The sequence below is a fragment of the Micromonospora avicenniae genome (genome assembly GCF_900156065.1).
Lineage (GTDB): Bacteria > Actinomycetota > Actinomycetes > Mycobacteriales > Micromonosporaceae > Micromonospora > Micromonospora avicenniae.
This window is the reverse complement of record NZ_FTNF01000008.1, coordinates 115,344-173,014: the sequence shown is the minus strand read 5'-3', so window position 1 is coordinate 173,014 and position 57,671 is coordinate 115,344. Positions and strand designations below refer to the sequence as shown.

The window sequence follows — 57,671 nt, the reverse complement described above, 5'->3', positions numbered from 1 at the left end:
GCCGCGCAGTACAACTTCTCCTACACGGCGACCAACGACTGGAGCCGATTGAACACCGCCAACCTCGCGCAGTACGAGGTGGTCATCTTCCTGGACGACCTGCCGCCGGCCGCCCAGCGCCCCGCCTTCGAGCAGTACATGCGCGGGGGCGGCGGATGGCTCGGCTTCCACGTCTCCGCGTGGACCGACAACCCGGGCGGGTGGGACTGGTACCACAACCAGTTCCTCGGCAGCGGCGCGTTCCAGTCCAACACCTGGGGGCCGACCACGGCGGTACTGCGGGTCGAGGACGGCAGCCACCCGTCGACGTCCCGCCTGCCCGCGACCTTCACCTCGTCGGTGAGCGAGTGGTACAGCTGGAGCCGCGACCTGCGCACCAACCCGAACATCGACATCCTGGCCTCGGTGGACCCCAGCAGCTTCCCGCTCGGCACCGACCCGAACCAGACCTGGTACGGCGGCTACTACCCGATCATCTGGACGAACACCAGCTACAAGATGCTCTACGCGAACTTCGGCCACAACGCCATGGACTACGCCAGGGACGTGCCGCTGTCGTCGACGTTCGCCAGCGAGGTGCAGAACCGCTTCCTGATCGACGGCCTGCTGTGGCTCGGCGGCGCCACCGCTCCCCCGCCCTCCGACCCGATCTCCCCCACGGCCTGGTACAGCGTCGTCAACAAGGGCAGCGGCAAGTGCGTCGACGCCCGCGCCGCCGGCACCGCCAACGGCACGGCCGTCCAGCAGTACGCCTGCAACGCCACCTTCGCCCAGCAGTACCAGTTCCAGCCCACCAGTGGCGGCCACGTGCGGCTGAACAACCGCAACAACAGCAGCCGCGTCCTCGACGTGACGAACGTGTCCACCGCCGACAACGCGCCGATCCAGCTCTGGACCTACAGCGGCGGCAACAACCAGCAGTGGCAGGCCGTGCCGGAGACCGGTGGCTACTACCGGCTCGTCAACCGGCACAGCGGCAAGTGCCTCGACGTGCCCGGTGGCTCCACCGCCGACAGCGTCCAGCTGGTGCAGTACGCCTGCAACGGCACCGCTGCCCAGTCGTTCCGGCTCGTCCAGCAATAGGGTCCGCGATGGTTGCCGAGCGTCCTGCCGCAGTCACGTCGCGCCGCTCCGGCACTCACCGCCGTCGCTCCACTGTAGAGTTTCATGCTAGGCTCTAGCATCGATGATCATCGTTTGATGATCGGCATGCCGAACTGGGGAGTGACTATGAAGTTCTCTGGCAAGAAGGCGTCTCTGCTCGCGCTGAGCGGCCTGGGGTTGGCACTGGCTGTGCCCGCGGCTCCGGCGGCTGCCGCTCCCTCCGTGACGACCGTGGCGGCCGGACCCTCCGCAGCTCCGGCGGCGGGCTACTCCACCTCGTGCGCGACCGGGCGGATCGAGTCGATCGCCGCCAACCTGCCGATCCGGACGTACCCCTTCATCGACGCGCCTCTGATCACCACGGCGCAGAAGGGCTACCAGTACAACTGCGTCCAGGACTACTACGCCCTCGGGGACCGCTACACCGCCTGCGGGGTGAGCGGGGCCAACGGCTGGCTCCTGATCGACTTCGGCAGCCAGATCGGTTACGCCTACATGACCTGCCTCAAGGACGTGTGATCGCCGCCACGCCGGCCGTCACGTCACCGGCGCCGTCCGGCGGGTGAGCAGGTCGAACGGAGGAGGCATCCGGGCCGGGTGCCTCCTCCGCTGGCGTCTGCGCCGACGGACGCCGGCCGGGTCGCGGGGTCCTCGGACCGCCGCCTGTCGCCGAGCGGTCGCGGCGTCAGGCGGCGAGCCGCTGCCGCGCCGCGCGCCGCTGCGCCTGCCGCGCCGGGTCGGCGACCGGGGCCGAGGCCAGCAGCCGCGACGTGTACGGGTGCTCCGGCGCCCGCAGCACCGTGGCGGCCGGTCCCTGCTCGACCATCCGGCCGTTGTGCAGCACGGCCACCCGGTCGGCCAACTGGTCGACCACCGCCAGGTCGTGGCTGATGAACAGGCACGCGAAGCCGAACCGTTGCTGCACCGAACGGAACAGTTCCAGGATCCGCGCCTGCACCGACACGTCCAACGCGCTGGTCGGCTCGTCGGCGATCAGCAGCGCCGGGTCCAGTGCGATGGCGCGTGCGATGGCCACCCGTTGCCGCTGCCCGCCCGACATCTCGTACGGATAGCGGTCACGCATGCGCCTCGGCAGCTCGACCGCCTCCAGCAACTCGTCGACCCGTTCGCGCTGCGCGTCCGCCGCCAGGTCGGTGTGCAGCGACAGTGGCTCGGCGATGCTCGCGCCGATGGTCCGCCGAGGGTTCAGCGACGACGCCGGGTCCTGGAACACGATGCCCATCCGTGCTCGCAGTCGTCGCAACTCCCGTCCGTGCAGCGCCCGCGCGGCGGCGCGGGTCACGTCGACCCCGACCACTTGCACGGTGCCGGCGGTGACCGGGACCAGGCCTGCCAGCGCCCGCCCGATGGTGGACTTGCCGGAGCCGGACTCGCCGACCAGGGCCACGACCTCGCCCTGCGCTATGTCCAGGGAGACGCCGTCCACGGCGCGGACCCGCCGGTCGCGGCGGCGTCCCGGGTACTCGACGACCAGGTCGCGTACCCGCACGGCCGGTTCGTCGATCGTCGCCGTCTCCGCGTGGGGCGACGGTGGCCGCGCCGGCGGCTCCGGCTGTCGCGGCTCGGCGGACGCGGCCCCGGGCAGCCGCAGCTCCGGCAGCTGCGGTACCGCGTGCAGCAGCGCCCGCGTGTACTCGTGTCGCGGGTCGGCGAACAGCTGCGCCACGGGTGCCTTCTCGACGAGGCAACCTTCGCGCAGCACCACCACGTCGTCGGCGAGGTCGGCCACCACGCCCATGTCGTGGGTGATCAGCAGGACTGCCATATCGAGGCGGGCACGCAGGTCCCGCAGCAGGTCGAGGATCCCCGCCTGGACCGTCACGTCCAGCGCGGTGGTCGGCTCGTCGGCGATCAGCAGGAGCGGGTCGCTGCTGATCGCCATGGCGATCATCGCCCGCTGGAGCTGGCCACCGGAGAGTTCGTGCGGATGCGCGCGGGCCACCCGTTCGGGGTCGTTCAGGCCGACCGCGGACAGTAGCTCCCGCACCCGGGCGGCGGCGGCGCGGCGGCTCACCTCCCGGTGGGTTCGGATGGCCTCCGCCACCTGGTCTCCGATGGTGAAGACCGGGTTCAGCGCGGTCGTCGGCTCCTGGAAGATGGTGCCGATCCGGCCGCCCCGCACCTCCCGCAGCAGCCGGGGTTCGGCGCCGACCAGCTCCTCACCGGCCAGGGTGATGCTGCCGCTCACCCGGGCGGTGGCGGGAAGCAGACCCAACGCGGCCATCGCGGTGACGCTCTTGCCCGACCCGGACTCGCCGACCAGGGCGAGCACCTGCCCGCGCCGCAGCTCGAAGGTGACCTCGTGGACCGCCTGGTGCGTCTCGCCGTCCACCTCGAACGCCACGGCCAGCCCGGTCACCGCGAGCAGCGGTGACCGGGTGGCCGTCGCGAGGGACGGCTCCGAGTGGGAGACCGTCATCGCTGCTTCAGCGATACCTTCAGGTAGTTGGGGTACGCCGGGAACGAGGGCACGAAGAAGTTCTGCACGAGCGAACCGTGCAGGAACGAGTTCCTCGTGTAGACCAGGGGCACCACCGGCGCGTCCTGCATGATGCGCTTGTCCGCCTGCGCCCACAGGGCCTGCGCCTTGGCCGGGTCGGTCTCGGCGGTGGCCTGGTCGATCAGCTTGTCGACCTCGGGCTGGGAGTAGCGGGCGCTGTTGTAGCCGCCGCCACCGATCTGGCTGGACGCGAAGAGCGGCTGGATGTTGCCGTTCGCGCTCGGGAAGTCCGGCTGCCACGAGGCCAGGGTCAGGTCGTAGTCACCGCGGTCGCCGCTGATCTCGGCGGTCCAGGCGGTCTCGTCGACGGGCTTGATGGTCACGGTGATGCCGGCGCGCTGCAGACCCTGCTGGATCGCCTGCGACTTGGCGAGGCTCTGCTGGTCGTTCTCGGAGAGCAGGGTGAGGGAGAGGTTGGCCTGGCCGGCCTCGGCGAGCAGCTGCTTGGCCTTGGCGACGTCCCCGGACGGTTCGGCCGGGTAGAGGTTGTAGTCGGCTCGACCGGCGATGCCCGGCGTGATCAGGGTGGTGGCGAGCTCGCCGCCGATCGCGCCGCCGGAGGCGACCTGGTAGGCCCGCTTGTCCACGGCGTACTGGATGGCCTGACGGACCTTGACGTCCTTCAGCGGCCCACGCCGGGTGTTGATCGCGAGGTACGCGAGCGCGCCCGCGTCCGAGGTGACCAGTCGCTGCTTCGCGGCGGGGTTCTGCTGGACCTGGACGAGTTGGGCCGGGGGTACGAAGCCGGCGCCGAACGCGGACTGGTCGTCACCCGAGTCGGCGATGAGGCGTTGCGCCTGGACCGTCTCGTCCTGGCCGAGTTGGAAGACGACCTCGTCGGGTCCGCCGCTGCGGACCGAGTCGGTGGTGGCGTCCCAGTTCGGGTTGCGGCTGAGCTTCACCGCGACCCCCTGCTGGTACGACGCGACCTGGTAGGGGCCGGAGGCGACCGGGTTCTGGGCGTACTTCCGCGGGTCGTCCTTCGCCTTCGGCACCGGCGCGAACGCGGGCATGGAGGCGATCCAGGGCCAGTCCCCGTAGGCCGTCTCGAGGTGGAAGACGATGGTGCGCGGGTCCGGTGTCTCGATGGACGCCAGCTCCGACCCGGAGTACGGGCCCTTGTACTCGGCGCCACCGACCAGCAGGCTCTTGTGGTAGCCCAGACCGCCGGAGAGTTCGGGGGCGAAGGAGCGCTCGATCCCGTACTTGATGTCCGCCGTGGTGATCGGGTTACCGTCGGCGTACTTCAAGCCGTCCTTCAGGGTGAAGGTCCAGGTCTTGCCGCCGTCGCTGGTCTTGCCGGTGTCGGTCGCCAGGTCCGGCACCACCTGCGCCGGCTTGCCGGGCTGGACGTCCCAGGTGGTGAGCCGGCGCAGGACAAGTCCGAGTGTGGTGATCGCCAGGTTCTGGCTCTTCGCCGGGTCGAAGACGATGTCGCTGGCCGCGCTGAGGATGGTCAGCGTGCCACCCTTCTGCGTGGCCGTGGTCGACCCACCGGAATCGGTCGCCCCGTCCGGGTTCGCGTTGCACCCTGCCAGGGCGAGTACGGCCGCGAGCGCCAGGACGCCACGTCTCTTCATCAGAGTGTTTCCTTTCGTTGTCCGGCGCTCAGCGCGCCGCTCGCGGATCCAGGACGCCGTAGACGAGGTCCACCAGGAAGTTGGCGAGGATGATCAGGAACGCGGAGAAGAGGGTGATCCCCACGATGAGCGGAAGGTCGATGTTGCCGACCGCGTCGAGCAGGAGGGAGCCGAGCCCGGGCATGCTGAAGACCCGTTCGGTGATGACGGCGCCGCCGAGGAGGGTGCCGAGATCGAGACCGAAGACGGTGACGACCGGGATGAGGACGTTGCGCAGGCCGTGCCGGCCGATCACCCGCCACTCCCGCAGACCCTTCGCGCGGGCCGTACGGATGTAGTCCTCGCTCAGCACCTCGAGCATCTGCCCCCGGGTGAGCCGGGCGTACACGGCCGCGGAGAGCACGGCGAGGACGACCCACGGCAGGACGAGGTGCCACAGCCACTGCACCGGGTTCTCGGTCAGCGGCACGTATCCGGTGACCGGCACCATGTCGAGGGTGAAACCGAACAGCAGGATGCCGAGAAGTCCGACCAGGTAGCTGGGCGCGGAGACCCCCACCGTCGACAGGGTCATCGCCGTCCGGTCGATCGCGCCGCCACGGCGGACGGCCGAGAGGACGCCGGCGCCGACACCGATGATCAGCCAGAGCACCGCGGCGCCGATCGCGATGGAGAAGGTGACCGGGATGCGGTCGACGATGAGTTGGGTGACCGACTCGTTGAGCCGGAACGAGTAGCCGAAGCAGGGTGCCGCGCAGTGCACGGCCGCGGCCCCCGAGCCGAACGTGCGGCCGGCGACGATGCCGCCGAGGAAGCCGAGGTACTGCTGGAGCCAGGACCTGTCGAAGCCCATGAACGCCCGCGCGTCGGCCAGCCGCTCGGGCGTGCAGGGCCGCCCGCAGGAGAGCTGCGCCGGGTCCGACGGCAACAGGTAGAACACGGCGTACGTCAGCAGGCTGATCACCAGCAGCGTGATGAGCATGCTGAGCAGTCGTCCGGAGATCAGGCGGGCGAGTCTCACCGGTTCAGACCTCGCGTTCTGGGGTCGAAAGCGTCCCGCAGGCCGTCGCCGAACAGGTTGAAGGCGAGCGTGACCAGGAAGAGCGCCGCGCCCGGGAAGACGAGGAACATAGGGTCGGTCTGGACCCAGGAGACCGCGTCACCGATCGACCGTCCCCAGGCCGGGGTCGGTGGGGGCACGCCGACGCCGAGGAAGGAGAGCGCCGCCTCGGCGCCGATCATGCTCGGGATCTGGATCGTGGCGTACACGATGATCGTGGCGGAGAGGTTCGGCAGCAGTTGCCGGGTGAGCAGGTGCCACGGCCCGGCTCCGACGGCGGCGGAGGCCACCACGAAGGTGCGTCGCTTCAACACCAGCGTCTGGCTTCGGACGATGCGGGCGATCGAGGTCCAGCCGAAGATCGCCAGAACTCCGACGAGCAGCAGTGGCTTCGGGAGGCTGGTCGGGACGATGGCGCCGAGCGCGATCACGAAGATCAGCCACGGGAAGCCGAGCAGTACGTCGATGACCCGGGAGACGGCTCGGTCGTACCAGCCGCCGTAGAAGCCGGCGGTGAGCCCGATGAGCACACCGAGGAACACCGAGACGGCGGTCGCGCCCACGCCGACCAGCAGGGAGGTACGCGCACCGTGGACCACGATCGCGAACAGGTCGCGGCCGGTCATCGGTTCGACGCCGAACCAGTGCTCGGCGCTGATCCCGCCGCCGAACCCGATCGGCGCTCCCGCCTCGGTGAGGGCGTCGAGGTCGTAGGTGTAAGGGTCCTGGCCGGCGATGGCGCAGAGCAACGGTGCGGCCACCGCGACGAGGAGGAAGAAGGCGACGACGACGGCGCCGGCGACCGCCCAGCGGTCGGCCAGCAGCCGCCGCCAGGAGTTCCGGGACTTCTTGGGCCGGGCCGGCGCCGGCGGCGCGAGTTGAGTGTCGGTCGACATGCTGGTTCCTCACAGGTGCAGGGGCGGGGACGGCTTTCGCTCAGAGCCCCCGACAACACCGCCCAGCCATGCCGACCTCCTCGATCCACGTGCCACCGGCGGCACTGCGCTCGACCGGCGCGGCGACCGACCGCAACGGCCGCCCAGAGCATGCTGCGACAACTGGACGGGCAAGATCCAGCGCAAGAGACCTACAACACACATCGGTTTAGTAGGGAATTCAATCGACACACCCGCCCCTCCCCCTCTCTCCCCCTCCCCAGAAGTAGGGCCTCGTTCACGGAAAGAGTGGCCATTTCCGCTGGGATGGCCACTCTTTCCGTGAACGAGTGCCCGGGGCGAAGCCCTGGGCCCGGTGGCGCGGTCGGCACCACCGGGCGACGCGACGTTGTTCGCCGGGAGCGTCAGGGCTCGATTCCGACGTTGTCGATCCGGCCCCAGATCCGCTCCTGCACGGCCGTCATCGCCGGCCAACGCAGGCCACCCGGCCGTGGGTTGACCCGCTCGGCGTAGGGGGCGGGACGGAACTGCGGCTCGTAGAAGCAGCCGCCGCCGTAGGTCCGGTCGAATCCGGCACAGGAGGCCGCGATCGACGCGGACGTCGGCTTCCGTCCGGTGTGCACCCACGTGTCGAGCGCGGAAATCGAGTTCGCGTACTCCGCGTTGCTCAGGGCGCTGTGCTCGGACTCCCGGGTGAAGGTCTGCACCAGGTGCTCGTCCCGGCCGGCGCCTCGAAGGGTGGCGCGGTAGGCGGCCTCGTGCTCGACGAACGCCGTCGGGTCGTCGATCGCGTGCATCGTCAGCACGGGGATGGAGACCTTGCCGGTGAGGTCGCTGTCGTACGAGAGGTCGCGCAGGGCGGTCGGGTCGGCCGAGAAGCGCTGCACACCCGCGTTGAGCGCCGCGTCGTCGTGTGAGCCGGCGTACCGGACTCCCTGATTGCTGAACGGGTTACGCCCGCCGAGCCGGCCGTGGACGATGTCGCGGAAGGTGAAGGTGGCGAAACGCAGGTGCGACTCCAGGGTGCGCTCCGGAACGCCCGTCACGGCCAGGATGTCGTCGAGGTTGCGCTGCTGCAACGCCGTACGCTCCGCCGCAGCGGAGGCGTAGCCGGTGCACTCCTGCAGTCGGGCGCGCAGCCCGGCGGTGGTCATGGTGGAGCCGGCCCGTAGGCCCTCCCAGAGCGGGTACTGGGGCTCGCTGGGCCGAGGATGGTTCTGGCAGTAGTACTGGTAGACGACGCGCAGGTCGACCCGGTAGTCGTAGCCACGGGAGCCGCCGCCGAGGACGCCGCTGGTGAGCAACGCCCCGTCGTACGGCCCGTGCTCCCCGGCGTAGGTCTCCACGACCTTCGCGGCGACGTTTCCGCCCCACGACTGCCCGTGCACGTACGTCCGCTTCGGCTTGCCGAACTCGCTGACGAAGAGGCGGCGCAGGTTCTCGGTGTCGGCGGCGGCCATCCGTGTGCCGTAGCCGCCCCGGCGGTAGGACGAGCCGGCCCAGGCGTAGCCCTCCTCCACCATGACCGCCCAGCGGTCCAGGTCGTCGACGCTGCGCTGCGGGTCGGACGTGTCACCCAGATCCGGTCCGCCGTGGGCGTGTACGACCAGCGACCGGTTCCACCGGTTGGGGATGGCGATCGCGTAGTAGGCCCCGTTGGCGTCCTGGCCGGTGTAGCAGGTGGCCTTGTCCGCCAGGTTCGCGGGACACGCGGTCACCGCCGGAGCCGGTGCGCTCGCCTGAGCGGCGGGTGCGGTGGTCAGGCTGCCGACCATCGCGCCGACGAGCAGGACTGCCGGTCCGAGTAGGCGGCGGAACGGGCGGACAGGTCTGGTGGTGGTTCTCGACGTGATCACGGCATGACTCCTCGTCCTCACCAGCGCATCGACGCGCTTCGGTGGCAGGTTAGGAGGAGCCGGCGGCTCGGGTGATCATTGCGTTCATACTGTTCATCAACGCTGTTTCCACCGCGCGTGACGACATTTCGCATCGGCGGTGACCAGTGGGGGCACCGGGGACAGTTGCTCAGCCCTTCGGGCGGAGCGTGTCGACCCGGGCGACGGACTGGTCGATCCGCTCGGTGCTGAGCTGACCGCGGCGGACCAGGTCGACCACCGTGTCGAGCGTCTTGTCGACGATTCCCGGGTCGAACGCCTGCTGATTGGCGAAGACGAGCAGGTCGACGCCGGCCTGCAACGCCAGGCGGACGGCGTCGGCGGTGCCGTGCCGGCGGGTGATGGCAGCCGCCTGCATGTCGTCGCTGACCACCGGGCCCTGCCAGCCCAGGTCGCCGCGCAGCAGCTTCGTGACCACCGCCGGCGACAGCGACGCGGGCAGTTTCGGATCCAGCTGTTTGTTGAGCACGTGAGCGACCAGCACCGAGTCCGCCGCGCCGGCCCGGATCAGTCGCCGGAACGGCTCCAGCTCGACGGGCTTCCAGGTGGAGCTGACGTCGACGACCTCGAAGTCGGTGTTGCCGGTGGCGCTGCCGATCCCCGGGAAGTGTTTGAGTGAGGTCTTGACGCCGGCGGCGCGATGGGCGTGGATCTCCTCGGTGGCGTTGCTGACGACTACGTCGGGGTTCGCGGAGAAGCTGCGGTCGAGCCTGCCGATCGCCCGGCTGTCGGGGTTGACGTTCAGGTCGACGACCGGGGCGTAGTTGAGGTTGACCCCGATCCGCGTGAGGCTCGCGACCAGTCCGCGCGCCCAGTCGCGCGTCGCCGCCGGCGAGTTCTCGGCACCGATCTCCGCCTCGGACCTGGTGGCGGGGAAGCCGTTGTTCGGGTTCAGTCGGGCGGTGCGGCCGCCTTCCTGGTCGATCGACACGATCAGCCGGCGGCCCGGTGCGGCGTTCTTCAGGTCTCGTATCAGGGTGGTGACCTGCTGCGGCGAGCGGATGTTGCGCCCGGTGTCCGTCAGCAGATCGCGATCGAAGAGGATCACACCGCCGAGACCGTTCCGGATGGCCCTCACGATCCAATCGTTCCGGCCCACGGAGTCGCCGCGGAAGCCCACCACGAGCAGGCTCGCGATCTTCCGGCGTAGTGCCGCCTCGTCCAGGTTCCCCGTCGTGGCCCGGCCGGTCGGCCGCGGTGTGGGGGGCGTGGTTGACTGGCTGGCCTGGCAGCCAGTGAGTGCGGCCACGGCGGCGGAGCCGGCTCCCGCGAGCAGCAACCGGCGCGGCACACGCACTCTGTCCACGCCTGCACGCTACGAGCCATCCAGGCCTGCCGACGGGTGAACGTGAAGGTCTCACCCGTTCGGTGTGGAGAAGGATCGGCGACGCGGGGCGGGTGTCCGCGACAATCAGCCAGAAGCCCTACCCGGTCCCTCAACAGCTCGAAGACGTCGGCTCTCTCGGCCTATCGGGGTAAGCCGTCGTCACACGACGTTCCTATCGCAAGACGTACTTCAACCTGCCTTGCCCCGGCGCGGATGACCAGTGGTACGCATGCCGGGTCCGCCACCCAGGTACCGCCGGTGAAGACCGACCAGGTCGCCGATGCGCTCCCGGCGGGACAGGCATCGATTTGCACAGTTGTCGTCGTGAGATCGACTGGAGCACCCCAACCGATGCGGGCGCGGTCCTCCCACCCGGGGGCCACCCGCACCTCCACCGCCACTCCGGCTTGCACGTAGAGTCCCCACTTCGCGAAGAGGCGTGTCGGCCCTCGGTCGTCGCCCGTTTCATTGGGTTGCAGGACTCCGGAGGGCACTGCGACGGCGTCCGCAGCGATGCGATAAGACTGGGACGGCGCCGCCATCGTGCCGATGGAATCCGTACACGACAAGTGCTGCCCGCCCTGCGGCAACGGGGGCAGGACTGGTGCCCGCGAACCGCCGGGTCCCCCAGATGAGGAGGCCGGGCCGACGTTGGGCAGGGCGTGGTCGTCGTTGGAAGTGCAACCAGCCGCCAGCATCAGCAGACAGGTAACCACCGCGAAGAGCTCGGACCGTCGAGTAGCTGGCCGCACCACTCGATCTTTTCAGGTATCGATGGCCGGAACCAACCCCTCGCCATCGATACCTATTACGTCTGGCTCGCCTCGACCCGCTGTCCCCGCCTACGAAGCCAGCACCAGCTCGCGCAGCTTGCCGTCGAGGGCGGGCGCGTCCACCCCGCCCGGCCAGCCGCGCAGCAGCGTGCCGCCCTTGGCGATCATCACCACGCCCGGGGGCTCGCGGACGGCGTACGACTGCGAGATGATGCCGTCGTCGTCGACCACGACCGGGTACTCCACCCGGTGTTCCCGCAGGTACTGCTGCAGATCCTGGGTGGTGTCCTCGACGGCCACGCCGACGAAGACGACCTTGTCCCGGTGGGTACGGGCCAGCTCGCTGAGAGCATTCTGCCGCTCCGCGCAGACGGTGCACCACGAGCTGAAGAAGACCAGCACGACCGGGCGCTCGGCCCACAGGTCGGCGAAGGCGACGGGACTGCCGTCGGTGAGGGTGCCGGTGACGGCGGGTGCGCCGGGCAGCCCGGACGGGGGCTGGCGCAGCGCGAGGTTCGCCGGCGCTGGACCGGGCAGCGCGGCGGCCCCACCGGCGACCGGCTCCGGCCGCGCCGGCGGCTCGTCGCCCGAGCAGGCGGCCGTGGAGAGCGCCACCGCCAGCGCCAGCGTGACGGCGGCCAGGCGGGCTGCGTACCCCCGGGTCATGAGGGCACCACCGCGACCAGCGCCGGTCCTTCGCTGTCGTTCGGGGTGAGCGCGATCGGCGGGTGACCGTCGACCACCAGCCGGTACGCGCTGCGGTCGGCCACCGTGACGGGAACGGCGAATTCGCAGTACGTGGGCACGCGGGTCACCTCCAGGTCCTCCTTGAACGTCGCCACGGACGTGCCCGACGGCAGCGCACCCTCGGCGAGGGTACGACCATCGGGGTCGATCACCTGGAACGGTGACCGGTTGTGGAAGTGGGTGTAGGGGCCGGTGCCGGCACACTCCACACCCTCCGGCCGGATGTTGATGTCCCGGACGAGCACCCGCACGGTCATCGCCGAACGGGCCTCCTCGGCGTCGTCGCACGCGGTCAACGCGCCGGCGGCGAGTGACGGTAGCAACAGCGCTGCCAGCAGACGCCGCATCTGTCCTCCAGATCGTTCGGGGCCGGGGGGCCCGGGGGCGGTGGGCACGTGATCATCCCACCGCCCCGGGCCGTACGTGGTCAGCCGAGCTGCGCGCGGGGTCGCTCGACCCGGCACTGGCTGGTCACGGTCTTGCTGGGGTCGCTCTCCGAGGTGGCGGTGAGCGTCACCAGGGTGGTCGCCGTCGCGCCGGCGTTGGCGCCGACCGAGACGTCGACCGGCGTGTTGCCGCCGAACTCGGCCGTGGCCAGTTCGTTCGGCAGTTCCACCTTCCAGCCCTTGCCTCCGACACTCGCCGAGAGCCGGTACACGTCGGACTTCAGGTACGCGCTGGCGTCCTCCGGGTGCTGCTGCTCACCGGCCACGTACTTGCCGGTGTTGGTCAGGTCGAAGGTGCAGGTCGCGCCCTTGCCGCTCGGCTTGCCCTGGGTGACCAGGTGACCCTTGGACAGCTGCACACCGTGCTGGCTCGGGCCGGCGCCGTCCAGCGAGCGGACCGCCACCGTGTACGACAGCACGCCGTCGTTGTCACGGCGGAGGTTGAGCACGTAGAAGTGCAGCCGGTTGGCCTCGTCCACGTACTCGTACTCGCTGCCGGAGTTGGCGCCCGCGTGGAACAGCGCGTCGGACAGCTGCCGGTAGTCACCCATGGTGATCTTCTGCGGGGTGCCGTTCGGCTGGTAGAAGTCCACCATGTCGATGTCCTGCGGGTTGGCGTCGACGACCCAGACGAACGGCGCGCGGTCCGCGTTCTTCGTCTTGCTGATCAGCACGCCGTTGTCCGGCGTGAACGAGTCCGCTCCCATCCGGTCGACGACCTCGAGGGTGTAGTTGTTGAATCCGCCGCCGTCGCAGAGCGGGTCGGTGGTGGTGCTGCACGCCGGGGAGCGGTCTGCGTCCATGGCGATGTTGATGCCGGTCAGCCCGCCCTCGCCGGCGTCGACCGCGCGAGCGGTGACGTCGGCGACGACCATGCCGGAGCTGCTCAGCGCCTCGCGCGACAGCCGCAGCGCGTGCTCCTCACCGAGGAGCCCGATCTTCAGCTTGTCGCGCAGCGTGTGCAGCGAGCCCATCGAGCCGCCGTTGACCGGGGGGATCTGCCAACGGGTGTGCGGGCCGCCGGGACCGTTGAAGGATCCACGCGACATCATGCTCCAGATGCCGGAGTATGCGCGGCGCAGCGGCGTGCCGTACGGGTTGTTGTAGTTGTCGCCGATGCTCAGCAGGTGGCTCAGCTCGTGGGCGTACGTGCCCTGGCCCGAGCTCTCCGCCTGGGTCGACGAGCCACCGCCCGCGTTCGGCCAGATGGTCGAGGCGGCCTTCCAGGACGTCCAGGGGACGTACCGGGTGGACGCGTAGTTCGGCATGCTGGGGTCCGGCGGGCCCCACGCGTCGGGCACGTCCTCCTTGGTCTGGAACATCATCTGGCCGAATTCCTGCCAGGTGGAGGACTCGTCCTGACCGGCGGAGAGGATGAAGACCAGCTCGAAGCTGTCGGCGACCTCTTCGCCGACGGCAGCGCGCCAGGCGCCCAACCCGTCGGTGCGGATGTTCTGGCTGCACGCCTCCCCGGACGGGCACGCGCCGGCGTTGAAGCCGTTGTCGATGCCGTACTGGTAGGACTTCGACGGCATCTTGTACGGGCCGAACCCGGTGAGGTCGACGCCGTAGCGGCCGTTGGAGTCCTGCATCCAGTACTCGTGCAGGGTGTGGCCCTTGTTCAGGTCGCCCGGCTTGTTGAGGAAGTCGGTGTAGAACTTCGCGACCTGGTCCCGCGGCACGTTTGTGGCGTTCGCCTGCGGGTTGCCGAACACCGACGAGCCCGCCGGCTGGGTGATGACGAACGGCTGGTCCACGTAGTCCAGGGTGACCAGCGCGATGTTGAAGTTGCGGACGGATCCCCGGACGTTCGGGTCGGCCCAGTTCTTGTTGGGCACCGCCTTGTAGTCGTCCCAGGTCATCGTGTCCGGGTTCTGCCAGTTCTGCGGATCGAGCACCTGGAACGGGGCGGGCCCGTCCGGCGGGTGGCCGCCCGGCGTGGCGTTGGCCGGCCCGGCGGCGCCGGTCGCGACCAGAACGGTCGCGGCCGACGCGGCCAGTACCGAACGCCACACCGTGCGCCTCGAGGGCAGAAGGTGCATCAGATCACCTCTCAGGTGGGGGTTGGAGAAGGCGGGCGATCAGAGGTCGATGGTGCTCACCGTCCACATGATCACTCCAGATTTCGAATCTATGAGTCGGCCCGTTCGTGGTCACTGTGCAGATGTCGGTACGTGGACCGGGGCAGCCTTCGACAGGTGTAGGAGAGTGTTTCGCTTCCGTCACCGGCGGGACCTCGCGTCCCGCCGCCGCGCGCCCTCACCCGTTGATCACCTCTTGCCGATGGTGCATCCCGGGCGTAGGAAGAACACCACACCCCACCCGGATGGTGTCCACGCCCGGCCTCCCCACCGGGTTGTCCGTCCACAGAGTCCACCGTCGAAGGAGATGCGTGTGACCACCGCCAGACGGTTCCGTTTCACCGTGTCCGCGGTGGTAACCGCCGGCGTCGTGCTACTCGGCACGGCCGCCGCCGCGGCACCACCGACGGCGCCGACGAGCGCCGACACCCACGGCACCTGCGACCCGATCGACCCGACGGCCTGCCTGCTGCCCTTCCCGAACGACTACTTCACCGTGCCCGACCCGGCCAGCCCCACCGGCAAGCGGGTGCAGTTCCCGGCCGCCGCGATGCCCGCCAACCTGCAGGGCGTCCCGATCGACCCGACCGAGTGGAACCGGCAGGACGGGTTCAGTCCCGGGTCACCGATCCTCGTGCACGTGCCCGGCCTCGACGCGACGGCGACCGGAATCGCGCCGGTCACCGACGTCGGCCGCTCGCTCGCGCCGGACGCGCCGATCGTGCTGCTCAACAGCGCCACCGGCGAGCGCACGCCGTACTGGGCGGAGCTGGACGCGCACGCCACCGGCCAACCCGACCGGCAGCTGCTCATCATCCGACCGGCGGTGGCGCTCACCGAGGGCGCCCGGTACGTCGTGGGCCTGCGCGGCATGCGGGACGGGAAGAAGGCACTGATCCCGACGCCGAAGGCGTTCAAGGCGTACGTGACCGGTGCCGGCCTCGGCCGTGGGGACCGCCGGGTGCCGCAGATGAAGCGGGTCCTCGCCGACCTGACCAGAGCCGGCGTCAAGCGGCACAGCCTCTATCTGGCCTGGGACTTCACGGTGGCGAGCCGGCAGGGCCTGACCGGGCGGATGCTGGCGATCCGCGACGGCGCGTTCGCCGATCTCGGTGCCGCGGCACCGCAGATCACCGTCGACCAGGTGACCGACTACACGCCGCAGCAGGATCCACGGATCGCCCGGCAGGTGGCCGGCACCATCGGCGTACCGTCCTACCTGACCGGCGACGGCGGCCCCGGCTCACGGCTGCACTACGGGCCGACCCGTGGCGACGGGACGCCGCCCGCCAGGTACGCCCTGCCCACACCGTCCGGCACCACGTTGCGGGCGGACTTCGTGTGCAACATCCCGCGCAGCGCCTCCGCGGCCCGCCCGGCGCACCTGTCGCTCTACGGCCACGGGCTGCTCGGCAGACCGACCGAGATCAACGCCGGCAACGTCAAGACGATGTCGGCCACGTACGACTTCACCTTCTGCGCGACCAGCTGGATCGGCATGGCCGCCGCCGACGTCCCGTACGTGTCCGGCACCTTCGCCGACCTCAGCGCCTTCCCCGCCGTGGTGGACCGGCTGCAACAGAGCTTCCTGAACTTCCTCTTCCTCGGTCGCGCGATGATCCATCGGGAGGGATTCGCTGCCGACCCGGCGTTCCAGGACGCCGACGGGCGACCGCTCATCGATGTCGCGGGCGGACTGCACTACGACGGGAACAGCCAGGGCGGGATCAACGGTGGCGCGCTCACCGCCATCGCCCAGGACTGGACCCGGTCGGTGCTCGGCGTACCGGCCATGAACTACTCGACCCTGCTGCAGCGCAGTGTGGACTTCGCCCCGTTCCAATCGGTCATGGACGGGTCGTACCCGGACAAGGTCGACCAGCAGCTGATCTTCGCCCTGTTGCAGATGCTGTGGGACCGGTCCGAGGCCAACGGGTACGCCCAACACATGACCGACCGGCCGCTGCCGCGCACCCCGGCACATCAGGTCCTGATGCACGTGGCCTTCGGCGACCATCAGGTCTCCCCCGCCGCCGCCGAGGTGCAGGCGCGCACCATCGGGGCTCGCCTGCACACCCCCGCCATCGCGGACGGTTGGTCGCTCGACGCGAAGCCGTACTGGGGAATCAGGCCGATCTCGAGGTATCCGTACAGCGGGTCGGCGATCGTGATCTGGAACAGTGGTGCGACCTCCGCTCCCCCGACGACGAACCTCGCCCCGGCCGGTCCGGAGTACGGCGAGGACCCGCACGAGTTCCCCCGCGCCCAACCCGGAGCGCAGCAGCAGAAGGCGACGTTCCTGCTCACCGGCAAGATCGTCGACGTGTGCGGCGGGGAACCCTGCGCCTGACGCGCGCCCGCCCGACGCGGCCTGGGCCGCGTCGGGCGGTCCGTCGACGAGCAGACCCGTCAGTTGAACCGTCGCACCCAGCCCGCCGGGCAGCCGTCTTCCTGCCGCCACCACCTCTCAGCACGTTTTCCGTGAGGACGGGAATTGAGTCGGGTCGGCTCAAGTTATACGAGGTGCCGGCCAGTTGGCCGACGTGAGAAACGTGGAGGAGACGACATGAGCACGGTGTCGTTGTGGACCCGGCGGGACCCGTTCGCAGAGTTCGACGCCCTGGTGCGGCAGGCCTTCGGGCCGGTCGTGACCCGGCCGGCCGGCTTCGTCCCGGCCGCTGAGGTCACCCGCGACGGCGACGACGCGGTGGTGCGGCTGGAGCTGCCCGGGTTGGACCCCGAGAAGGACGTCACGGTCGAGGTCGACCGGGACACGCTGGTCGTCCGGGGTGAGCGGCGCGACGAGCGGGCGGAGGACCGCGACGGGCGCAGCCTGCGGGAGGTGCGCTACGGGTCGTTCCGCCGCTCCTTCCGCCTGCCGACGCACACGACCGCCGACGCGGTCAGCGCCTCGTACGACGCCGGCGTGCTGACCGTACGGGTCGGAGACGCGTACGTCGGGCGCGGCGCCCGGCGCATCCCGGTCAGCTCGGCGGGCGAGCAGACCGCCGTCGAGGCGGGCAGCGAGCAGCCGGAGCAGCCGACGGCCTGACCGAACACCGAGACCACGCCGGCCCGGTCCCCCGCCCCTTGGGGACCGGGCCGGCGTGTGTCCGCAGGTGGCGGGCGCCGGATCAGCCGTCGGCAGGTTCGGTCGGATCAGGCCGGCTACGTGGGGTGGCCTCGGATCCGCCGCCTCCGGTCGGGTCGAGGAAGACGTAGCGGATCGTCGGGAAGAGAGCGATCAGGCGCCGCTCGGCCTCGTCGGCGGCGACCTCGACGTCGGTGCTGCTAGCCGTCGACACAAAGTCGATCTTCGCGGCGACGAGGATGGTGTTCGGGCCGAGGTAGAGGGTGAGCAGCTGCTGCACCTGTTCCACGGCGGGCACCGCGAGCAGTTCGTGCTTGATCCTGGCCCGCCCACGCTCCGGCACGCCACGGCCGATCAGCAGGGTGAGGTTGCTGTAGCCCAGAACGGCGGCCACGCAGATGAGCAGCAGGCCGATGGCGATCGACGCGAGGCCGTCCCAGAGCGGGTTGCCCGTCGCGTCGGTGAGGGCCACCCCCGCGCCGGCCAGCGCGAGGCCGACCAGGGCCGCGGCGTCCTCGAAGAAGACCGCCCTGGTCGGGGTGTCGGAGCCGTAACGCACCAGCAGGAGCGGCGGCACGACGAACCGTCTGGCTCGGGCCTGGATCTGGCGGACCGACCGCGCCAGCGAGATGGACTCGAGGACTGCGGCGACGAGGATCACGAGGTACGCGAGGAGCGGCTGCTGCGGTCGCTCGGGTGACCGGATCGCCTCGACGCCCTCCTCGATGGAGAGACCACCGCCGATCAGGAACGTGGCGACGGCGGCGAGCAGCGCCCAGATGTACGTCTCCCTGTCGTGCCCGAACGGACGCTCCTCGGTGGGTGGCCGGGCACCGCGGCGCAGACCGACGAAGAGCAGCACCTCGGTGCTGGTGTCGGCCAGCGAGTGCATGGCCTCGGCCAGCAGGGCCGCCGAGCCGGTGACGAACCCCACGAGGCCCTTGGTCACCGCCACACCGAGGTTGACCGCGCCGGCCAGGATGACGGTCCGGAGATTCCCTCCGGCTTCCGGCGATTCGGACATGTCCGCAGCTTATTGCCCGGCGAGTGGCCGGATCGACGGTCGGGGAAGACGAGAGGACGAGGGGTGGCCGGGCGCGCGAGCACGCCCGGCCACCCCGATCCGGGTCAGGTCAGCGCTGACCGCCCAGGTACATCGCGTTGAACAACAGACGGTAGGTGCCGTGCGACTGCGCCCGGTGCTGCGGCTTGAAGCCGATCATCACCACCTGGCCGTCACCCACCTTGGCGGTCACCACGGCGGCCTTCCCGCCGATGACGTCCTCGCCGAGGAGGAAGCCGCTCTTCAGCAGGTTCGTCTTCGGCCAGGTGGCCGCCACCGTGACGCCCTCGGCCCCGTCCTCGACCTCGAACGCCGGCCCGTCGGCGACGAACGCGGACGCGGACGATCCGAATCCGGCGCCGACCGGGTCAGCGGCGTCGACGTTCAGGTTCAGCACCGACCCGGGGATGTTGTACTCGGTCTCCTCCGTCCCTTCGGTGACGTCCCTGACCGGCACGTCGAACGCCTGGATCGGCAGCTGGGCGGCGCGGTTCAGGGTCACCACGGTCCCGCCGGCCTCGACGAACGCCTTGAGGTTGGCCACGCCGGCGTCGGTCATCCCACCGGTGTACTCCGGCGGCAGGGATCCGGCCGCCCGGCCGTTGCGCATCGAGTTGTACGTGGCGTCGGGCAGCACGATCGTGTCGAACTTCGCCCGCAGGTCGCCGGCGCGGACGGTCGCGTTCGTCACCTTCTCGTACCCGAACCCGAACTGGTCCAGGATGAGCCGGGTCCAACCCTCGTCGTAGTTGTTGAACCCGTCGTACAGACCGACCCGCGGCGCGACGAGCTCGGTTACCTTCTTCGGCTTCGCGTCCACCGCCGCGATGCTCAGGCCCAACCTGGTGGCGAGCTCGGTCACCCGCGTGTCGGTGCCCGCCCCGGGCGTGACCAGGAAGGTCCCGGCCGGCAGCGTGCCGGTCCGGGTCTTCACCTCACCGCTACTGCGGGAGACCTTGTCCCCGGCGGCGAGCAGGGCGTTCACGGCGGCCGCACTGTCGTTCACGCGGGGGTCGAGGGCGTACGCGTGCTTCGGCGCGCCGGCCACGACGCCCTCGGGCACGCTCGGCCAGTCGACGTCGACGGTGCGGGCCCGCACCTTCTGGTCGAGCTTGTCGACGGTCACACCCATCTGGAACGACAGCGTGTAGCCGGTGATGTCGTACGGCGGCTCCAGCGGGCCACCGGGGTAGAGCCGGCGGTCCGGGTACTTCTGCGGGTTGAGCAGGTCGAGCACCGCCGCCCGGTAGGGCTGCGCCTCCCGCACCAGGTAGCTACCGGCCGGGTAGGTGCGGTCACCCACGTTGAACGACTCCGTGGCTCGTTCGACCCGGATGTTGTTCCACCGCAGCTTGTCAACCAGCTTCGTGGCGGTCGGGAAGTCCGCCTGGTCGGCGGGGATCACGTAGGTGGTGCCGGCACCGTTCTGGGCGCCGTCGCGAGCCATCTTCGCCACGCCGGCGAGCAGGGCCTCCCGGTCGTCACTGGCGACCCGCAGCATCGCCCAGGACGCCGTCTTGATGTAGTCGCAGCTCTGCGACAGGTGCCACTCCCCGCCCTTCCAGGGGCTGGGGTAGAAGACCGACGGTTCGCTGGTCGAGGTGCCGTCGGCGAACGTCTTCGGGAAGGTCGCCGGGTCGTAGTACCGGGGTGTCGCCGAGGCGTGCGCCGTCTCGGTAAGGATGCCGATCTGGTTGTGGTAGTACGGCGCGGTCCGCGCGCCGCCGTTCCACCAGATGTCGTACGACTGGCGGGCCAGGGCGCCGACCTTGTCCTCGCGGTCCAGCCGCTGGCCCATCGCGTCACCGACGAGGTTGACACCGCGGACCACCTGCGGGTGGATGTTCGGGTTCAGCGGGTCCTCGTAGGGCGGGATGCTGATCCGGGCCGGGAAGACCGCCGACTGGTGCACGTTGTGCATGACCTGCGGGATCCACTCGTGGAACAGCTGACGCCCGACGTTCTGGGTCTCCTGCAGGTTGAACATGTACCAGTCACGGTTGTTGTCGTGCCCGGCGTACTTCTGGTAGAGCTCCGGATAGCTGGCGTCCTGGTAGGGGCCGCCGAGGTTCTTCTGGTACCACTCGGCCACCTTGGTGCCACCGTCCGGGTTGACGTTGGGCACCAGCAACGTGATGACGTTGTCCCGGATCTCACGGGCCTCCGGCGTCTCACTGGTGACCAGGTCGTACGCGAACTGCGGCGCGGTCTGGTGCCCCGCCACCTCCGTGGAGTGGATGCCGAAGTCGACCCAAGCGACCGCCTTGCCGTTCTTGGCCAGCTCCCGCGCCTCCTTCTCGGGCAGCTTGTCACCCTGGGACAGCCGCACCGAGATGTCCTGGTAACGCCGCAGGTTCCCGTCCTTGAGGTTCTTCTCGGACGAGACGATGGCCATCAGCTGCGGCCGGCCCTCGCTGGTCTTGCCGATCTCGACCAGCTTCATCCGGTCGCTGGCCTTGTCGAGCTTCCGGTAGTAGTCGGCGATCTGCTCGTAGGTCGCCACCTTGTAGTCGGCGCAGGGCACCCAGCCGATGACCGACTCCGGCTTCGGTACGCGTTTGTCAGCGGTGGCGACGGATCCGGACGTCAGCACCGGCGTACCGATCATCGCGAGTACGCACGCGATCGGAACTGCGGTACGGGACAGTCTTCGTTTCACCTGACATCCCTTCACCTGGAACGACGAAAAAGGGACCGAGCAGGGCGGCCGCACCACATCGGACCCGGTCGATTCAACAGGTTTCGATGAGTTTCGGGAACGCCCACCACCGCAATTGAGCAAATCTTGAGCCTTGCCTGCGGTCGCACGACGAGGCCGCACGGCCCGCGCACGCGACGGTTCGTGGAAGCGGCGTGAATTCGTAGGCGACGAATTCGCCGGGCACGCTCAGAGCTCCGACCAATGATTGCCGGCCTGTCGCGCCTTGTAGGTGGTGGCCACCCCGGCGAAGCCGGCCCCACGGCTCCGATCCCGGTGCCCGACGACGGGTGGTCGAGCACACGATCGCCCCGCACCGTGGCACGGAACGACCACGCATCCGGCGGGATCGCCACGACGGCAGCCGCGAGGCCTCCCTGGACCTCGCTGCCCGCACCGTCAGGCGATCACCTTGTCGGGCGGCGCTCTGACTGTGTTTCCATTCGATCCATGATCGAGCTTGGCACACCACGCATGAGCGACCGCGCGACGACGTCCGCGCGCCGCCGAACTCTTCATATCCTGCTGAGTCTGCAGTCTCTGTCGATCGTGCTGGTATCGGTGAACCGGCTCAGCGACCTCACGCTGGGATTCGTCGCGCCGAACGAGTTCCTGCGCTGGGTCGATCTCAACAACATGGTCCTCGGCCTGGTCACCGTGCTTCTCACGTACCTGACGTACCAGCACCTGCTCGCCTCGACCGACCGGCGCGGCGCGGCTCGTCGTTCCCTCGGCCTCACCTTCGTCGTCGGGGCCTACCTGTATGCGACGAGCTACGGCAGCCACGAGATCACGAACTACCTGCACGGCCGCTTCTGCCCGGACACCCCGGACGACCTCTGCCGTATCGTCGCCTTCAACGACGACGAGTTCTCCCACTACCTCTTCTTCGCCGGCTTCCTGCTACTCAACCTGGTCGTTCTGCTTGCCCAGGTCACGGCGCCGGACCGGGATCGGCTGAGCATCGTGGACTGGGTGCTGCTGACCGCCAACGCCCTCTTCGTCGGGGCCGGGGTCGTCGCGAACCTGGCGTTCGAACAGATCGGCCTCGACCTGTACGTGGTCGCGGCCGTCGCCGTACTCTCCGTCATCCTGCTCTGGCGCCAGCGGCTGCAACCGATCCTCTACTACTACGTCGTCGCGTTCGTACTCGGACTGCTGGTCACCGCGATCCTCAAGCTGACCTGAGCGGCGGCCACGCTTCCGGACAGAAGAGCTGCCGGTCACCTGGGTGCGGGCCGTAGGCGTTGCCCGGCCCTCTCTCGCGGGACGCCAGTGGTGGGTGGAGCGAGGCACGTCCTGGGTATCGGCTCGACACCGCACGCCATTGCCTGATTCGGTAAAACGAATTTCTGTCGTTTCGCTTCCTCGGAGCGCTGATCGGCCACGAAAACGCCACGATGAGGTTCGGCCCATCGGAAGGGATTCGCATTTTGCGGCGATCTCGATCTGCGGCCGCACGGAGGCAGCCGGTCTCCATGATGGAGAACGTGCATGTGGGGCGGGAACTCTTTCCCGCCCCACATGCACGTCACTGGGTGAGTTCGGCGACCTGCTCGGCCGTCAGCCGGGGCGCCTCGGCGGCGGCTCGGGTGCGCATCGCGGCGGCGGACGGGTCGGCGGGGCGCCGCAGGTGCCAGTCCGTCGTCGCCTGGTAGGCGGCCACCACCGACAGGAGCCGGTCCTCGGCGTACGGGAGGCCGCCGAGGATGGTGCCGATCGGTACCCCGGCGGCGGTGAACCCGATGGGGAAGGCGATCTCCGGCAGACCCAGGATGTCGAAGGGCACCGGATCGGTCTGCACCACCACGTCGCACTCGTCGAAGAGTTCGTGCAGGACCCGCTCCATCAGCAGCAGCCTGGCCCGCTGCCCCGTGATGAACTCGTTGCCACCCATCAGCGCGCCCTGCAACCAGCTGGTCACCGACACACCGAAGCCGCGCAGGTCGGTACGCAGGTAGGGCATGAACGGCTCGCTACGCTCGGGCAGCCGGACGTTGTTGAAGGTGCCGCCGGTCAGCTGACTCCACCCCTCCGGCAGCGTCACCTCCACCAGCGTGACGCCGGGGATCGCGGCGAGCTGCGCCAGGTACGCCTGTCGGGCCAGCGCGGTGGCGGAGGTGCCGTTGGCGAAGCCAGGCAGCACCCCGATCCGGGTTTCCCAGCGCAGCCGTACCTGATTCCGCCGGTACACCGGTGTCGCCGCGTCGATCAGATCGGGCACGTCGGGCAGGCCCTGGCTGCGCGGGTCCGCCGGGTCCTCCCCCGCCATCGCGGTCAGCATGATGGCCGCGTCCTTGGCGTCGCGGGCCAGCGGACCGGGATGGTCACGGGTGTACGTGAGCGGAATGATGCCCGCCGCCGAGACGCGACCCATGGTCGGCTTGAGACCGGTCAGGTTCTGGGCGTTGGAGGGGGAGGTGATCGAGCCGCCGGTCTGCGTGCCGATCCCCGAGGTGGCCATCCGGGCGGCCACCGCCGTGGCGGTGCCCGTGGACGACCCGCCCGGGTCGACGTTGCGGTTGGCCGGCGCCCACGCGTTCACCGTGGTGATCACACCCGCCGGCGTGGTGGCCCGGGTGGTGGCCAGCGGGCCCATCTGGGTCTTGCCCAGCAGGATCGCGCCGCCCGCCTTCAGGCGCGCCACCGCGGTGGCGTCGTGGGGCGGCACGAAGTTCTCGAAGAGGAAGGAGTTCGCGGTGGTGCGTACCCCTTCGGTGTAGTAGTTGTCCTTGATGGCCAGGGGGATGCCGTGCAGCGCGCCCTGCCGGGGCCGCTGGGCGGCGTCCCGCGCCGCGGCGATGGCCGCGTCGGCGAGGACCAGGTTGAACGCCTGGTAGACGCCGTCGTACGTGGAGATGCGCTCCAGCATCGCCTCGACCAGACGTTGCGGGGTGAGCTTCCCGGCGCGGATGAGCCAGGCCGCCTCGGCGATGGTGCATTCGGTCGGGTCGGCGAGCGCCTCCGGCCGGGGCTTCACGTAGGCGTTGGGCCGGTCCAGCGCCGGTTTCCCCTTCCCCGCCGGGCCGGTCGCCCGGGGGCCGCTCGCCGTCGCCACCGAGGGCAGCGCGACGGTGAGGCCTGCGGCGGAGGCGGCTGCCAGCGCGGCAGCGCGGGCCAGGAACGCCCTGCGGTCGATCGAACGGTCGAGTGGTCCGCCAGTCATGCCTTCCGCCATTCCGTGCTGTTCGAGGGGTACAGGACGGGCACCTGCTGCTGCGACAGTGCCTTGACGGCGTCGGGATCGGTGACGCCGGGGACGGGCAGCTGGTAGGCGGCGAGCGTGGCCACGGTGCCCCGCAGGAACGAGCGCAGCGACGCGAGCACGGAGTCCTGGCCCGGCGAACCGGTCTCCGGATCGGGGGTGGTGCCTGACGGAAGCTGGTCCAGATCGATACCGAGAGCGGCGAGCCGGGCCCTGATCAGGATGTCGAGCTCGGCGTCGGTCGGTGGCGTAGGGGCCATTGGCTCTCCCAAGTGATGCATGGCGATGTGCCGGTGCGCGAAGTGATCTGAACCTAGGCCCGCCGCGATGATCTGGAAGCGCCGTCGACATGGAAATTGAGGAATATTTGAGTCTCCGCTCGACGGCTCCTCTCCCCCGCGAACGCGCGAGGGCCTGCTCCACCCCGTGGGGCGGAACAGGCCCTCGTCCCAACCGGCGGCACCCGCCGGGCAGCGCCGGCGTGTGCTCACCGTTCGACAGTCAGACGTCCTGTCGTTCCGACTCCGGTCAGGCCGTCGCCACGCCGAAGACGTGCATGACGCCACCGTTGGTGTTGCTCGGCAGCGTCAGGCTGGCCAGTTGCTTGCCCGGCAGCAGCTCGATGGGCGCGGTCGCGAAGACGTACGTGGTCACCGGGTCGATGCCGCTGCCCATGTAGTCGCGGTACGCGGTCCGTACGGCCGTCAGGTTGCCGAAGGAGGGCTGCTGGCTGCCGCCGCCCAACGTCCAGTCACTGAAGCCGATCTCCGCCTGCTGGGTGGTGCCGTCGGTGTACGTGAGCGTCACCGTGCCGCTCGTGGCCTGGAAGGCGGCGCTGCCCAGCACGCTCAGCTTGGTGTCGCCCTCGGCCGGGGTGACGCTGACTACCTGCCCGCCACCGCCGACGACGATGTTGTCGGGGTCGCCGGGAGCCACGTTCGGCCAGGTGAAGTCGAACCCGTTCACCGAGACGGTGGAGCCGGGCCGCACCCCGGCCGCCTCCAGCGCCGTGGCCGAGTAGCTCCAGCCGCCGGTGTCGAAGTTGGCCTGCGGGTTGGTGTCGTCGGCCGAGATGCCGTTGCTGTTCAGGTTCCACAGCACGCTGTCCCGTGCGGCGACCGTGATCGGAAGCGTCACCGCGGGCAACGCCTCGCCGGACGCGGTCGTGGCGGTCACCGAGATCGAGTAGGCACCGGGCTTCATGCCGGCGTCGGGCGAGACGGTGAGCGCCCGGGTGGCCGAGCCGTCGCCGGAGAGCGCGACTTCACCGTCGGCGGGCGTCACGTTCAGCCCGGCGGGGGCGGTGACGTGCCAACGAACCTTGGTCGGGTCGCCGGTGAGCGCCTGCACCTTGTACGTCGTGTCCGCCTTGCCGCCCGGCTCCACCTTCATGGCCTGCGGGCTGACACCGGCCAGGTAGGGACGGCCGTGCCCGAACGACGGCGGCGCGTCCGCGGGCGAGGTGCCCCAGGAGAGGTTCGGCTTGCTGCCGAGCGCGAAGTCCAGCTTGCCGCCCTTCTCGACGAGTGAGGCGGGAACCCAGGTCTTGGTCGACTTCTTGCCGTCGACGCGCACCGACTGGATGTACATGTTCTTCGCCGAGGCGTCGGGAGCGTTGATGGTGATGTCCCGGCCGGGTCCGCTGTTGATCACCGCGCGGGTGAAGAGCGGCGCGGAGAGCACCAGGTCGGCGCGGCTGGGGTTCTGCGGGTACAGGCCCAGCGCGGAGAAGACGTACCACGACGACATGGTGCCGGCGTCGTCGTTGCCGGGGATGCCGCCCGGGGTGTTGCCCCAGAGCTGGTTGAGCACCGCCCGGACCGTCTCCTGCGTCTTGTGCGGGACGCCCAGGTAGTTGTAGACGTACGGCGCGTTCATGTCCGGCTCGTTGGTCGGGTCGAACCGCGTGTGGTCCCGGGCGGAGAAGTCGAAGCTGCCGTCCGGCGTACGGAAGAAGGCGTCGAGGCGCTGCTCGGCTGCCTTGTTGCCACCCATCGCGCGGGCCAGACCGGCGACGTCGGAGTACACCATCCAGGTGTAGCGGGCGCTGCTGCCCTCGACGAACCCGTTCTCGGTGGCGGGGTTGAACGACTGCTCCGCCCACGCGCCGTCAGCCTTGCGGGCCCGCAGGTAGCCGCCCTGCGGGGTGGCGGTCAGGTCGAACACGTTGCTCCAGTTCCCCGAACGGTCGAGGAACGCCTGCTGGTTCGCGTGGTCGCCGAGGCGTCCGGCCAGTTCGGCCAGGCCGAAGTCGGCGACGGCGTCCTCCAGCGTCTCGGCCGCACCACCCCAGCAGGAGCAGCCGTCGGCCGGTACGTAGCCGAGCTCGAGGTACTTGTCCAGGGCGGGACGCTGCCCGACGCACGCGACGTTGCAGCCGGCGCTGTCCGAGTCGTTCGCGGTCGGCACCGTCGCGGCGGTGATCAGCGAGCGAAGGGCGCCCTTGACGTCGAAGTCCCGACCGCCGAAGGCGTAGATCCCGGCGAGCGCCGGAGCCGACGGGTCACCCGACATGACGGCCGTCTTGCCGTTGATCAGCAGCCAGCGGTCCCACTCGCCGTCGCGCTGCGACGCGTAGTTGAACAGCGACTGCGCATAGTCACTGCCGGCCTTCGGGTTGATCAGGGTCATCAGCTGCACCTGGGCGCGGTACTGGTCCCAGCCGGAGAAGGTGCCGTACTGCATCTTCTGGCCCTTGGCCAACTGGTGGGGCTTGCCGTCGGCGCCGAGGTAACGGCCGTCGACGTCGCTGGCGATCGTGGGCTCCAGCATGGAGTGGTAAAGCGCGGTGTAGAAGCTGCTGAGCTGGTCGGCGGTGCCACCACCGACCTTGATCTTGCTCAGTTCCCGCTGCCACGCCTTGGTGGCCTCCGCGCGGACCGTGTCGAAGGTCTTCTCCTGCGGGTTCTCCGCCCGCAGGTTGGCCTCGGCGTTGTCCAGGCTGACGTAGGAGACGGCCACCTTGACGCCGACCTGAGTCGTACCGTCGGCGAAGGTGACGTACGCGCCGGAGCCCTTACCCGCGGTCGGGAAGCCGCTTGTGACACCGGTGCCACCCGAGGCGGAGGAGCTGCCCGAGGTCACGGTGCCGTCCTGCCAGGTGCCGAACCGGGCGAAGGGCTGGTCGAAGTGCGCGGTGAAGTGCAGGGTGTACGTGCCCTTGCGGTTGTTCGGGCTCTGCGGGCCGCAAAAGTTGCCCGCGGTGACCGAACCGGTGACGGTCCGGGCCTCCGCGTCCACCTGCACGGTGGCGTCGGTGCTGCCGGTCTCCGAGTTGGCGGTGCGGAACAGCATGCTGGCGGGCTGGTCGGCCGGGAACCCGAACCGGCCCGAACCGGTGCGGTCGGTGGTGGTCAGTTCCGCCGACGCGCCGCTGTCGAGCGCCACCCGGTAGTAGCCGGCCCGCGCCGTCTCGTTGGCGTGCGAGAAGTTGCTCGCGTACTTCGCGTCGGAGGTGTCGATCGTGGGTGACGAGTCCACGTCGCCCACGTACGGCATGATCGGGATGTCGCCGGCACCGCCGTTGCAGCCGACGCCGTTGAGGTGGGTCAGGCTGAAGCCACGAATCCGGGTCGCGCCGTACTCGTAGCCCCCGGGTGCGGGAGTGGAGACCTGGCTATCGCGGGTGGTTTGCGGACTCCACGACAGCATGCCGAAGGGACGTACCGCGCCCGGGTAGGTGTTGCCCAGGTTCGTGGAGCCGATCAGCGGGTTGACGTAGGAGACGGGGTCGTTGACCAGGTGCGGGGCCGGGGCGGCCGCGGCGGGGGTGCCCGCGGCGGCGGTCGCCAGTACGGCTACGGCCGCGGTCGCGATCCCGGCGATGGTTCGGCGTCTTGCGGTCTGCGCCGCACGCGCCAGTGGGTCTGACACTTGTGCTTGCCCTTCAGTTGACGGACCCGCGCTGTGAGCACGACGAAGACAGCTCTGCGCCGGTGCGCTGTCCACACCGGAGGGCTGTCCCGCGCCGTCTGACAACGTTGTCGGAAGCCAACGAAGGATGCTCTGCCTTTCGCGGCGACGTGTCAAGATCCTTTCGACCCGAAATGTGGATCACGCGGACCGTGCGACCACGGCGAGGCCGGCGAGGCCGCCCAGGTTGGCGGAAGCCGCGCCGCGCCCGGGCATGGCGACGATGTCTAGACTTTCGCGCCGTGACAGGACACGGGACCGACGAAGGCGTCACCGAGGCATGGAAGCGGATCGAGGACGGACTGCGTCGCGTCCTGCCGGCCTCCCTGCGGCACCTCGCGGCACCGGCCGAGGATCAACAGATCGATGCGGTGGAGGCCGCCCTGGCCCAGCCGCTGCCCCCGGATCTCCGCGCGAGTCTCCGCATTCACAACGGAACCACCTGGCCCCACGCCGGATCAGGTCAGCCCAGCCCGGTGCCGCTGGACTGGTTCTACGACACCGAACGGATCGTCGAGAGGACCCGGATGTGGCGCGACAGCCACAATCCGGAGCCGGAATGGGACGATCCGCAGGTCTGGGCGTACCTGGTCGACAAGGATCTGCTCCGCCTGAACGGGCCGGTGCGGCCGGTCGTGGGCACGGCGGGCGCGGTGGTCGTGGGCGACATGAACGGCGACGTACATTGGCTGCTCGACTTCGATCCGGCGCCGGGAGGAACGCCCGGACAGGTGGTTCGGGTCGATGTCGAATGCTCCTCGTGGGACGTGCTGGCGCCGTCCTGGGCGCAATTGCTTGTCCGCTACGCCGAGGATCTGGAACTGTTCGCGGCTGACCCCGACAGCTCGACCCTGATTATCGAGCAGGACCTCGGACCGGCGTGCGAGTGGGGCACGGCGTCCGACCTCTGGGCAACGCGTCCCGCGTGGCTGCAGGGCGTCGAGGCCCGTAATCCGCACCTCTGACAGCCTGAGGCCCACCCGCCGGTCCGCGCGGCTCGGGCGCTGACCGCACTACCCGAGGTGCTGGCGGTGCTCGGGTTCCCCGGCGACGACGTCCTGCACCAGTTCGCCGTGCCGCGCGTCGACGCGCCGCAGGCCGTCCCGCCGGACGAGTTCGGCAAGCGCCGGTAGGTCCATGCTCGGCGCAGCTCGATCGTCTGCGCGCACGCCGCCGACCAGGCCATCGCTGCCCTGCCATCGCCCGGGTTGCCGAACAGGTGAGGTGACCCAGAGGCCGCCACGCAGGTTCTCATCCGGCAGGAGCCAGGTTCCCGCGACAGGCACAGCGGCCGGTGCCGGCACGCGACTCCCGACCGTTCTCGCCGCATCCACGCCGACGGACCCTGCCTGCGGTCGCGGCACCAGCAGCAGGATCACGCCGAGCAGGGCCAGCGCGGCCGCCGCGTCGAGCCAGTAGTGGTTCCCGGTGAGCACCACGACGGTGAGGGTGACCAGCGGGTGCAGCAGCCAGAGCCAGCGCCACCGGCTGCGGCCGGCGGCGATCAGCACGACCGCGACCACGGTGGCCCATCCGACGTGCAGGGAGGGCATGGCGGCGTACTGGTTGGAGAGGGTGTCGGTGGCGGGGTCGCCGTACGCCCGCGGTCCCATCAGCTGTCCCGTGTCCAGCATGCCGGTCGCGGAGAGCAGGCGCGGTGGCGCCATGGGTACGAGCGCCTGGATGGCGAACCCCACGCCGCACAGCGCCGCGAGGAGTGTCCGCGCCCACCGGTACACGGCGGGCCGGAACAGGTACGTGTACAGCAGCAGCGCCCCGGTGGCCGGGAAGTGCACCGAGGCGTAGAACATGTTCGCCGCGCGGACCACGTCGCCGTGTGACAGCACGGCCCGTTGCAGCGTCGCCTCGTCGGGGAGCCGCAAGGCGCGTTCGAACGCCCAGACGTGCGTGGCGTTGTCGTACGCCGTGGAGAGGTCCCCGACGACGAACAGCCGGGTGATCTTGTACGCCAGGAACAGGGCGGCCACGAGCAGCAGTTCCCGGAGGGCGTGCGGTCGCTTCCCGCGGTCGTCGGCACCCACGGCGTTCCTTTCGCGCGACGAGGGATGGGCAGGGAGGGGTTCGGATTCGCCTGTGAACGGCGACTGCCCTTCGGTCGGGGGCTGGTCAGGCGGGGACGCGCTCGCGGCGTTCGGCTCGGTGTGCGGCAGCCGGCGAGATGGTTTGATCACGTCGGCCCGGTCGCTCCCCGCCCGGCTCAGGCGACCGGTGCGGCACGGCCGAGGGGAAGACCGTCGCGCAGCTGCGCGATGCTCGTCCGGACGAGGTCGGGAAGGGTGGCGTCGGTCACCCCGCCGGCCCAGAAGTTGAGCACCGCCCGCATGGTCGCGCCGGGAACGGCAGCCAGCAGGTGCGGAGCAAGGTCACGCTCGATGTCGGCGCCGGTCCGCTCGGCGATGACCTCGGCGATGAGCCGCTCGACACGACCGAACACCGCCAGTTGCTGCGCCAACATCGCCGGGTTCTCGGAGCAGACCCGCACCAGCGTCGCGACGTCGCACTCCCGCTCGCCGAGCACGCTCATGATCATGTCGGGCAGGACGTGCGCGAGCGAGTCCCACACCGGCTCGTCGGCCGGTCGGGTGCGCAGCGCCTCGACGAGCCGATTCGCGCGCAGCAGGATCCCGTCGAGGATCGCCTCTTCGCGGCTCGCGAAGTAGTTGCGGAAGGTCCGGGGTGAGACGTCCGCCGCCGCGGCGACCGCTTCGGCGGTCACTGCGTCGATCCCGTGCTCGGTCATCAGCGACCACGCCGCATCGCTGAGCGCGATGCGGGTCGCGAGCTTCTTCCGCTCACGCAAGCCAAGATCCGAGGTCACGCGACAACTATCCGCGCGGCTTTCTCAGGCGGCAAAGTTTCCAAGTCGGAAAAATCGTGCAATGAGTCACACTCATGATCGCTACCGTGCTGCCGCCGGCCGATCGCGAACGTCAGCGGGCCGACCCCACCGGGCTGGTGGCATGCCGCCGCGGACGGAACGCTCGGTGCGCACACCGGCGACGACTTCTGAGACCCGCCCGACACGTCGACACAAGCCCGGGGCACCACTCCAGGGAAACCCGGTCGGGCCGGGGACTGCCCCCGGCCCGAGCAGGTCGGCTGGCGCTATCCCCCGGCCATCGCGCCGAGGACGATGAACGGCTCCTTGCCGACGACGACCTCCTCGGGCAGCGGCGCGTCGGGCGATTCGTTGGAGAGGTCCTCCTCGCAGGCGTAGAAGCGGACGAACGCGCGGCGCTTGCCGCTGTGCCGGTCACGGATGGTCCCGAGCAGCATCGGGTACTGCGCTTCGAGAGCGTCCAGCACCGAACGCTGGGTGACCGCGCCGTCCGGCCCGGTCACCCCCTCGAGACGCACCTCCCCGGTGACGTGTGCCAGGTTCTTCAGGTGGGCCGGGAGGAGCACCCGGATCACGGCAGCACCTGGGCTTCCACGGAGAGCACGGGCGGCAGGTCCCGGACGATCGACGCCCAACTGTCGCCGCCGTCGGCCGAGTGGTAGACCTGGCCCCCGGTGGTGCCGAAGTAGATTCCACCCGGGTCGAGCGTGTCGACCGCCATCGCGTCGCGCAGCACGTTGACGTAGCAGTCGGACTGCGGCAGTCCCTTGGTCAGCGGCTCCCACTCGTCGCCGCCGGTGCGGCTGCGGTACACGCGCAGCTTGCCCTCCGGCGGGTAGTGCTCGGAGTCGCTCTTGATCGGTACGACGTAGATCGTCTCCGGCTCGTGCGGGTGCACGGCGATCGGGAAGCCGAAGTCCGACGGCAGGTTGCCGCTGACCTCGCGCCAGTTCGCCCCGGCGTCGTCGCTGCGCATCACGTCCCAGTGCTTCTGCATGAACAGGGTGTCCGGTCGCGACGGGTGCTGGGTGATGTGGTGCACGCAGTGGCCGACCTCGGCGTCCTGGTCGGGGATCTCCCCGGAACGCAGGCCCTTGTTGATCGGCAGCCAACTGTCGCCGCCGTCGTCGCTGCGGAACGCGCCCGCCGCCGAGATGGCGGTGTAGATCCGGCCCGGATGCGTCGGGTCCAGGATGATCGTGTGCAGGCACAGGCCGCCCGCGCCGGGCTGCCAGGACGGCCCGGTCGGGTGGGTGCGGAGCGCGGTGAGCTCGGTCCACTTGAGGCCGCCGTCGGTGGACAGGTAGAGGGCGGCGTCCTCGGCCCCCGCGTACACCGTGTCGGGGTCGTCGCGGGACGGCTCCAGGTGCCAGACGCGCTTGAACTCCCACGGACGTGGGGTCCCGTCGTACCAGAGATGCTCACCGACCTCGCCCGCATAGGCGAAGTCGTTGCCGACCGGGTTCCAGCTCTTGCCGCCGTCGTCCGACCGCTGGATCAACTGACCGAACCAGCCTCCGGACTGGGAGGCGTAGAGCCGGTTCGGATCGACCGGAGACCCGGTCAGGTGGTAGATCTCCCAGCCACCGAAGTGCGGTCCCTCGACCGTCCAGTCGCCGCGCCGGCCGTCCGACGTCAGCACGAACGCACCCTTGCGTGTGCCTACCAGCACCCGTACGCCAGTCATGCCCGAATCCTTCCGTTCGGTTTCGGCGTTGCCGTCGGATGAGGACCCGTCACCACGCCGAAGCTCATCGGTCACCGTCAGTCGTACTCTCCGGGTACGACGAACTGGTGTCCATGGCTCTGACGGCGTGTCGGGAGACGCGCAGCGCGGCCCGCCGGTGTCAGCACAGCCCTTCACGGCGGAACTCGGGCCGCAAGCCGGCCGGCGAGCACGACGAGAGCCATTGAGGCGCCTACGTTGCCGCGCGATACTGCGACTGTGTGGCCAGCCCTGTTCATCCTGCTGAGCGTCTATTTCATACTGAATCAGGTCGGCGTATCCGACAGCGGCGCGGCGTTCTGGGCGCCTACGGCCGCGGCCTTGGTGGCTGTGTCGCTGCTGTGGCGCGCCGCGCGCAACGATGAGGCGCGGACGGCGGAGCCCGTACCACGGCCCAGGCTGGCCCGTCGCGTGCTGGCGCTGGCCGCCCTGACCTACGTCACCGTGTCACTGGTGGCCGGACTCGTCGCCGGGTTCGTGCCCGTGATTCCCCCAGGCGCCTCTCCTGATCACGCCATCGCCATCGGCCTGCGGTTGTCCACAACCGTGGCGTTGCCGGTCAGCCTGATCCTCATCGTCGGAGTGGGACGCCTGTCCGCGGCCTGGTTGACCGTCAGGAGACCTTTCCGCTGGCTCGGAGCGATATCCGTGATTCCAGCGCTTGTCTCATTTGCGCTGCATCCCGCAGCCGTGGCGTTTTCCCGGAGATACGGGAGCACACCTCCGCGTGAAGTGGCAGAGACCCTTCCGCGGCTCATCGCCGTGATAATCCTGATCTTCTGCGCCCTGGCCCTCGGCAATCTGCGCGGGCGGGAATCGCTGGGACGAAGCGCAGCGGCGGAGAGCACCGGCGACGGCACCAGTCCCGGTGCCATTGACACCGGCGGGGTCACCGGGCCGAGCCAAACCAGACCCTAGTGGATGTCGGAGCGGGATGTCCTCGCCGTGCCGTTGCAGATCATGAAGTCGGGGGTCGAGTCCCGGAGGATTCGAGGACTGCGGTTTGCGCCACCGGATGGGGCGAATTGCCCCATCCGGTGAAGTCGTACCGGACGGGCTCAGCCCTCGGTCGCCGCCGGCTCCGCGGGCAGGCTGTCCATGAACGAGCTGACCGAGAAGACGGCCCGGCCGGGGCCGGCGGGGCCGTACCCGGGCGGGCTGGACAGGCCGTTCGCCTCCATCGTGGCGCGGTAGATCTCCAGCAGCCGGATGTGGTACTCGAGCGGCGCGCCCTGCGGGTTGCTGCGGCCGAGCGGGGTGGTCGGCTCGGGGCACCAGGTGGTGAACCGGGGGGTGATTCCGCGGGACATGAAGTACTGCAGGCCCTCGGCGGTCGAGTCGATCGCCTCGTCGACGCTGGTGAAGCCGTGCGGGGCGGCCATCTCCACTCCGGCGACGAAGTTCGGGATGACGTTACGCGGCCCGAAGACCTCGGCGGAGTCGAGGATGCGCCGGTGCCACTCCTCCCGGCCCACGTACCGCTCCTTGCCCGGGCAGTAGAGCTCGAAGAGGCGCTTGTCCCACACCTCGTAGTTCGGGTGGTAGATCCGGATCCCGTAGTCGTGGAAGCGCTGCACGTCGGCCCGCGGCAACGCCTGGGCGACGACCTTGCCGATCCACCGGCCCGGGAACCGCTCCTCGATCGCCTGGGCGTAGCGGCCGTAGAAGTCGGCCTCGGCCAGCCCGTCGACCTTCGAGGTGATGCTGCCGCCGGTCAGCGTGTACGCCTTCGACGCGCGGGCCGTGTCGTACTTGTCGATGATGGCCAGCGCTTCGAGGACCTCGTCGACCGGCTTGACCCCGGTGTACGGGCGGCCGGCCTGCTTGTGCTGACGCCAGTTGTGGTTGATGTCGCAGTACTGACACTCCTCCTTGGCGCCGAAGTACTGGCAGACCCGGAAGGCGGTCAGGTAGATGAGGTAGCCCCACTGGATCGTCGGCGCGACCTCCATCACCGACTTGCCGTTGGCGAGCGTGTGCCGGTAGTAGTCCGGCATCGGCGGAAGGCCCACCTCGGCGATCGCGCGCCCGTCGAGGAAGAGCTTCAGCCTCCCGTCGTCATCGGGCTTGACCCGGTACGGCGAGTCGGGGTTGGTGCGGACCGAGACGACCGTGCGGCGCAGCTCGTACGGGCCGCCGGTGAGCACGATCTCCTCCGGTGGGCGACGCAGCGCGGCGGCACCCAGCTCCGGCAGCGTCCGGTGGTCGAACGAGAAGATGAAGTACGACTTCGGCTTGACGTCACCGCCCTCGTTCTCCGTCAGCGCCGAGTCGTCGAAGGCCAGGCCGCCACGCAGCAGGTCTTCCTTGATGACCGCCTCGCGCGGCACGTGAGGAAAGCGTCCCATGAGGTCTTCGATGAGATCGGTACGCGACGACATGCGCCCTCCCAGTACGTCGTGCACGGATGCGCCAGCGGGTTCGTGCGGTGGACTTCAGGTTTCCGGCGGCCCGGTATTCGAGGGGGCAAACCGTAGCACTCCCCTCGGGGCCACCTGCGGGGTTGAGAGCCAGTTCACGAGTGGTTGACCTGAAGTGGGGTTCAGGTCTTAGCGTCGTGCCGTCGACCACCTACCGGTGCTGACGCCTGCGTGCTCAGCAGTGTCGGGACCGACGTCGACGCGCGGTCCGAGGCAGCGCGGGCGGCTCGTCCACCACGACCCCCGAGATCATCGCCCGCTGCCGGAGCTGACATCGTCTGCACCGTCACCGGAAGGAGAATGAGTCGGATGCGACTGCCACGTTTCTTCACCCCCCGCACCACCGCGAGCGCTCACTGCGATCTGCCGTGTGGTGTCTACGACCCGGCCCAGGCTCGGATCGAGGCCGAGTCGATCAAGGCCATCTGTGAGAAGTACCAGGCCAACGAGGACCCGGAATTCCGTACCCGCGCCCTGATCATCAAGGAGCAGCGGGCCGAGTTGGTCAAGCACCACCTCTGGGTGCTATGGACCGACTACTTCAAGGCGCCCCACTTCGAGAAGTACCCGCAGCTGCACGGCCTCTTCAACGAGGCCACCAAGCTGGCCGGCGCCGGCGGGTCGAAGGGTTCCGCGGATCCGGAGGTCGCGACCCGGCTGCTCGCGAAGATCAACGAGATCTCGGAGATCTTCTGGGAGACCAAGCAGGCCTGATCCGCGTGGCGGCAGGGCGGGCCATCGCGGCCGCTCCCGAGCCGCCACCGCGGCGACCCGCGGGTGAGGCAACCGCGCCCTCTCGTGTGCGGTGCCTCACCCGCGAACCGCGTCAGCGAACGCCGCCCTCCCGCTCGACCAGAAGGGGTCCATCGACGTGACCAAGCAGATCCGTCAACTCGACCGGGTGGTCATCCGGTTCGCCGGTGACTCCGGTGACGGCATGCAGTTGACCGGCGACCGGTTCACGTCGGAGACGGCGCAACTGGGCAACGACATCTCGACGTTGCCCAACTTCCCGGCGGAGATCCGCGCGCCCGCCGGGACGTTGCCGGGTGTGTCGAGTTTTCAGGTGCACTTCGCCGACCATGACGTCCTGACTCCCGGTGACGCGCCGAACGTGTTGGTGGCGATGAATCCGGCCGCGTTGAAGGCGAACCTGGCCGACCTGCAACCGGGGGCGGACATCATCGTGAACACCGATGAGTTCACCAAACGCAACCTGGCCAAGGTCGGCTATGCGTCCAGTCCGCTCGACGACGACTCGCTCGCCCGGTACTCGGTGCACCCGGTGGCGCTCACGTCGATGACGGTCGGCGCGCTGGCCGACGCCGGAGTGGCGAAGAAGGACGCCGAGCGGGCCAAGAACATGTTCGCCCTCGGGCTGCTCTGCTGGATGTACTCCCGGCCGTACGAGTCGACGCTGCGATTCCTGGAGCGCAAGTTCGCCACGCGTCCGGACCTGGTCGGGGCGAACAAGGCGGCGTTCCGGGCCGGCTGGAACTACGGGGAGACCACCGAGGCCTTCGCGGTGCGGTACGAGGTGAAGCCGGCCCGCATGCGCCCCGGCACCTACCGCAACATCACCGGCAACCAGGCGCTGGCGCTCGGGCTGGTCGCCGCCGGGGTGCGGTCGAAGCTACCGGTCTTCCTGGGCGCGTACCCGATCACGCCGGCCTCGGACATCCTGCACGAACTCGCCAGGCACAAAAGGTTCGGCGTGACCACCATGCAGGCCGAGGACGAGATCGCAGCGGTCGGCGCCGCGCTCGGCGCGTCGTACGGCGGCGCCCTGGGCGTGACCACCACCTCCGGGCCCGGGGTGGCGCTGAAGAGCGAGACCATCTCCCTGGCGGTGGCGTTGGAGCTGCCCCTGGTGATCGTCGACGTGCAGCGCGCGGGTCCGTCGACCGGCATGCCCACCAAGACCGAGCAGGCCGACCTGAACCTGGCCCTCTACGGCCGCCACGGCGAAGCTCCGCTCGCGGTGGTCGCGCCCAAGTCACCGTCGGACTGCTTCTACGCGGCGTTGGAAGCCGCCCGGATCGCCCTCACCTACCGCACCCCGGTGATCCTGCTGTCGGACAACTACGTCGCCAACGGCTCCGAGCCGTGGCTGCTGCCGACCGTGGACGAGTTGCCCGACCTGCGGGTCGAGTTCGCCACCGAACCGAACGGCGAGGACGGGAAGACCTTCCTGCCCTATCTCCGCGACCCGCGAACCCTCGCCCGGCCGTGGGCCGTCCCCGGCACCCCCGGCCTGCAACACCGCATCGGTGGGCTGGAGAAGGCCGACAAGACCGGCGACATCTCGTACGACCCGGCCAACCACGATTTCATGGTCCGTATCCGCCAGGAACGCATCGACGCGATCCCGGTGCCGGACGTCGACGTCGAGGATCCGGACGGCGACGCGCGGGTGCTGGTGCTCGGCTGGGGCTCGACGTACGGGCCGATCGGTGCCGCCTGCCGGGCGCTGCGGGAGCGAGGACTGCCGATCGCGCAGGCGCACCTGCGGCACCTCGCGCCGCTGCCGGCCAACCTCGGCGAGGTGCTGGCCCAGTACGACAAGGTGGTCGTCCCGGAGATGAACCTCGGTCAGCTGGCCCGTCTGGTCCGGGCGAGGTATCTGGTCGACGCGGTGCCCTTCAACCAGGTCAGCGGTCTGCCGTTCACGGCCGCGACCCTGGAGAACATGCTCGAGGACGTGGTCAAGAATGCCTAGCCCGATTCCCGTCACCCCCGTGAAGCTCACCGGCAAGGACTTCAAGTCCGACCAGGAGGTGCGCTGGTGCCCCGGCTGCGGCGACTACGCCATCCTCGCCGCCATCCAACAGTTCATGCCCGAGCTGAACATCCCCCGGGAACGCACCGTGTTCGTCTCCGGCATCGGCTGCTCGTCCCGCTTCCCGTACTACATGAACACCTACGGGATGCACTCCATCCATGGCCGTGCGCCCGCCATCGCCACCGGCCTGTCCGTGTCCCGTCCCGACCTGTCGGTGTGGGTGGTGACCGGCGACGGCGACGCCCTCTCGATCGGTGGTAACCACCTGATCCACGCGCTGCGGCGGAACGTCAACCTCAAGATCCTGCTGTTCAACAACCGGATCTACGGGCTCACCAAGGGCCAGTACTCCCCCACCTCCGAGGTCGGGAAGATCACCAAGTCGACCCCGGTCGGCTCGGCGGACGCACCGTTCAACCCGCTCTCCCTCGCCCTCGGCGCGGAGGCCACCTTCGTGGCCCGCACCATCGACTCCGACCGCAAGCACCTCCAGTCGGTGCTGCGCGCCGCCGCCGAACACGAAGGTTCGGCCTTCGTCGAGATCTACCAGAACTGCAACATCTTCAACGACGGCGCCTTCGACCTGATCAAGGACCCGGCGACCCGGGACGAGCACCTGATCCGGCTCGAGCAGGGCCAGCCGATCACCTTCGGCAACGACGGCCGGTTCTCGGTCGTACACCCCGAAGGCAGCTTCGGCCTGACAGTGCAGGAGGGTGGCACGCCGATCATCCACGACGCCACGGTGGATGATCCGGCGTACGCCTTCGCCCTCACCCGGCTCTCCGGCTCCGACCTCACCACCACCCCGATCGGCGTCTTCCGCAACGTCTCTCGCCCGTCCTATGACCAAGTGGTGCAGAAGCAACTCGCTGACGCCGCGGCTGAGGCCACCGGTACGCCAGAGGCGATGCTCGCCGACCTGCTCAACGCCGGCGACACCTGGACCACCGGATAGATCTCCGAGCTTCCGGAGTGCGGGGCCCGCGCGGCCGACGGTGGACAGGCCCGATGGCGGAGGGTAAGGAAGTTGCCGTACAAGATCAGCGGCTGACGTTCAGGTGCCATGCGGAAGCGGGGCCGTCGGGTTACGCCCGGGCGGGCTGAACCACTCCTGAACGACCAGGGCGAGTACGAAGGCGGTAAGTAGCCCGAGCGCGGCAAGCGCGGGCAGGACCCGGGCGGCGGGTATCAGCAGGACCGCCAAGCCGACCACGACGACCTGTCGCCAGATGGAGTAACCGCCGGTCATCTTCAGGAAGATTAGCCGGGCACCGAAGTACAGTGCGGTCCCACCGAACAGTGCCGCACCTTCGATCCAGCTCATCCGCGTCTCGGCCCCGCGGCGGACCGGTTCGTGCGCCAGTTGATCAAGCACCTGCTCGATGCCCAAAGCAATGTAGAGGACCCCGATGACCATCGGGAAGTGAACCAAGCTGAATGCGTTGACCGCCAGGCGATCACGAGCGGCGCCGTGCACCCTCTGCAACACCTCTGCGGCCCCCACCGCCGAGTTCTCGTAGTACAGCCACCACATGCAGATCGTGACGACGAGGCCCAGCAGCGCCGCGAGTATCACAGAGCCGCAAACAGTAGCCAAGCCGACGCCCGAATTCACCGAGATCAGGGACTCGCCCAACGCGATGATCAGAACCAGGCAGTGCCGCTCGGTGAAATGGCCGGGGCTGCGTAGCGTCCATGTGCCGTAGGCAGAGGACAGGAAGGCAGCAGCGTAATCGATCACGATCGCGGCCGCCCAGAGCGCGATCTGCGCGGTGGCGCCGAGCACCGCGCCGGCGATCAGCGGCACCCATGCGACCAGCGACACAATGAGGTAGATACGCAGAGCACGCTGGCGGCTCGCTTCGGCGATCGAGAAGAACACCACGAAGTGCACGATCCGCAGCATTATGTAAGCGCCGACCAGCATGAGCGGCCCGTTCACGGAGCCACCCCGTGACGGCCAGGCGTTCGGGATCACCAGCGCGGCGACGAACACGGCCCCCATCGCGATCGTCGTTCCGGTGCGGATCCGTCCGATATCGGCAACGGCACTGTTACCCAGCCAGGTGTAGTTGCTCCAGGACACCCACAACAGCGCCAGCACGATCAGCCCCTGCCCCAGTCCGAGAGGCGTGAGCCGATCGTCCATGAACGCTATGACCCGGGTGAGCGCGAAGACGAAGACGAGATCGAAGAAGATTTCAAAGAGCGTCGGCCGGTGGGTCTCCTCGGTCAGCACCGGCCTCCTCGATCGGAAGAGCCCCGATCGAGACCGCCCGGACCGAGAGTGCTGCATGTTCTCATCTTCCGCGTCGATGCGCCCGCAGGAGACGAATTGCGCCACGGGTCGCCACCGTGGAACCCGGGCGCCCGCATTCGCGACCTCGCCGGGGCACGGCCGACACCCGGAGGTGACCGAGGCCCTCGTGGACCGGTTGGCTTGTTGACCCGCCGGGAGGCGCTCAGCCGCGCTGGTCGCCGACCGGCTCTCCGGCTCGGCCGAGAGGCGGTGCCGACCCGAGGGTATCGTCGAGGTCACCGGCGATCTCCTCCGGCGCGCGCATGCGCCACGCGTCGGTGACGAGTTCGCTGAGCCGGTCGACGGTCACGTGGTCCAGCCGCAGCATGACTAGGGGCAGTCCCTCGTAGGCGGGCGTGGTGAAGAATCGCTCTGGTTCGCCGAGCAGCAACGCCTGCTTCTCTGCCTCGTCGCCGACGTACAGCACCGCGATGTCGGTCCGGATGACCCGCGGCCGGCCCGGTCTGTGCTCGGGATACGACCAGACGAAGCCCTTGTTGGCGACCCGGAAGTCGAAGCCGTCGCTGTCAATCTCGACCACGTGTGGTAGCGCGAGCGCCAGCTGACGCACGTCGTCGGCGTCAGCCATGGCGGTCTCGCTCAGATGCCGGATCCCGCATGGGCACAGGCTAACGGCGGGCGGTGACAGTTCGCGCCGCACCGGAGGCGGCGTGCCGCGAGGTGATCGCTGCGCGAGGTGATCGCTGCGCGAGGTGATCGCTGCGCGAGGTGATCGCTGCGCGAGGTGATCGCTGCGCGAGGTGATCGCTGCGCGAGGTGATCGATGCGCGGGTCGACGCCGAGGCGCGCGGCGGCCGGTCATCGGCCTGGGGCGCCTCGGCGTCGACGAGCGTTCCGGCACGGAGTCGGTGGCACGGCTTCAACAGCGCCGCCGACGGCCCGATCAGTTGCCCGGCTGGTAGATCCGCTCGATGTGGCCCTTGAGATCCTGCGGATAGAAGTAGACCGGCCGGAGGTCACCGCTGGCGTAGCGCTCGACCTGGTCGTCGAAGTGCGGCGAGTCGGGGTGCCCGCTCGCGCCGCCGGCCGTCACCGCCCAGGCGCGCAGCTTCGGCCCGAATTCGACGACCGCGACGAAGCTGTTGCCGCTGGTGCCGTAGTAGCGCTTCGTGCCCGGGTAGCGCCGCGCTCCGAACGAGGCGAGGGAGCCCCACTGCGCGGAGGTGAAGGGCACCGGGTAACTCGGCTTGGTGTCGTCGAACGTCTGGGTGATCGCGCCGTCGTTGCGCTGGAAGCGGTTGATCTGCCCCCAGGGCACCTGCCAGCTGCCGAAGTCCTGGGTCAGCCGTGCGACGGCCTCCTCCAGCGCGGTGAGCCGCTGCGCGTCGGTGGCGCGCTCGGCCAGGTAGTCCCACATCGACAGGCCCGCGTCCCTGGCTGCCTGGGACAGGGGGGCCCAGAGAGCCTCGCCCCAGAACACGGCCAGCGACGTGGCTGTCGATTCCGCGCCCCACCGGTAGTCCCAGCCGCGCAGCAGGTCGATCGGGTCGGCGAGCCTCGCCCGCTGCTGGTCGCCGGCGGGCAGCTTGTCCCACGCGGCGACGAGCTGCGGCACGAGGCGGGCGAAGGCGGTGAGGTAGGTGTCGAAGGCTGCCGCGATCAGGCTCTGGGGGGTGAAGTGGGGTTGCGCGGTCAGCACCCGGATGGCCTGCGGTCCGCGCGGGTTCTCGCCCGCCTGGTCGAAGTAGCGCGGGTAGTCCTCCGCCTTGGGGCTGTACGGGCCGGCGGCGGTCCAGGGCCAGTTGTTGGTGTTGAACGCCCAGCCGTTCTTCGGGTTCACCGCCTGCGGCAGGCTCTTGAGGCTGTGCAGCCCGCGCCAGTCCGTCGCCGGGTCGCTGCCGTCGACGGGCTTGCGGTAGTCGAAGCGGTCGTCGCGTACCGGCATGAACTGCGGCACGAGGAAGGCGATCTCGCCCTTGGAGTCGGCGAAGAGCGTGTTGTTCGAGCTGTTGGCCTTGTAGCCGGCCACCTGCATGAAGTCCGCGTAGTCCCGGGTCTTGGTGCGCAGGAAGCTCTGCAGCAGCGCCTCCACGGGCTTGTTCATCAACGCGAACGCGATCCACTTGCCGTCCGCTTCGCGCACGATCGGCCCGTGGTGGGTGGCGAAGGTGGTGAAGGTGCGCTTCGCCCGAGCGCCGTCGGCAGTGCGGTAGGACAGAGTGATCGTCTTCTTCGTCACCGGTCGCAGCGCGTCGCCGTAGCGGTAGTAGTGGCGACCTCCTGCCTTGGTCACGATCGTCTCGGCGAACTCGTCGACGTTGTCGACGCCGCTGGAGGTGTGCATCCAGCCGGTGTCCTCGTTGAAGCCCTGATAGATGAAGAGCTGCCCCCAGGTGGCCGCGCCGTACGCGTTGAGCCCCTCGCCGCTGGTCACGTGCTGCTCGGAGCGGAAGAAGAAGCTGGTGTGCGGGTTGATCAGGAGTAGCGCGTGGCCGTCCCGGGTGTGACTCGGTGCGATCGCCATGCCGTTCGAACCCGAGGGCTCGCGGAACAGCAGTCCGCGCTCCTCGTCGGTCATCTCGACCTGGCGGTTGTCGTAGAACGCTTCGAGCTGCGTGAGCGGGACGCGTTCGATGTCGCCGCCGATGCTGCCCTCGGAGAAGCTCAGCGGCATCCACGGCTCGAAACGTGTGATCACGCGCGGCCGCACTTCGGGGTGGGTCGCGAGGAAGTAGTTCAGCCCGTCGGCCCAGGCCTGCATGAGCTTGCGCAACCAGGCCGGGCTCTCCGCGTAGTACCTCTTCAGCACCCCGGGGTCGATGAAGAGTCGCTGGCGCAGGTCCTGCCAGATGGCGCTCTCGCCCTCGGCCTCGGCGAGCCGGCCGAGGCTCACCAGGTAATTGCGTTCGATCCGGTCGAAGTCGTCCTCGGCCTGGGCGTAGATCATCCCGAACACCGCGTCGGCGTCGGTCCTGCCGACCACGTGCGGAATGCCCCAGTCGTCGCGGGTGATCGTCACGTGTGCCGCTTGCCTACGCCAGCGGGCGAGGTCGGGCGCGTTCTGTTTGGGGGCGGCTAGGGCACCGCCGGACGGCAGGCCCGTCGCGACGGCAGCGGCTCCGGCGGCCAGTCCGGCTGCTCCGCCCAGCACCCGACGTCGGCTGAGCCTTCCGTTCTGCAGGTTCGTCATGAGTTGGTTCACTTTCTCCGTTCAGGGGTTGTGCGAATCGCGGGCACGGGGGTGGGCGTCGCTCCGGGGTCCGGGGCGACGCCCACCGCACGCGCTCAGTTCAGTCGTACGGACGCGGTGTCCAGACCGCCCCGGACGCTTACCGCGTTCACCGTGACGGTGTCCGCGTCGGATTTGACGACCCGGAGTCGTACCTTCTGGTCGTCACCACCGTCGAGGTAGAACTGCGGGGCGTCGCCGACCCTGCGGGCGCCTTGCACCGTGACGGTGTCCGGTGCGACGATCTTGACCTCCTTCGCCTGCTCCAGGGCGGTCGGGATGCGGCCGGTGTTCTTGACCGTCGCCGTGATCTCGTGCGTGGCGCCGTCGGCCTGGTTGCCCTTGAGCTTCTTGACCTGGACCCTGGTGAGGTCGACCTGCGGCAGGGACTGGGTCAGGTACAGGTTGAACTGGGCCTGGTTGGCGGCCCACTCGCCGATCAGGTCGTCCGACGGGTTCTGGGACCAGAACTTGGGGTTGATGCCGCCGACCTCGACGGTTCCGAGCGTGGGGTGCTGTGCCTTCGTCCAGGGCAGGAAGCAGTTCGTGCGCCCATTCTCGGCGCACCACCGCGACCGCTCCCAGTCGGCCCAGCGGCCGTCCTTGTCGTAGTCGGTGAAGTCGCCACCGTTCCAGATCTCGTCGCCGTACCAGATGGCGCCGTACTGGAAGTAGCCGAAGTCCGGGCCGTGCCCGAAGAGCGCCTCCGGGTCGCCGCCGTTACGGGTGGCGTAGTCGATGTAGACGCTGCCGGCGTTGCGGTAGCCGGTGAAGGAGACGCCCGCCTTGTCGAAGTGCTCGTAGAGCTTGCGGTCGCTCTTGTACATGCATTCTTCCGGGTCGCAGGTCGACGGCCCGCGCAGGTGCATGGGCACGCGGGTGTCCATGCTGTTCACCGCGGCGATGTTCGTGTGCGACATCAGCCACGTGTAGACGTGCTTGGTCTCCGGCTCCGACAGCGGGTACTCGCCGGCGCCGCCCTGGGTCAGGTTGCGGCCGGTGGCGTCGTCCTCGGCCATCGGGTGCCAGTTGTAGGGGTAGTTGCGGTGCAGGTCGAGGCCACCGATGCCGTCTTCGTTGTAGCGGCCGTCGCCGTCGTTGTCGATGCCCTCGGAGAACATGAGGTAGTCGCCGTTGCCCGCGCCGACGCTCAGCATCGCGTTTCCGGCCGGGTCGCGCGCGTCAACGACGTGGGTACCCTTGCCGGCGCCGACGTACTGGCGCATCTGGCTCAGGTAACCGTCGTCGTTGATGTCCTCGCCCGGGTCGTCGTCGCGCTTGCCGTCGCCGTCGTTGTCGTACGGCCGTACGGTCGACCGGTTGGTCTGGGCGGTGTAGAGGTACATGTCGTGGCCGTCGGGGTTGTTGACGGGCCGGATGTAGACCGTCTTGTCGTCGAGCAGTTTGTCGACGGTCCGGTCCTTACCGGCCTTCGTGATGAGGTGTTGCGCCAACCACAGCGAGCTCTCGGCCGACGAGGTCTCCCCCGAGTGCCGGTTGCCCTCGAAGTACGCGGCCGGCTTGTCGGTGTCCTTCCCGGTCGACTTGTCCGTGATGGTCAGCTGGTAGATCGGCTGGCCGCTGTAGCTCTCGCCGACGATGTACAGGTCGACGATGTCGGGGCGCTCGTGGGCCCACTTCTTCAGCCACCACTGGATCTCGATGCCGGTGTGGAAGTGGTCGAAGTCCATCTGGCCCGGCGTCGTCGGCCGCACCTGGTCGTAGTTGACGACCTTGAACGTGCTCTCCCCGTCGCGTTGTCCGGCGATGGTGATGGTGGGGGTCGTCGGCGTCACGCTGCCGGGGAACGGCCCCGGGTCCTGCGGCGACTGCAGGCCGACGGTGAAGGTGGGGGTCGCGGACAGGGCGGCGTCGTCGAGGGCGTCGCCTCCGCCCGCACCCCAGAGTGGTGCCGTCCCGACGGCGAGGACGCCCGCTGTCAGGATCGCCAACATGGCTGTCGGGCGCTTCTTCTTCGGCGAGCGCCGGACCGCGGCGTCATGGTCGCTGGTCTGCGGCTGGTCGGGGGGACGTGGTGAAACTTCGGAGCCCAAGGCAAATCTCCCGGTGTCACGTTGGTTGCCCATTGCCGACAGGCAGGGCAATTACTTTGCGTAAGGGGGCTGCCACCCTGCGGGTACTCGAGTGGGGATCACCGTAATCGGCCGCATTATGAATGTAAATAACTGTATATAGTCAGGTCCTTACGCATTCGTCGGTCACGCACGGCCTCCCAGCAGCCCGGGCACCCCTCGACGGCACCCGTCACCCACGCGGCGACGGCCCCGAGCAACCGGATGAGACGTGGTGGGCCGACGACCGCCGGCCCACCACGTGCGGCAGAGCGCGTCAGAGGGCCGCGCAGTCACCGCCCTTGGCCCCGTTGACCGTGTTGGGCGCGCCGAAGTCCTTCACCGCCGCGCTGTTACCGGCGCAGCTCAGCGATCCGTTGATCCGGCTGCCGACCAGGATCGGCCCGTAGGCGCCGGCCAGCCGGCTGTACCGGTCGTTGGCGCTCACCTGGACGTTCCGAGTCAGGCTGACCGAACCGTTGAAGGTGCTGCCGGCGATCGTCACGTCCCGCGTGGTCCCGGCGACATCCGTGGCGCCGTTCACCGTGCTGCCGAAGATCTGCAGCGCCTGGGCTCCGGTCGCCGACAACGCGCCCGTGATCGAACTGTCGCTGACCACCAGCGACGCGCCCGGCTTCACCGACACCGCACCCAACACCTGGGCGTTCTTGAGGCAGGTCACGCCCTCGCTGGCCACGACCCGCAACTGCGGGCCGGTCAGCGTCCGGGTGCAGTCGGGCGACACGCCCGGCAGCACGGTGGCCCGGTACGCGCTGGGTTCCCCGACATTGCCGGCCGGGTCGATGGCCCGGTGCTCGACGAGGTGCGTGCCGAATCCCGGCACGAACCCGCCGGCGGGGTGGTCGTCCGGCAGCGTCTGCTCGAACGCCGCCCTCGACAGGCCACCCGTGCCGAGGTTGCCGTACGTCAGCGCCTTGACGTCCGTGCCGGAGTGGCGGAACTGGAACGGCGAGGCGGGCATCGGCTTCTCCGGGAAGCCGAAGTAGTTGTACCAACCGTCCTTGTCGAGCCGGAACTGACCGACGACGTAGCGATCCTCGTCGTAGCCGGTGTGGTCGTCACGCGGGTCCAGCCGCATGTCCCACCCGTTGAAGTACACCGGGTGCTCCACGTCGCCGGCGAGACGGGTAAGCGGCTGCGACAGGGTCCGGGGCGCCGTGGGCAGGGCATTGTCGACGGTCCACTCGACGCGGTCGGAGACGCCGCCCGGATCGGCCGGGTCGGTCACCGTCGCGGTCAACTTGTGGGTGCCCGCCGCCAGCGCCAACGCGCCCAGGTCCAGGTTGCGGCTGTTGTGCGGGTTCGGTACGGCGTCACCGTCCAACGACCAGGTCACGTCGAGGACCCGGTCGTCGGGGTGGTTGGTCCGCACGTACACGACCTCGTCACCGGCGACCGGCTGGCTGTTCATGGTGTGGCTGGTGAAGGTAGCCGCAGGCGACGACGACGTCACCTTCGTGTCACCGACCGTCCACTGCCGGGTCTGCACGAACCGCGGGCCGTTGTAGCCGGAGTTCGTGGCCGTGTTGCCGGTGGACGGATTGCGTACCCAGTCGGTGCCGTCCGGCCCCACCGGGTCGCGCACCTCCACGTGTACCACGGTCCCCGCCGGCAGGTCGAGCGCGCCGAGGTCGAGGTCACGGCTGTTGTGCGTGTCGAGCACGGTGCCGTCCGGGCCGCCGATCCGCCAGGTCACCTGCAGCTCGTGGTAGCGCGGCTGCCCCGTCTCGACCCACAGCACGCTGTCGGACGCCACCGTGCCGACCGGAGTGTGCCGCACGTTCATCTGCCCGGAGTTACGCATTCCGGTGACCCGGGCGACCATGTGCTCCAGGCCGACCTGGTCGAAGTCGAATCCGATCCAGCGCATCATCGAGTGTTCGCTGGGCCGGCGCTGGCCGCACGGGTAGCTGCCGCCACCCTCGTGCAGCCCGATCGTGCCGCCGGACAGGCTCTCCTCGCCGACCCAGCGCCACCACTTCTGCTGGTCCTCGACCATCTTCTGTGGATCAGTGTAGGTGGTGTGGTGGAAGCTGTTGGGCTCGCCGCCGGTGTAGCAGGGGCGGACCACGTCACGCGAGGAGTACGGGTACTCGTCGGCGAGCGTACCGAGCGAGTGACCGATCTCGTGCAGCGAGATCAGCGGGCCCTGCGGGGAGCCGCCCGAGGTCGTCGCGTTGGTGCCGCCGATCCCGCCGTACGTGAACGTGTTGAAGATCGCCAACGTCTGCACGTTCTGCGAGGTGCGCGGAATGCCCAGCACCGGCGCCACGTAATTGTCGAGGATGCGGTTGTGCGCCTGGTTGCCGGTCTCGCACGGGTTGACCCCGGCCGGGTAGTAGGCGGCGAAGTCCTGACAGTTCTCCGGTGCGCCGCCGTAGACGGTGCCCCGCGACAGCGGGTCGTTGCAGCCGTTCTGGTAGATCATCCGCAGCGCGGTGATCTTGGCGTTGATCGGCCCCTCACGCTCACCGGTGTCGCGGATCGTGCCGTCCGGATGACGTACCCGGCCGTCCGGGTCGCACCGGACGCCGTAGTCGATCGAGGCGATCTCCACCGCGTACACGTTGATGTAGTCGCGGTAGGTGCGGAACGGCTCCGTGGCCCACATGACGGCCAGGTTGCGGTCCACGTCCTGGAGGAAGAGCTGCTGCTGGTCCCACTGGTAGCCGTCACCCATGATGATCAGGTTCAGCCGCTCGGCGGCTGGGCCGGTGACCTGGATCGGATGCACCTTCGGGTTCGGCAGCGGCATCGGTGGACCGTCTGCCGGAGCGCCGCTCGCCGGGCCGACCCCGCCCAGCAGGCTGGCCACCAGGGCCACCGCTGCCAGGGCCGCAACCTTGAGTTTCACTAGCTCCCCACCTCACATTCGTCAACCGGCGTCTATCTCCGGCCTTCAGAAGCTAGTTCGGGGTTCGTGCGAGAAGCACCAGACACCTGATGGAACTTCCGTGGCCACCGCCCGTTCAGCCGACGGGCCGGCGTGATCCGGGTGGACGACGAGGGCGTCGGCCACGAGCTCGGCTCCGGCGCTCGTCGTCCGGGAACGGGCCGGGTACCGCGGGACGGCCCCACAGGTTTAGGTTGATCAACTTTGGGTACATCTCCGCCACGCGCGGAGATGCTCGACAGGCACCCGGGCGGTCGCTAGAAGAAGCTGTGCGGGCGAGGAACAGTCCCGCAGATGACGAACCAGGAGTGAAAGGCAGGTCACTCGGTGATGAACTCGTCCCTGAGGCCGACCAGGTTCAGAATGGTGACGGTGATCCGGGACGGCTTGCGAATCACCAGCGCACAACCCCTGGCGGCCGTTTGCCGACGCACGGTCAGCAGCGCGGTGATCCCGGCGGCGCCGAAGAAGCTCACCCCGCTGAGGTCGAGCACCAGCACCGGCGGAGGTAGGCCCGCCAGAACCGTCGTCGTGAAGTCGACGAGCAGGCCCACGGTGTCCATGTCGAGTTCTCCCCGGACCTCCACCACCGAAGCCGGGCCTTCCGTGGTGAGCGCGACGGACAGAACGGCCTGGTCAGTGGTTGGTGGCGGTGCCGGATGCGGCACCTGATAAACGGACATGAGTCTGCTCCTCAGTGAGGATGTCCGGACCGGTCGATGCTCGGCCACCTGCGGTGGACGGCACTGGTCCTGGGCTCATGTCCGAACCCACGTCGACCCTAGCCGGGAATCACCCGATCCGCACCCCGCCCGTTCCAGAGCACAGGCTCCCCCGGCAAGAACGCACCGCCGGCGCTCCCGGAAGGGGCGAGCCAGGACGGTCACACCACCTTCGGTGAACCTTCAGGAGGTAGCGATGATGTCCGAAACCGCCGAGTCGCACCTGGCCCCCGCCTACGGCCGGCTGCTGGCCCTCCTTGCCGACTCGCCTCACGTCGACGTGTTCCTCGACCAGGTCGTGCGGGTCGCGGTGGAGGTCGTCAGCCCCGCCGTCGGCTGCGGAATGACGGTGCGCCGGGACGGTCCCGCCTTCACCGTCGCCGCCAGCAACGAGCTCGCCGCCCAGGCCGACGAGATCCAGTACGGCGCCGACGAGGGCCCCTGCCTTCACGCCCTGCACAGCGGGCAGATCGTCGAGGTTCCCGACCTGCGACGGGACGAACGCTGGCGACGCTACCGCGAACACGCCCTCAAGCTCGGCATCGTCAGCTCGCTGTCGCTGCCGATGACCATCGACGGCGAGACCCTGGGCGCGTTGAACCTCTACGCCACCGAGCCCAACGCCTTCGATGATAGGGCCCGTCGGCGGGCCGTGGCGTTCGCCGAGCAGGGCACGGCGGCGCTGGCGGTCATCCTCCGCCAGGCCGAGCAGGCTCTCGTACATCGACAGCTCACCGACGCGATGGCCTCGCGCAGTGTGATCGATCAGGCGCTCGGTGTGGTGATGGGTCAACAACGATGCACCGCCACGGAGGCCTTCGCGTTGCTCCGGCAGGCGTCGCAGCACCGCAACCGCAAACTGCGCGACGTGGCGGCGGAGATCATCACGCAGGTGACCGGTGAGACACCGCAGCCCGCGTCCGAGTTCGTGGTCTCCCGCAACCACGACTGACCGAACGAGCCGCCGGCTCCACCTACGCTACGGCTTCCGGGACCGCGAGCGTCCGCTGGCGCTGCCCGAGGGTGGCCCCGCGCTGTGACCGATGTGGCGTCCGGCTTCCTTCGGGTGCGCCGCGCCCCTTCCGAATCCGGTCGCGCCACGGCGATGGGCCGGTTGTCCTCACTTGGAGTCGAGGCGACCCAGCGTGCTCTCCACCGGTGCGGGCCAGGTGGCGTCCTTGAGGTCGAGGGTGTCGCGAAGGTAGGCCCAGGTGAGCCGCTGGATCACGGCGACCCGCTCGGGGCTCTCGTCCGTCGTCTCCTTGGCTTCGTAGGCGGAGATGCCGCCGAGCGAGTGCTCCGCCCCGTACAGGGTGAGCAGGGTCTTGCTGCCCGGGCTCAGGTGGTAGGCGTCGGTGAACCAGTCCGGCCCTCGTACGGACAGTGGGGAGTCGTCGTGGTCGCCCGCGACGACGAGGGCTGGAGCGGTCATCTCCGCGAAGCTCGGGCTCATGAAGGGGAAGTGCTCGGCCGCGAACGGGGAAAGGTCGGTGCCGCCCCGGCCGGTCACGGCCAGTAGGACACCTGCCTTGATCCGCGGGTCCGAGAGGTCCTCACCGGGGTTGCCGTCGGCGTCGAGGACTCGCGCCCCGAGCAGCGTGCTCGCCGTCTGGGCGCCCCAGGAGTGCCCGGCCACGGCGATCCGGGTCGGGTCGAGGCGTCCGGCGAGGCCGGGGACGGACGACTCCAGCCGGTCGAGCTGGTCGAGGGAGCGCTTCAGGTCGTCGACCCGGATTCGCCAGATCAGCGGCGTCCGGGGGTCGTCGGGCGGAAGGCTCAACTTCCGCGAGTCGAGGTGGGTGGGCTGGATGACGACGAAACCGTGCGAGGCCCAGAAGTCCACCAGCGGGGCGTAGCTGGTCGCGGACTGGCCGAAGCCGTGCGAGAAGACGATGACGGGCAGGTCATGGCCGGTGATGGGTGCGGAGACGCGTAAGTGCAGATCATCGCCGCGGTCGGGGGCGGACAGCGTGATCGGGTGTACTGCGATCACCGGCGTGGGCTCTGGCATTGCGGGCATGGGCGCTCCTCGCGACTTGGCATCGACCTGCCGTTCTGGCAGGCTGGGAGAACGGAACCTGGTTCCGCTAAAAACATACGGAACATGGTTCCGCTTAACAAGGGTTGTGACGGAGGCGACAGTGGGCGGCGCAGGTGGCGAGATGAGTGCTCCGCGCAAGCAGCGGGCTGATGCCCGGCGTAACGAGGAGGCGCTGCTGGAGGCGGCCGCCGCGATGTTCGTCGCCGCAGGAGTCGACGCGCCTGTGCGCGACATCGCCGCCAAGGCCGGCGTCGGCGTCGGCACGATCTACCGCCACTTCCCCACGCGGGCCGATCTCATCGTCGCGGTCTATCGGCATCAGGTCGAGGCGTGCGCGGTGGCCGGCCCGGCGCTGCTGGCGGAGAGCGCCACGCCGTACGCCGCCCTCGCGAGCTGGATCGACCTCTTCGTCGACTTCCTGGTCACCAAACACGGCCTGGCCGAGGCGATGCAGTCCGACGACGCCGCCTTCCAGACGCTGCACGCCTACTTTCTCGACCGCCTCGTTCCGGTCTGCGCCCAGCTGCTCGACGCCGCCGCCACGGCGGGCGAGATCCTCCCCGACATGGACGCCCTCGTCCTCATGCGCGGCATCGGAAACCTCTGTATCGGCGCCGACAGCCCCAGCTACGACGCGCGCCGGATGGTCGGACTTGTCGTCGCCGGCCTGCGGCGCCACTGAGGTCCGACAACGGACGGGGTCACGCGCTCACCGGGCTGACCTTTTCGTGGCCGCGACGCGCAGGAGCGGATTCCCGGCTCGCCGCCTGCGACCCCGGTCCCGATCGTGCTCGCTCGCTGTCGAGGCGGTCCTGAACGCCGAGAGGGCGTGCCTCGGCATCGCCGTGGCGCGCCCCGCCTTCGATCCGCGGCTATCGGCAGTTCCGCCGGCCGGGCAGACCGAGGATCAGCGCCGCGCCGACGGTCAGGTGCATGGCGAGCAGAGCGAGCCGGCTGCTGATGCCGATGCCGCTGCCCAGCGGGCCGGCCAGCGAGAGCACCAGCACGGTCAGCGCGATGATCCGGAATGTCCGGACGGGATGGCCGACCGTCCGCTCCAGCAGCGCGAGCAGACCCCAGGCGGCCAGACCGGCGATCAGCGCGGCCACCACGACGGCGACCGGACCGATGTGCATGGTGGTGTCGCCTTGGCGGACGGCGAGGTCGTTGCCGGCCCACGGGTCGTTGACGACCCACAGCAGGAGTGCACTGGCCGCTCCCGCGGCGACGGTGATCGCACGGCCCGTACGCCGTGCGGTGGTCCTGGTCGGGTAGGTCCGCATCGTTTCGTTCGTCATGCCGATGAGCATCGCGGTCGGGGGCAGGCCGGCACATCGGACCGGGGGCCCCGCCTGTGCTCTCCTAGGAGAGGCCGACCACCAACTTTGGAAGGTGTCGGAGTCCGACACCTGCCGGTTAACCTCCCCGCGTGAACAGGTTCTCGTTCGGGCCGGAGGACTGCGACCACCGGCGAGGCCGGACGGCCGTCGCCACGATGATGGGGGCGTCCGGTGTGCTGGTCGCCGCGACGATCCTGGGCTGGTGGAGTGACCGTTCGCTGGGGCCGCTGTTCACGCTCGACCTGGCGGCCGGCACGCTGAGCTGGCTGTTGAGCCCGCTGATGCTGTGGCGGCCGGTCGCCACCACGGCGGTGATCACCGTGCTGGCGGCGGTGTCGCCGGCGGTCACTCCGCCGGCCACGATCGGCGCGTTCCAGGTGGCCCGGCGGCGGCGCGCCCCGGCGGCGATCGCGGTGGCGGTGGCGGGCGTCGCCGCGCATGCCGTCCAGGGTGCCTGGCGGGCCAACGGTGGCATGTCGTACGGCTGGTGGCTGGCGCTGGTCACCATCGGCTACGGCGCGCTGCTCGGCTGGGGCGCGTGGGCGCAGGCGCGTGCGGCGCTGATCCGGTCCCTGCAGGACCGGGCCCGTCGCGCCGAGGCGGAGCAGGGCCGCCGGGTGGCCGAGGCGCGCATGCTGGAACGCCGCCAGATCGCCCGGGAGATGCACGACGTCCTCGCGCATCGCCTGTCGCTGCTGGCCACGTTCGCGGGCGCGATGGAGTACCGTCCGGACTCCTCGCCGGAGAAGTTGTCGCGGGCCGCCGGGGTCGTCCGGGACGGCGTGCACCAGGCGCTCGAGGAGCTGCGTGAGGTGATCTCGCTGCTGCGCGACGACGATCCGCCGCACACCGACGGGAGGCACCCGCAGCCGGTGCTGGCCGACGTACCGCGGCTGGTCGAGGAGTCCCGCGAGGCCGGCACCGAGGTGCTGCTGCGCGAGGCGGTGAACGAGCCGGCCGACGCGCCTCCGTCGGTGGCCCGCACGGCGTACCGGGTGATCCAGGAGGGCCTGACCAACGCCCGCAAACACGCCGCCGGCCAGCCGGTCCAGGTCGCTCTGCGCGGCGGGCCCGGCACGGGCCTGGAGATCGACGTCCGCAACGCGTTGACGCCGGAGCGCGCGACGCCGCCCGGATGGTCCGGGGGCGCCGGACTGGTCGGGCTCACCGAGCGGGTGCATCTGGCCGGCGGAGAACTCGACCACCAGGTGATCGGTGGAGAGTTCCGGCTGCACGCATCGATACCATGGCCGGCGTGACCTCTCCCGTGCGTGTGCTCATCGTCGACGACGACGCGCTCGTCCGCGCCGGGCTGACCATGATGCTCGACGGCACCGACGGCATCGCCGTGGTCGGCGAGGCAGCCGACGGCGACCAGGCGCCGGCCGCCGCCGACGCGCACTCCCCCGACGTCGTGCTGATGGACCTGCGCATGCCCCGGGTCGACGGCATAACCGCCACCCGTCGCCTGCGGGCCCGTCCGCGACCGCCCGAGATCATCGTGCTGACCACGTTCGACACCGACGAGAACATACTGCACGCGCTGCGTGCCGGGGCCAGCGGTTTCCTCCTCAAGGACACCCCGCCGGCCCGGATCGCCGAAGCGGTCCGGCAGGTCGCGGCCGGCGAACCGATCCTGTCCCCACGGATCACCCGCCGCCTGATGGACCGGGTCGCCGTCCAGGCCGACGCGTACGCCCAGGCCAGGGCGACCCTCGCGGCGCTCAGCCCGCGCGAGCACGACGTCGTGGTGGCGATCGGGCAGGGCTGCAACAACACCGAGATAGCCGCCGCGCTCCACCTGACCCTGGCCACCGTGAAGACACACGTGTCGCACATCCTGACCAAGCTCGACCTGGACAACCGTACGCAGCTAGCGCTCCTCGCCCACGACGCCGGCCTCGCCTGACCAGTCCACCGCAGTGCTGGCCGGTGGTGCGTGCGGCCGGCGACGACCGCGCCCCGCGTACCGCGACGGGTTGAGCCGGTGCGCCAGGGCGACGGCCCGCCCGCGCGGGCGCTGCTTCTCGCAGGAGCGCGGGGTAGCTCCGGTAGCTTCCGGACCTACCCCGCGTGAGCCGGTCTGCGCCTCGGACATGACAGCCGCAACCGGGTCCCTGATCCAGGCCGGAGACCCGCGACGGTCAAGCGGACGGGCCGGTGGCGCCTCCGCCCTCGCCGGGGCCGTTCGTCACTGGCCGGAGGCGTGGAGCTGGGCCACCTCGGCGGCGGAGAGGGCCCGGTCGTAGACGTGCACCTGGTCGACGGCGCCCCGCCAGTAGTCGACGGGGTTGCCGTTGAACTTGGCGCGGCCGATCACGGTGTGGCCGCTGGACGCGTCGCCGACGCAGGAGCTCGCCGTACCCGCCGGCTGGCCGTCCACGTAGAGCGTGAGGGATCCGCTGGCGGCGTCCCGAACGCCCGTCAGGTGGTACCAGCGTCCGGGCTCCGGCGCGGTGGGCGCCAACGCCCGCACCCCGGCGAAGCTGAACGCGAACCGGTTGTCCGCGCCGGAGTACTGGAGGAAGAAGGCGCTGTTCGTGTTGCCGTCCTGGCTGACCGCGGTGGCGAAACCGCCCAGGCTGTCCAGCCGCACCCAGGCCGACGCCGTGTAGCTGCCGCTGGTGTCGAGGATCGCCGCGCCGGTGTCGACGTACTGGTTGACGCCGTTGAGCTGCACGGCGCCGCCGGCCCTGCCCGACGTCCAGCCGGCGCCGTTGACCAGCGTCGCGTCGTGGTCGCCGGCCAGGTCCTCGGTCACCGTGCCGGTTCCTTCGTCCAGCGGCCAGTAGCCGACTCCGGTCAGCCCCGGGGTGCCGGGCGAGGTCGGCGGCACGTTCGCGCCGGTGCCGTCGACGGAGCGGATGATGGCCCGGTTGACGTCCCGTACCCGGGCGAAGTCCATCTTCTTGACCTGGCGGTCGTACGTGTAGAACCCGTTGACCTCGTGCTCGACGTCCGTGGTCTGGGTGTAGACGCCGCCGGAGAGCCCGCACCTGTTCGCGACGGTCAGCAGGTCCTGCTGGTTCTCCACGTAGCGGCGGGTGAGGGTGGCGCTGTCCGGGGTCATCTCGTAGGCGTGCCCCTCGCCGAACCACATGTGACCGTCGACCTCCAATCCGAACCCGCCGTGCTCGCCGTCCACGGCCACCCGGTCCGCGGTCGGCGCCGGCGAGGCCGGGCCAACGTACTGGTGGAAGTCGATCATGTCGCCGCGGCCGGAGTCGCCCCTGGAGGCGCAGCAGTTCACGCCGCTGTGCGCGTTGACCAGCCGGCTCGGATCCTGGGCACCGACCTCGTCGGCGATCCGTCCGGTCGCGGCACGGTCCCACTCACCCCAGCCCTCGTTGAACGGCACCCAGACGGTGATGGAGGTCCAGCTCTGGTGCTCCGTCACGATCTCCCGCAACTGCCGCTCGAACTCCTGCTGCGCGTCCACCGGTGGCGTGCCGCCGGTACGCATGGCGGGCATGTCCTGCCACACCATGAGACCCAACCGGTCCGCCCAGTAGTACCAGCGGTCGGGCTCCACCTTGATGTGCTTGCGGATCGTGTTGAACCCGAGCCGCTTCGTCTCGGCGATGTCGAACCGCAGCGCCTCGTCGGTCGGCGCGGTGTAGATCCCGTCCGGCCAGTAACCCTGATCCAGGGTGGACATGTTGAACAGGATCTTGCCGTTGAGGGTGAGGTAGAGCTTGCCGTCGGCGCCCTTGGCCTTGCCCACCTCGCGCATGCCGAAGTAGGAGTCGACCTGGTCGATCACCTTTCCGCCCTGGCGCACCCGTACCTTCAGGTCGTACAGGTGCGGGGAGTCGGGCGACCACAGCTTCGGCTTCGGCACCGGGACCCGGAGTTCGGTTCCGGCCGGCCCGGAGGCGCGACCGACGACCCGCTTGCCGTCGTACGCGACGGCCTCGACGGTCCGGCCGCTGCCGCTGCCGTTGGCGAGGTGCGGGGTCAGGCGCAGGCTCTCGTCGTCGAGGTCCGGCGTCATCTGCAACCGCTCGACGTGGCTCGCCGACACCGGCTCCATCCAGACGCTCTGCCAGATGCCGGACGCCGAGGTGTAGAAGATGCCGCGGTCCGGTACGTTGCGCTGCTTGCCGATCGGCTGCCACGTCTGGTCGGTGCGGTCGGTGACTCCCACCACCAGTTCCTGGGCTCCCCGGCCGCGCAGCGCGTCGGTGACGTCGGCGCTGAAGCCGTCGTAGCCGCCGCGGTGGGTCGCGACCTCGATGCCGTTGACCCAAACCGTCGTCTCGTAGTCGACCGCGCCGAAGTTGAGCCGCAACCGCGCGCCGCGGTCCCCGACCTGCCAGTTCGCCGGCACCTGGAAGGTGCGCCGGTACCACATCCGGTCCTCGTGCCGTTGGATGCCGGAGAGCGCCGATTCGACCGGGTACGGCACCAGCACCCGTTCGCCGAGCTGCTCGCCGAACGGCGGTGCTTCGCCTTGCGTCGCGCCGGCGAACTGCCACACACCGTTGAGGCTCTGCCACTTCGCTCGGACGAGTTGCGGACGGGGGTACTCGGGGAGCGCGTTGTCGGCGGAGACCTCATCGGTCCACGGGGTGGCGATCGGTGCTGTGCCGGGTTGCCAGGTGGTGTCGGCACGTGCGGCGGTGGGGGCGCTGGTGGCCACGAGCGCGGCGGCCAGCAGTGCGGTGAATACCTTCATGCGTCAGGGTCCCTTTCGCACGACGGACGTGAGGGCGGGCCGGACAACCAGGACAGAGCCGCCTGAGGGAGTCGGCCGGGATCGGGTAGACACCCGTCGATGATCATTGGATAACAATAAACCATCAACATCGATCTAAAGTCAACATGATCCGACCAGATCCGAACACTGAACCAGCAGGATCAGTCGATCACCGCACACCCGTCCGGCGACGCGTCGGATCGT

General features: G+C 69.6%; 42 protein-coding genes (1 of these 42 only partly in view). 14 read left to right on the top strand and 28 right to left on the bottom strand.

Going from position 1 to position 57,671, the window contains the following annotated elements:
* A protein-coding gene (locus BXA10_RS15070; protein ID WP_084752816.1) for an RICIN domain-containing protein crosses the window boundary here: on the top strand, positions 1 to 1,083 show its 3' portion. It extends 210 nt beyond the left edge of the window; the window shows 1,083 of its 1,293 coding nt (coding positions 211–1,293); the start codon falls outside the window, past its left edge; its stop codon occupies positions 1,081 to 1,083.
* Between the two features lie 147 nt (positions 1,084 to 1,230).
* Entirely contained in the window at positions 1,231 to 1,623 is a 393-nt protein-coding gene (locus BXA10_RS31885) for a hypothetical protein (RefSeq protein ID WP_076470971.1), read from the top strand.
* 166 nt (positions 1,624 to 1,789) lie between these two features.
* Here BXA10_RS31885 and BXA10_RS15060 read toward each other — a convergent pair whose 3' ends face one another.
* The 9 genes from BXA10_RS15060 to BXA10_RS15015 form a co-directional block, all read right to left on the bottom strand.
* Positions 1,790 to 3,544, bottom strand: coding sequence for a dipeptide ABC transporter ATP-binding protein (locus BXA10_RS15060; protein WP_076470970.1), 1,755 nt, complete (start codon positions 3,542 to 3,544; stop codon positions 1,790 to 1,792).
* On the bottom strand, positions 3,541 to 5,205 hold the full coding sequence (locus tag BXA10_RS15055; protein ID WP_076470969.1) for an ABC transporter substrate-binding protein: 1,665 nt from the start codon (positions 5,203 to 5,205) through the stop codon (positions 3,541 to 3,543). The genes BXA10_RS15060 and BXA10_RS15055 overlap by 4 nt, the downstream gene beginning before the upstream one ends.
* 28 nt (positions 5,206 to 5,233) lie before the next feature.
* On the bottom strand, positions 5,234 to 6,226 hold the full coding sequence (locus BXA10_RS15050) for an ABC transporter permease (protein ID WP_076470968.1): 993 nt from the start codon (positions 6,224 to 6,226) through the stop codon (positions 5,234 to 5,236).
* Positions 6,223 to 7,161 (bottom strand): ABC transporter permease, encoded by a 939-nt coding sequence (locus BXA10_RS15045; RefSeq protein WP_076470967.1) that lies wholly within the window; start codon positions 7,159 to 7,161, stop codon positions 6,223 to 6,225. Before BXA10_RS15045 ends, BXA10_RS15050 begins: the two co-directional genes overlap by 4 nt.
* 404 nt (positions 7,162 to 7,565) lie before the next feature.
* Positions 7,566 to 9,017, bottom strand: coding sequence for a hypothetical protein (locus tag BXA10_RS15040; RefSeq protein ID WP_084752813.1), 1,452 nt, complete (start codon positions 9,015 to 9,017; stop codon positions 7,566 to 7,568).
* 169 nt (positions 9,018 to 9,186) lie between these two features.
* Positions 9,187 to 10,362: a glycoside hydrolase family 3 N-terminal domain-containing protein gene (locus tag BXA10_RS15035; protein WP_245828254.1), complete on the bottom strand. Its 1,176-nt coding sequence runs from the start codon at positions 10,360 to 10,362 to the stop codon at positions 9,187 to 9,189.
* A gap of 863 nt (positions 10,363 to 11,225) precedes the next feature.
* A complete protein-coding gene (locus tag BXA10_RS15025) occupies positions 11,226 to 11,822 on the bottom strand; it encodes a TlpA family protein disulfide reductase (RefSeq protein ID WP_076470965.1) in 597 nt (198 codons plus the stop codon).
* Entirely contained in the window at positions 11,819 to 12,250 is a 432-nt protein-coding gene (locus BXA10_RS15020) for a hypothetical protein (RefSeq protein ID WP_076470964.1), read from the bottom strand. Before BXA10_RS15020 ends, BXA10_RS15025 begins: the two co-directional genes overlap by 4 nt.
* A gap of 80 nt (positions 12,251 to 12,330) precedes the next feature.
* Entirely contained in the window at positions 12,331 to 14,391 is a 2,061-nt protein-coding gene (locus BXA10_RS15015; RefSeq protein WP_076470963.1) for a M6 family metalloprotease domain-containing protein, read from the bottom strand.
* Between the two features lie 352 nt (positions 14,392 to 14,743).
* Between BXA10_RS15015 and BXA10_RS15010 the strand changes: the two genes are divergently transcribed.
* Complete coding sequence (locus BXA10_RS15010) at positions 14,744 to 16,780, top strand: hypothetical protein (RefSeq protein WP_076470962.1); 2,037 nt, start codon at positions 14,744 to 14,746, stop codon at positions 16,778 to 16,780.
* 216 nt (positions 16,781 to 16,996) lie between these two features.
* The gene (locus tag BXA10_RS15005; RefSeq protein ID WP_076470961.1) at positions 16,997 to 17,482 is read left to right on the top strand and encodes an Hsp20/alpha crystallin family protein; all 486 of its coding nucleotides are present in this window, start codon (positions 16,997 to 16,999) and stop codon (positions 17,480 to 17,482) included.
* An 82-nt stretch (positions 17,483 to 17,564) separates the two neighbouring features.
* Here BXA10_RS15005 and BXA10_RS15000 read toward each other — a convergent pair whose 3' ends face one another.
* Positions 17,565 to 18,545 (bottom strand): cation diffusion facilitator family transporter, encoded by a 981-nt coding sequence (locus tag BXA10_RS15000; RefSeq protein ID WP_076470960.1) that lies wholly within the window; start codon positions 18,543 to 18,545, stop codon positions 17,565 to 17,567.
* 109 nt (positions 18,546 to 18,654) lie between these two features.
* Entirely contained in the window at positions 18,655 to 21,243 is a 2,589-nt protein-coding gene (locus tag BXA10_RS14995; RefSeq protein WP_139338004.1) for a M14 family metallopeptidase, read from the bottom strand.
* A 588-nt stretch (positions 21,244 to 21,831) separates the two neighbouring features.
* Here BXA10_RS14995 and BXA10_RS31520 point away from each other — a divergent pair.
* The gene (locus BXA10_RS31520) at positions 21,832 to 22,470 is read left to right on the top strand and encodes a hypothetical protein (protein WP_076470958.1); all 639 of its coding nucleotides are present in this window, start codon (positions 21,832 to 21,834) and stop codon (positions 22,468 to 22,470) included.
* Positions 22,471 to 22,813: 343 nt separating this feature from the next.
* Here the strand turns inward: BXA10_RS31520 and BXA10_RS14985 are convergent, their stop codons facing one another.
* The 3 genes from BXA10_RS14985 to BXA10_RS14975 all read right to left on the bottom strand — a co-directional run bounded on the left by BXA10_RS14985 (position 22,814) and on the right by BXA10_RS14975 (position 28,360).
* Entirely contained in the window at positions 22,814 to 24,448 is a 1,635-nt protein-coding gene (locus BXA10_RS14985) for an amidase (protein WP_217696776.1), read from the bottom strand.
* Complete coding sequence (locus BXA10_RS14980) at positions 24,445 to 24,747, bottom strand: hypothetical protein (RefSeq protein ID WP_076470956.1); 303 nt, start codon at positions 24,745 to 24,747, stop codon at positions 24,445 to 24,447. The genes BXA10_RS14985 and BXA10_RS14980 overlap by 4 nt, the downstream gene beginning before the upstream one ends.
* A gap of 268 nt (positions 24,748 to 25,015) precedes the next feature.
* Entirely contained in the window at positions 25,016 to 28,360 is a 3,345-nt protein-coding gene (locus BXA10_RS14975) for a GH92 family glycosyl hydrolase (protein ID WP_245828252.1), read from the bottom strand.
* 281 nt (positions 28,361 to 28,641) lie between these two features.
* On the opposite strand from BXA10_RS14975, the gene BXA10_RS14970 reads away from it, so the two are divergent.
* Entirely contained in the window at positions 28,642 to 29,364 is a 723-nt protein-coding gene (locus BXA10_RS14970) for an SMI1/KNR4 family protein (protein ID WP_076470955.1), read from the top strand.
* A gap of 48 nt (positions 29,365 to 29,412) precedes the next feature.
* Here BXA10_RS14970 and BXA10_RS14965 read toward each other — a convergent pair whose 3' ends face one another.
* The 4 genes from BXA10_RS14965 to BXA10_RS14950 all read right to left on the bottom strand — a co-directional run bounded on the left by BXA10_RS14965 (position 29,413) and on the right by BXA10_RS14950 (position 32,946).
* On the bottom strand, positions 29,413 to 30,441 hold the full coding sequence (locus BXA10_RS14965) for a phosphatase PAP2 family protein (protein WP_076470954.1): 1,029 nt from the start codon (positions 30,439 to 30,441) through the stop codon (positions 29,413 to 29,415).
* Between the two features lie 176 nt (positions 30,442 to 30,617).
* Positions 30,618 to 31,238, bottom strand: a complete 621-nt coding sequence (locus BXA10_RS14960) for a TetR/AcrR family transcriptional regulator (RefSeq protein ID WP_076470953.1) — start codon at positions 31,236 to 31,238, stop codon at positions 30,618 to 30,620.
* 287 nt (positions 31,239 to 31,525) lie between these two features.
* Entirely contained in the window at positions 31,526 to 31,834 is a 309-nt protein-coding gene (locus BXA10_RS14955) for a MoaD/ThiS family protein (RefSeq protein ID WP_076470952.1), read from the bottom strand.
* Complete coding sequence (locus BXA10_RS14950) at positions 31,831 to 32,946, bottom strand: WD40/YVTN/BNR-like repeat-containing protein (protein ID WP_076470951.1); 1,116 nt, start codon at positions 32,944 to 32,946, stop codon at positions 31,831 to 31,833. Before BXA10_RS14950 ends, BXA10_RS14955 begins: the two co-directional genes overlap by 4 nt.
* 258 nt (positions 32,947 to 33,204) lie before the next feature.
* Between BXA10_RS14950 and BXA10_RS14945 the strand changes: the two genes are divergently transcribed.
* Entirely contained in the window at positions 33,205 to 33,903 is a 699-nt protein-coding gene (locus tag BXA10_RS14945) for a hypothetical protein (RefSeq protein WP_076470950.1), read from the top strand.
* Between the two features lie 140 nt (positions 33,904 to 34,043).
* Here the strand turns inward: BXA10_RS14945 and BXA10_RS14940 are convergent, their stop codons facing one another.
* Positions 34,044 to 35,366: a radical SAM protein gene (locus BXA10_RS14940; RefSeq protein ID WP_076470949.1), complete on the bottom strand. Its 1,323-nt coding sequence runs from the start codon at positions 35,364 to 35,366 to the stop codon at positions 34,044 to 34,046.
* A gap of 348 nt (positions 35,367 to 35,714) precedes the next feature.
* Here BXA10_RS14940 and sodN point away from each other — a divergent pair, with 348 nt between their 5' ends.
* The 3 genes from sodN (at position 35,715) to BXA10_RS14925 (ending at position 39,145) form a co-directional block, all read left to right on the top strand.
* Positions 35,715 to 36,119, top strand: coding sequence for a superoxide dismutase, Ni (gene sodN / locus BXA10_RS14935; RefSeq protein WP_076470948.1), 405 nt, complete (start codon positions 35,715 to 35,717; stop codon positions 36,117 to 36,119).
* A 157-nt stretch (positions 36,120 to 36,276) separates the two neighbouring features.
* Positions 36,277 to 38,124 carry a 2-oxoacid:acceptor oxidoreductase subunit alpha gene (locus BXA10_RS14930; RefSeq protein WP_076471045.1) on the top strand — a complete coding sequence of 616 codons (1,848 nt, stop codon included), beginning with the start codon at positions 36,277 to 36,279 and terminating at the stop codon, positions 38,122 to 38,124.
* Complete coding sequence (locus tag BXA10_RS14925; RefSeq protein WP_076470947.1) at positions 38,117 to 39,145, top strand: 2-oxoacid:ferredoxin oxidoreductase subunit beta; 1,029 nt, start codon at positions 38,117 to 38,119, stop codon at positions 39,143 to 39,145. The genes BXA10_RS14930 and BXA10_RS14925 overlap by 8 nt, the downstream gene beginning before the upstream one ends.
* 99 nt (positions 39,146 to 39,244) lie before the next feature.
* Here the strand turns inward: BXA10_RS14925 and BXA10_RS14920 are convergent, their stop codons facing one another.
* From BXA10_RS14920 to BXA10_RS14895, 6 genes are all read right to left on the bottom strand, one after another.
* Entirely contained in the window at positions 39,245 to 40,429 is a 1,185-nt protein-coding gene (locus BXA10_RS14920) for a low temperature requirement protein A (protein ID WP_076470946.1), read from the bottom strand.
* 223 nt (positions 40,430 to 40,652) lie between these two features.
* Entirely contained in the window at positions 40,653 to 41,078 is a 426-nt protein-coding gene (locus BXA10_RS14915; protein WP_076470945.1) for an MmcQ/YjbR family DNA-binding protein, read from the bottom strand.
* Between the two features lie 315 nt (positions 41,079 to 41,393).
* Positions 41,394 to 43,640 (bottom strand): penicillin acylase family protein, encoded by a 2,247-nt coding sequence (locus tag BXA10_RS14910; RefSeq protein ID WP_084752804.1) that lies wholly within the window; start codon positions 43,638 to 43,640, stop codon positions 41,394 to 41,396.
* A 95-nt stretch (positions 43,641 to 43,735) separates the two neighbouring features.
* Positions 43,736 to 45,634 (bottom strand): M14 family metallopeptidase, encoded by a 1,899-nt coding sequence (locus tag BXA10_RS14905; RefSeq protein ID WP_217696775.1) that lies wholly within the window; start codon positions 45,632 to 45,634, stop codon positions 43,736 to 43,738.
* A gap of 394 nt (positions 45,635 to 46,028) precedes the next feature.
* Positions 46,029 to 48,626 carry a M64 family metallopeptidase gene (locus BXA10_RS14900; RefSeq protein WP_076470944.1) on the bottom strand — a complete coding sequence of 866 codons (2,598 nt, stop codon included), beginning with the start codon at positions 48,624 to 48,626 and terminating at the stop codon, positions 46,029 to 46,031.
* Positions 48,627 to 48,985: 359 nt separating this feature from the next.
* On the bottom strand, positions 48,986 to 49,348 hold the full coding sequence (locus BXA10_RS14895; protein ID WP_084752801.1) for an STAS domain-containing protein: 363 nt from the start codon (positions 49,346 to 49,348) through the stop codon (positions 48,986 to 48,988).
* A gap of 235 nt (positions 49,349 to 49,583) precedes the next feature.
* Between BXA10_RS14895 and BXA10_RS14890 the strand changes: the two genes are divergently transcribed.
* A complete protein-coding gene (locus BXA10_RS14890; protein WP_175649218.1) occupies positions 49,584 to 50,339 on the top strand; it encodes a GAF and ANTAR domain-containing protein in 756 nt (251 codons plus the stop codon).
* Between the two features lie 168 nt (positions 50,340 to 50,507).
* Here the strand turns inward: BXA10_RS14890 and BXA10_RS14885 are convergent, their stop codons facing one another.
* Entirely contained in the window at positions 50,508 to 51,407 is a 900-nt protein-coding gene (locus BXA10_RS14885) for an alpha/beta hydrolase family protein (protein ID WP_076470943.1), read from the bottom strand.
* Between the two features lie 142 nt (positions 51,408 to 51,549).
* Between BXA10_RS14885 and BXA10_RS14880 the strand changes: the two genes are divergently transcribed.
* Entirely contained in the window at positions 51,550 to 52,110 is a 561-nt protein-coding gene (locus BXA10_RS14880; RefSeq protein WP_076471040.1) for a TetR/AcrR family transcriptional regulator, read from the top strand.
* A 190-nt stretch (positions 52,111 to 52,300) separates the two neighbouring features.
* Here BXA10_RS14880 and BXA10_RS14875 read toward each other — a convergent pair whose 3' ends face one another.
* Positions 52,301 to 52,726, bottom strand: coding sequence for a DUF6069 family protein (locus tag BXA10_RS14875; protein ID WP_084752845.1), 426 nt, complete (start codon positions 52,724 to 52,726; stop codon positions 52,301 to 52,303).
* A gap of 131 nt (positions 52,727 to 52,857) precedes the next feature.
* Here BXA10_RS14875 and BXA10_RS14870 point away from each other — a divergent pair, with 131 nt between their 5' ends.
* Positions 52,858 to 54,027 (top strand): sensor histidine kinase, encoded by a 1,170-nt coding sequence (locus BXA10_RS14870; protein ID WP_076470942.1) that lies wholly within the window; start codon positions 52,858 to 52,860, stop codon positions 54,025 to 54,027.
* Positions 54,015 to 54,677, top strand: coding sequence for a response regulator (locus tag BXA10_RS14865; protein WP_076470941.1), 663 nt, complete (start codon positions 54,015 to 54,017; stop codon positions 54,675 to 54,677). Before BXA10_RS14870 ends, BXA10_RS14865 begins: the two co-directional genes overlap by 13 nt.
* Positions 54,678 to 54,959: 282 nt before the next feature.
* Here BXA10_RS14865 and BXA10_RS14860 read toward each other — a convergent pair whose 3' ends face one another.
* Complete coding sequence (locus BXA10_RS14860) at positions 54,960 to 57,446, bottom strand: LamG-like jellyroll fold domain-containing protein (protein ID WP_076470940.1); 2,487 nt, start codon at positions 57,444 to 57,446, stop codon at positions 54,960 to 54,962.
* Positions 57,447 to 57,671: the final 225 nt, after the last annotated feature.

Coding starts and splice junctions, on each gene's coding strand:
- BXA10_RS15045 (WP_076470967.1), bottom strand. CDS start 7,161: ATGTCGACCGACACTCAACTCGCGCCGCCGGCGCCGGCCCGGCCCAAG.
- BXA10_RS14905 (WP_217696775.1), bottom strand. CDS start 45,634: ATGTTGGCGATCCTGACAGCGGGCGTCCTCGCCGTCGGGACGGCACCA.
- BXA10_RS14880 (WP_076471040.1), top strand. CDS start 51,550: ATGAGTGCTCCGCGCAAGCAGCGGGCTGATGCCCGGCGTAACGAGGAG.
- BXA10_RS15020 (WP_076470964.1), bottom strand. CDS start 12,250: ATGCGGCGTCTGCTGGCAGCGCTGTTGCTACCGTCACTCGCCGCCGGC.
- BXA10_RS15060 (WP_076470970.1), bottom strand. CDS start 3,544: ATGACGGTCTCCCACTCGGAGCCGTCCCTCGCGACGGCCACCCGGTCA.
- BXA10_RS14950 (WP_076470951.1), bottom strand. CDS start 32,946: ATGACTGGCGTACGGGTGCTGGTAGGCACACGCAAGGGTGCGTTCGTG.
- BXA10_RS14865 (WP_076470941.1), top strand. CDS start 54,015: ATGGCCGGCGTGACCTCTCCCGTGCGTGTGCTCATCGTCGACGACGAC.
- BXA10_RS14980 (WP_076470956.1), bottom strand. CDS start 24,747: ATGGCCCCTACGCCACCGACCGACGCCGAGCTCGACATCCTGATCAGG.
- BXA10_RS15000 (WP_076470960.1), bottom strand. CDS start 18,545: ATGTCCGAATCGCCGGAAGCCGGAGGGAATCTCCGGACCGTCATCCTG.
- BXA10_RS14915 (WP_076470945.1), bottom strand. CDS start 41,078: ATGGCTGACGCCGACGACGTGCGTCAGCTGGCGCTCGCGCTACCACAC.
- BXA10_RS15015 (WP_076470963.1), bottom strand. CDS start 14,391: ATGCACCTTCTGCCCTCGAGGCGCACGGTGTGGCGTTCGGTACTGGCC.
- BXA10_RS14890 (WP_175649218.1), top strand. CDS start 49,584: ATGATGTCCGAAACCGCCGAGTCGCACCTGGCCCCCGCCTACGGCCGG.
- BXA10_RS14985 (WP_217696776.1), bottom strand. CDS start 24,448: ATGACTGGCGGACCACTCGACCGTTCGATCGACCGCAGGGCGTTCCTG.
- BXA10_RS15025 (WP_076470965.1), bottom strand. CDS start 11,822: ATGACCCGGGGGTACGCAGCCCGCCTGGCCGCCGTCACGCTGGCGCTG.
- BXA10_RS14925 (WP_076470947.1), top strand. CDS start 38,117: ATGCCTAGCCCGATTCCCGTCACCCCCGTGAAGCTCACCGGCAAGGAC.
- BXA10_RS14860 (WP_076470940.1), bottom strand. CDS start 57,446: ATGAAGGTATTCACCGCACTGCTGGCCGCCGCGCTCGTGGCCACCAGC.
- BXA10_RS31885 (WP_076470971.1), top strand. CDS start 1,231: ATGAAGTTCTCTGGCAAGAAGGCGTCTCTGCTCGCGCTGAGCGGCCTG.
- BXA10_RS14910 (WP_084752804.1), bottom strand. CDS start 43,640: ATGACGAACCTGCAGAACGGAAGGCTCAGCCGACGTCGGGTGCTGGGC.
- BXA10_RS14885 (WP_076470943.1), bottom strand. CDS start 51,407: ATGCCCGCAATGCCAGAGCCCACGCCGGTGATCGCAGTACACCCGATC.
- BXA10_RS14875 (WP_084752845.1), bottom strand. CDS start 52,726: ATGACGAACGAAACGATGCGGACCTACCCGACCAGGACCACCGCACGG.
- BXA10_RS15005 (WP_076470961.1), top strand. CDS start 16,997: ATGAGCACGGTGTCGTTGTGGACCCGGCGGGACCCGTTCGCAGAGTTC.
- BXA10_RS14895 (WP_084752801.1), bottom strand. CDS start 49,348: ATGTCCGTTTATCAGGTGCCGCATCCGGCACCGCCACCAACCACTGAC.
- BXA10_RS14940 (WP_076470949.1), bottom strand. CDS start 35,366: ATGTCGTCGCGTACCGATCTCATCGAAGACCTCATGGGACGCTTTCCT.
- sodN (WP_076470948.1), top strand. CDS start 35,715: ATGCGACTGCCACGTTTCTTCACCCCCCGCACCACCGCGAGCGCTCAC.
- BXA10_RS15055 (WP_076470969.1), bottom strand. CDS start 5,205: ATGAAGAGACGTGGCGTCCTGGCGCTCGCGGCCGTACTCGCCCTGGCA.